Here is a 57,671-nt window from a genome sequence, read left to right on the forward strand (position 1 = left end):
ACAACTAAAAACCTTAAGGTGGTTATTGCGGCGGGGCTCACCTCTTCCCATCCCGAACAGAGTAGTTAAGCCCGCCTGCGCAGATGGTACTGCATCATTGTGGGAGAGTATGTCGTCGCCTTTCTTTTGAAAACCCTGTTTCCAAGAAACGGGGTTTTTTATTCTAAATTTTGCTTATTTATAGGCAATAAAGGTACCTTAGCTCAGATGGTAGAGCAATGGACTGAAAATCCATGTGTCCCTGGTTCGATCCCTGGAGGTACCACATAATGCTCGGATGGTGAAATTGGTAGACACGCTGGACTTAAAATCCAGTGAACAGCAATGTTCGTGCGGGTTCAAGTCCCGCTCTGAGTACTAAAAACTTCAATTGGCTAGGCTAATTGAAGTTTTTTTTTGCCATAAAACTAATTTTAACAGTAAATTTTATACTTTTACTTTAATGTTTTACCTTATAATTAAACTATGCAAAACGTTTTTCTTAAAGAAGATTGTGATCAATTTATTACTAGAATCAATCAGCTTAAAATAGATTCACAACCATTTTGGGGCAAAATGTCTGTTGATCAGATGCTGGCCCATTGTAATGTAACGTATGAAATGGTCTATGATAATATTCATGCCAAGCCAAATGTTTTTATGAGGTTAATTTTAAAATTATTAGCTAAAAATGCAATAGTAAGCGAAAAACCTTATGCAAGGAATATTCATACAGCTCCACAATTTATTATTGCAGGAGGTCGTGATTTTGAACTGGAAAAAAGCAGATTGATTTCCTATATTTTAAAAACACAAGAATTAGGAGAAAGTGAATTTCAGGGAAAAGAATCTCTTTCTTTGGGTAAATTAAATTCTTCGGAATGGAATAATATGTTTGCTAAACATTTAGAACATCATTTATCTCAATTTGGCGTTTAATTTAAGTTTATTATATGAGAATTTATTTTATTCTATTTTTTCTGCTTTTAGGATTATCATCTAATGCACAGAAACAGGAAGTTCAAAAGGCTATTGAAATATTCTTTGAAGGATTTCATCAAAAAGATTCAGTGAAAATAAAAACCGTTTGTGCGGATAAAATGATTCTGCAATCTATTAGAGAAAGTTCTGTAAAAGGAAACAAATTATCGGATGAAAGTGCAGGTGAATTTTATAAATCTATTGCTACGATTCCGTCAACTATGAAATTTCAGGAGAAAATTTTGAGCTATAATGTTCAAATTGATGGCACTATGGCTCATGTTTGGGCACCTTATGAGTTTTATTTAAACGATAAATTGAGTCATACGGGCGTAAATACTTTCACATTATTTAAAGAAAAAGATTCCTGGAAAATCATTTACTTAATTGATACACGTAGAAAATAATCTAATTTTTTAGAACTACAGTGTTGTAATACAAACATATATCAGTTAGAAGACATTCTTCACATTTAGGTTTTGGTCTGCAGATTTCCCGGCCTAGAAAAGAAATCGCCATCCCAATTTCTGACCATATACTTTTTGGTAAAACTTCCATCAAGTCTTTTTCTGCTTTATTTCCGTCTTTCGCTTCTTTTATTATGCCAATTCTGGGTGCAACTCTTATAACATGTAAATCGGCGATAATACCTTCTGCAGGTTTATTGGTTTCTCTTAAAATTACATTCGCAGATTTTCTTCCAATACCTTTCAAAGCAGTCAATTCAGGCATTGTTAAAGGAATATCTTTGTCATTTTGAATTGTTTTGGCAATTTCCAAAAGCCAATTAGCCTTAGTTGCATTATTTCGAACTTTACTTATGTAAGGAATAAAAGTTTCGAAATCAGTTTTTGATAAACTTGTAAGAGTCGGATATTTTTCAAATAAAGCTGGAGCAATGTTGTTAATATTAGCATCAGAATCCTGAGCTGATAAAACTACCATAACCAAAAGCTGGTAAGTGTTTTGATAATCTAACGGGTGTTTTTTGCCTTTATATTTTTTTAAAATGGGTTTTAATTTAGTTTCCCAATTTAATGTCTTTCCAAATAAATCCATTTTTACTGTTCTTTAGTGTTTGATATTTAAATAGTTATATATAAAGTTAACTATTTTTAATGAATTCTAAAGTTTTTTTAATAACAGTTTGATTCCCAAGTATTTTTCTATGACCCAATCCATCGGTTAAAAATAAGAATCCATTTTGAAGGTTTTCATGAATATGAATTCCTGCTTTTACAGAAACTTCCGGATCATCGTTATCATGAATTACCAATACAGGAATTTTAATTTTTTGCGCAGCTCTGTACGCCGAAAAATCATCCATTTTTAATTGGTATTTATCTTCGAAAAATAGTTTTAAACGTTCGCTGAATTCCTTTTTCAGCTTTAATTTAAAAATAAACTCGTCTAAAATATCTTGTACAATATCTCCGCTTCCAATTATTACAGCTTTATTTACTTTTAAACCATCTTTAATTGCATTTAATACAGACATTCCGCCTAATGAATGTCCAATTGCAAATTCAAAAGGACCAAATTCTTTTTCAATTTCCAAAATAGATGCAATAAACTCAGACATTATGGTTGTTTTTCCTTCTGATTTCCCATGTGCAGGTGCATCAAAACTTATAGTTGAATAGCCATTTTGCAAAAGTTCATCGGCTATTTTAAATAATTGGGTTCCTCTGCCTGACCAGCCATGAACTAGTAAAACTTTACGTTCACTCTGACCATATTGATAAGTGACAACATTTTTATTAATGGCTGGCACGCGAATAATTTTTTGAATGCTTTTACTATCCATTTCAAGTTCACGTTTGGGAACCTTATGTTTTATAGGCGTTGTAAACAGTCTTGCAGCAAATTTAGTTGCTAACTTAGTGGATACAAATGCGCAAATTTTGGCAGATAGTATAATTATCTGTGGAATTTTTAATGATTTAGTAGGATTAATTGCCTTTTTTGCCATTTCAATAAATCTGATTTAGAAGCAGTACTTTGCCTATTTTTTTGCTAAATTTAAAAAAAGATAAAAATAGCATATTAATGATTGTTTCTTGAAAAATAATCACAAATTAATTTCTGAAATGGAGATATTTCATATTAGCGCAGAATGTTATCCAATGGCAAAAGTCGGTGGTTTGGCTGATGTCGTTGGTGCTTTACCAAAGTACCAGGAGAACGCAGGGCATGATGTAAGGGTTGTTGTTCCGGCTTATGATACAAAATTTAGAAATGAAAATAATTTTGACTGTGTGCATTGGGGAACAGTTAAATTGGGAAATTTTAATTTCCCTTTCAGCGTTTTAAAAGAAAGCACAGATAAATTAGGCTACCAATTGTATCTCATTGAAATTAATGAATTATTTAATCGTCCGAATGTATATGGTTATGAAGATGATATTGAACGTTTTTTATCTTTTCAAATTGCAGTTTTAGATTGGATTATCGCCCGAAATAAAATCCCGGATATAATAAACTGTCACGATCATCATACCGGACTAATTCCGTTTTTGCTGCAATTTGCTTATAAATATGGAACATTAAAGGATGTTAAAACTGTTATAACAATTCATAATGGTTTATATCAGGGCTGGTTTGGTTTTGATAAATTATATTATCTGCCGGAATTCGATTTAAAACATGTTGGGTTTTTAGAGTGGAGTAATTCGATTAATTCACTGGCAGTTGGTGTAAAATGTGCCAATGCAGTAACAACAGTTTCTCCGAGCTATTTAAATGAAATCAATTATAATGCAAATGGTTTAGAATCCTTGTTTCAATCCGTTAGAAACAAATCTAAAGGAATTTTGAACGGAATTGATATTGAAGTCTGGAATCCAATAAAAGATCAAATGATTGCAGAAAATTATTCAATAGAAAACTTTGAAATTGGAAAACAGAAAAATAAAGAAAAACTGTGTGACCAATTTGATTTAGATCCTTCAAAGCCTTTGTTTAGTTTTATAGGACGTTTGTTTGAAGAAAAAGGCGGTGATTTACTGCCTCAGGCTTCTGCTTTAGCTTTATCAGAACATTTTGAAGAGATCAATATTTTAATTTTAGGTTCAGGAAACGCTGAAATTGAATCGCAATTAACCCAATTACGTAATGATTATAAAGGAAATTATAATGTTTTTATTGGTTATAACGAAGAATTAGCGCATTTGATTTACGCAGGTTCAGATTATATTTTAATGCCTTCAAGAGTAGAACCCTGCGGTTTAAACCAAATGTATGCTATGCGTTATGGAACAATTCCAATTGTTAGGAGAACCGGAGGCTTACGTGATACTGTTATTGATTTTGGCGATGAAGGAAACGGAATCTGCCACGATCAGGCTTCGGTTGGAGATATTTGTTATTCAATAAATCGTGCAGTTAAATTGTACGACGATAAAATAAATTTTAAGACAGTTTTAAGAAGAGGAATGGCGGCAGACCATTCCTGGGAAAGTGTTTGCCAAGAATATATCGAAATATACAACTTAATAATTCAGCAAAATGAAATTTAAAAAGAAAAATGTAGTTGCCATTATTTTAGGAGGAGGGCAAGGATCACGTTTGTTTCCATTGACAGAAACAAGATCAAAACCAGCAGTTCCGATTGGAGGAAAATATCGATTGGTTGATATTCCAATTTCGAATTGTATCAATTCTGATATTTTTAAAATATTTGTTTTGACACAGTTTAACTCTGCATCTTTAAATGCACATATCAAAAACACTTTTAATTTTAGTATTTTCAGCCAGTCGTTTGTTGATATTCTGGCGGCAGAACAAACTCCCGATAATCCAACCTGGTTTCAGGGAACGGCAGATGCTGTTAGACAATGTATGTCGCATTTTTTGAAACACGATTTTGACCATGCTTTAATTCTTTCGGGCGATCAATTGTATCAAATGGATTTTAACGAAATGCTGGAAGCTCATATTGCCGCTGACGCTGAAATTTCGATTGCAACTCTGCCAGTAAATGCTAAAGATGCTCCAGAGTTTGGAATTCTTAAAACTGATAATGAAAATAATATTCATGCTTTTATCGAAAAACCAAACGCTTCATTGCTGCCTGAATGGGAATCTGAAGTGAGCAAATATATGCAGGAAAAAGGTAAAAAATACCTTGCCTCAATGGGAATTTATATTTTTAATAAACCATTGTTGGAGGAATTAATGGCGAATAAGGAAACAAAAGATTTTGGTAAAGAAATCATTCCGCAAGCTGTTGGAAAACATAAAATATTAAGTTATCAATACGAAGGGTATTGGACAGATATTGGAAACATCGAATCATTTTTTGAAGCTAATATTGGTTTAACAGCTGATATTCCTGAGTTTAATTTATTTGATAACGAAAACAAAATCTTTACAAGACCAAGATTATTACCGCCGTCAAAATTCAGAAATTCAATTATCAATCAATCTTTAATTTCTGAAGGCTGTATCATAAATGCTAAAGAGATTAAAAGTTCGGTAATTGGCATTCGTTCAAGAGTTGGCGAAGGTACTATTTTAGAAAACTGTTATGTTATGGGGAACGATTTTTATCAGGACCTTGATGAGATGAATCATGACAGCAGCATTAATAAAATTCATATTGGTATTGGTGAAAACTGTTTTATAAAAAATGCATTGGTAGATAAAAATGTACGAATTGGAAACAATGTTCACATAAGCGGCGGAAAGCATCTGGACAATTTTACCAATGAATTGTACAGTATTAAAGACGGAATTGTTGTAATTAAAAAAGGAGTTACATTATCGGATAATTTTAGAATAGAATAAAATATCAATTCAATATCAATTCAATATCAATTCAATATCAATTTTTGCCTTAAAAAACAAATATGACTAAAGTAATTACACATTCTCTATTTACTGATTTTGATATTGATTTATTCAAAGCCGGAAAACACTTCAAATTATATGAAAAATTAGGAGCGCATTTAATTGAAGTTAACGGAGTTAAAGGTGTTTACTTTGCTGTTTGGGCACCTACAGCACATTCTGTTTCTGTTGTCGGCGATTTTAATTACTGGACGCAGGGAGAACATCTTTTAAATGTTCGCTGGGATTCTTCGGGAATTTGGGAAGGTTTTATTCCGGATATTTCAAAAGGTGCACTTTATAAATATAAAATCCAATCGAATATTGACGGAATTGTAACTGAAAAAGCAGATCCTTTTGCTTTGTATTGTGAAAAACCTCCGCATACAGCCTCAGTAGTATGGGATTTAGATTATAACTGGAAAGATGAAAACTGGATGCAGAATCGTAAGGAGAAAAATGCTTTAGACAAACCTTATTCTGTTTATGAAGTTCATTTGGGTTCCTGGAAACGAGCAGAACATAATCGGTTTTTAAGTTATTTAGAACTCGCGGATGATTTGGTTAAATACGTAAAAGAAACCGGTTTTACGCATGTAGAATTTATGCCAATTATGGAATATCCTTATAATCCTTCTTGGGGTTATCAATTAACAGGTTATTTTGCGCCGACTTCGCGTTTTGGAAAACCTCAGGATTTTATGGTTTTGGTGGATAGACTGCATCAGGAAGGAATTGGCGTAATTTTAGACTGGGTTCCGTCGCATTTTCCAGACGATGCACATGGTTTAGGTTATTTTGATGGTTCACATTTATACGAACATCCGGATCGCAGAAAAGGATATCATCCTGATTGGAAAAGCTTGGTTTTTAATTATGGAAGAAATGAAGTTCGTGCTTTTTTAATTAGTAACGCTGTGTTTTGGCTTCAAAATTATCACGTTGACGGATTAAGAGTTGATGCTGTAGCTTCAATGTTATATCTTGATTATTCCAGAAAAGAAGGCGAGTGGGAAGCCAATATTTTTGGCGGAAGAGAAAATTTAGACAGCATAAGTTTTCTTAAAGAATTTAATGAAGTTATCTATGCTAATTTTTATGGAGTTCAAACTATTGCAGAAGAAAGTACTTCGTTTCCGATGGTTTCAAGACCAACATTTACCGGAGGATTAGGTTTCGGAATGAAATGGATGATGGGCTGGATGCACGATACTTTAAAGTATTTTCAAAAAGAAACCGTTTATAGAAAATACCATCAAAATGATTTGACGTTTTCGATGACGTATGCTTTTACCGAAAACTTTATGCTTCCGTTTTCTCATGACGAAGTGGTTTACGGCAAAAAATCTCTTATTTATAAAATGCCGGGCGATGAATGGCAGCGATTTGCCAATTTGAGATTATTGTATGGTTATATGTTCACACATCCCGGAACTAAATTATTGTTTCAGGGAGCAGAATTTGGTCAAACTGGCGAATGGAATTTCGAACAAAGTTTAGATTGGCATTTATTACAATATGATTTTCATTCGGGAATAAAGAGATTAATTACAGATTTAAATCAATTGTATAAATCACGTCCAGCATTGTATGAAAAGCAATTTACGGGAGAAGGTTTTGAATGGATAAATTATTCAGATCATCAAAATGCGGTTTTATCTTATATCCGAAAAGGAAACAATGAAGATGAAAACGTGATTATAGTTTGCAATTTCACGCAAGTGGTACGAGAAAATTACAGAATTGGAATTCCGAAAAAAGGTCAGTTAGAAGAGATTTTTAATAGCGACGCTGTAATTTATGGCGGCGGCGGTGTTGGAAACGGAAAATCATTAAAAATTGAATCAAAACCTTATGACGGAAGGGATTTTTCTGTCGAATTAATTTTACCGTCTTTAAGTGTAACCGTTTATTCTTTCGTTTAAATAAAATCTGACAAATATTTTTTACGGTATTATTTTGTCATTTTATCCTTTTTAAATTATCGATTTGTCGATTTTTTGATCTCTAATTAAAGACTCAGTCAGAAAAAACGTTTTCGTGAATAAACCTTTTATTCATAGCCCTTTACTAACTTTTTTCGTATGTTTGAAATAGAGATTATTGTTATAATTAATTCATTGGCGATATGATTACAAACACATCATTAGAATACAAAGGCGATTTATATCCATCAAAGATTGTTTCGTACGAGCATGAAGGAGATTCTATTTTTTTTAATACAGATAATAAAGTAATCTTAAAAGTCACTATTCTTAGAGACAGTTTAATTCGATTTCGCTTTACTACAAAAGGGTATTTCAGCAATGATTTTTCGTATGCAATAGATAAAACCCAGCTTCACGGCTATAATTTTCTTGAACTTACAGAGGAAGAAATCTATTTTCAGATTAGAACCAGTAAAGTAAAATGTAAAATTCAAAAGGCAGATCTTCGTCTTTCAATTTACGATTTAAATGATTTCCTGATTCTTGAAGATGAGCTTGGTTTTCATTGGGAAGAGAGTTATGAATATGGCGGAAATATTGTAAAAATGAGCAAATCTTCTAAAGACGGTGAATGTTTTTACGGTCTTGGAGATAAGGCGACTCAAATGAATTTAAAAGGCAAAAGAGTAGAAAATTTTGCTACAGATCAATATGCTTATCAAAAAGAACAAGATCCTCTTTATAAAGTAGTTCCGTTTTATATTGGTTTACATAACAAACAATCTTACGGTATCTTCTTTGATAATACCTTTAGAACTTTCTTTGATTTTTGTCAGGAAAGAAGAAATGTAACCAGTTATTGGGCAGAAGGTGGAGAAATGAATTATTATTTCATTTATGGCCCTCAAATGCAGGATGTTGTAACGACTTATACAGATTTGACCGGAAAACCGGAACTGCCGCCGCTTTGGGTTTTAGGATATCACCAATGTAAATGGAGTTATTATCCTGAAAGTAAAGTAAAAGAAATCACTTCAAAATTTCGAGAACTTAAAATTCCGTGCGATGCCATTTATCTCGACATTGATTATATGGAAGGCTTTCGATGTTTTACCTGGAATAAAAACTATTTTCCAGATCCCAAAAGAATGGTCGCTGAATTAGCCGAAGAAGGTTTTAAAACTGTTGTAATTATCGATCCGGGAATAAAAATTGATAAAGATTATTGGGTTTATAAAGAAGCTCTTGAAAAAGATTATTTCTGCAAAAGAGCCGACGGACCTTATATGAAAGGAAAAGTATGGCCGGGAGAATGTAATTTTCCTGATTATACAAATCCCGCAGTTAGAGAATGGTGGGCTGGTTTATTTAAAGAATTAGTTTCAGAGATTGGTGTAAAAGGAGTTTGGAATGATATGAATGAACCAGCCGTAATGGAAGTTCCAAATAAAACTTTCCCTATGGATGTTCGTCACTTTTACGACGGAAATCCGTGCAGTCATAGAAAAGCACATAATATTTACGGAACGCAAATGGCAAGGGCAACGTATCATGGCGTAAAACGATTCGCTTATCCAAAACGTCCTTTTGTTATTACAAGATCAGCATATTCTGGTGCGCAGCGTTACACGTCCTCATGGACAGGAGATAACGTAGCAACTTGGGAACATTTATGGATTGCAAATATTCAGGTACAGAGAATGTCAATTTCAGGAATGGGATTTACAGGTTCTGATATTGGAGGATTTGCAGAACAGCCTACGGGAGAATTATACGCACGATGGATTCAGTTAGGTGTTTTTCATCCGTTTTGCAGAACGCATTCATCAGGAGATCACGGAAATCAGGAACCTTGGGCTTTTGATGAAGAAGTAATTAATATTACGAGAAAATTTGTCAGTCTGCGTTACCAATTATTACCGTATTTATATACCATGTTTTGGCAGTATATTGAAGAAGGAGTTCCAATGTTGAAACCTCTGGTTTATTACGATCAGGATGATACGCAAACGCATTATCGCAATGACGAATTTATCTTTGGTAATCAAATTTTAGTATGTCCAATACTTGAACCTAATGCTGTAGGCCGACGTATGTATATTCCAAGAGGTGAGTGGTATAACTACTGGACAAATGACTTATTTGTGGGGGGAAGAGAAGTCTGGATTGATACTAAATTTGATGAAATTCCGGTTTTTGTAAAAGCGGGTGCTATTATTCCAAAATATCCGGTTCAGCAATATGTTGGTGAATTGGAATTTGATGAATTAACACTTGATGTTTATTTTAAAAACGGAAAAGAAAAATCTGTAGTTTATGAAGATGCTCAAGACGGTTACGATTATAAAAAAGGCCGTTACAGCTTTTTATCTTTTAGAACAATTGGGAAAGAAAAAGAACTCATAATTCAGCTTCATAAAGAAGGAAAATATGATACGCCTTACAGCAAGTATAAAATTAATTTAATTGGACTGCCTTTTAAAGTAACTGAAATTGAAATCGACAACGAAAAAATCGAATTTGATAAAATCAGCTTTGAATCAAACAATTTCTTAATCGTTGATAAAGAGTTTAATGAGCTTCATATTATAGGTGAATAAGTAAAATTTTGATAGTGTTTTAAATAATTATGTAAGATTTTGAGTGATTTTAATTGTATTTTTGTGTATGTTTAAATTTTTAAGATCATGAAAAAACATTTAATTTCGGGTATTTTTGCTGCTGTTTTAGTCTGCAGTTGTGCAACCAATCCTATAACTGGAAAGCAAAATTTAAATTTTGTTTCGAACAGTGAATTATTCCCATCTTCTTTTCAGCAATACAGCCAGTTTTTAACTGAGAATAAAGTAATAACCGGTACAGCAGATGCAAAACGTGTTGAAACTGTTGGATTTAAAATTAAAGCTGCTGCCGAAAAATATTTAACTTATTTGGGTCAGTCACAATATTTAAAAGATTACCGCTGGGAATACAAACTGGTTGATAATAAAGAGGTTAACGCTTGGTGTTTGCCGGGAGGAAAAATCGTAGTTTACTCAGGAATATTACCAATAACACAAAACGAATCTGGTTTAGCAACAGTAATGGGACACGAAGTTTCACACGCTTTAGCTAATCATGGAGCACAAAGAATGTCGGCAGCGCAATTACAGCAAATCGGAGGAGCGGCTCTGGGAGCAGCAACAAGCGGAAAATCGGAAGCAACACAGCAAATTTTTGCGCAGGCTTACGGAATTGGATCTGAAGTAGGAGTAATGCTGCCATTTAGCAGAAGTAACGAAAGCGAAGCAGATAAAATAGGTTTAACCTTAATGGCTATTGCAGGTTATAATCCAGATGATGCAGTTGCATTTTGGACCAGAATGTCGGCTAAATCAGGAGGTTCGGGAACACCAGAATTTATGAGTACGCACCCGTCTGATGCTACGAGAATTGCCAATATAAAAGCATTAATTCCAGAAGCCAAGGCTATTGCACTAAAAGTAGGAACGATCAAATAAAAAATATTTCAGAAATAAAGACAGGCTGCCTCAAAGTTGAAGCAGCTTTTTTTATTTTAATATTTCTCTTGTTCCATAGGAACATTTCATTGGTAGAAAATTATATTATTATCATTATTTACGTTCCGTAGGAACGTTTGATTTTGAAATTGTTTTTTAATAATCTAACAATCAAATGTTTCTTTGGAACATATATGCAGCAGGTTACTATTTTTTTCAACCAATGAAGCATTCCTAATGGAAAGGACAAAATAATAGAAAAAGAGTTTCCTCAACTTTTAAGACAGCTTTTTTATGCTTTAATTGTTTATAATTTAATAATGCATGTATTCGATAATTTATATTTGATTATCATAAAAATTGGATAAATTCGTAGCGCATTAACAAAACCATTTCTATGAAAAACCTACAAAAAGGAGACAAGAAATTATTAAATGCCTGGGCATTTTATGATTGGGCAAATTCAGTTTATACACTTACAATTGCATCTGCAGTATTTCCAATTTTTTACGAAGCTTTATTTGCAGAGAGAGATCATTATATTGATGTTTTCGGACTTCATTTAAAAAATTCGGCATTAATTAGCTTTATAACTGCTGCAGCCTTTTTAGTTGTTTCCTTTATTTCACCATTATTATCAGGAATTGCTGATTATGTGGGAAATAAAAAATCCTTCATGAAATTTTTCTGCTATTTAGGAGCGCTTTCGTGTATGGGATTGTATTGGTTTGATCTCGCAAATATTTATGTTGGATTGGCTTTTTATTTTCTTGGATTATTAGGGTATTGGGGAAGTTTGGTTTTCTATAATTCATATCTTCCGGATATTGCTTTTGAAGAACAGCAGGACAGAATTAGCGCAAAAGGATATTCTTTAGGATATATAGGAAGCGTTATTTTGCTGATTATCAATTTAGCAATGATAATGAAACCAGACTGGTTTAATATTTCTGGTCCAGAACCGGCAATGAAAGCAATGCGCTATTCTTTTATAATGGTAGGAGTTTGGTGGATTTTATTTAGCCAATACACGTATTATTATTTGCCAAAAGGAAGTAAAGAAACAACTCAAAAATTAACTAAAGATGTTTTCTTTAATGGATTTAAAGAACTTAAAAAAGTTTGGGCTTCTTTGCAGAATATTATTGCTTTAAAACGTTATTTAGGCGGTTTTTTTGTTTCTAGTATGGCAGTACAGACTGTGATGTTGGTTGCAACTTACTTTGGAGCTCAAGAAATTCAATGGTCATCGCCTGAAGAAAGCCAAAAAGGCTTAATTATTTGTATTTTGCTAATTCAATTAGTTGCTGTTGTTGGTGCAGTTTTAACTTCTAGAGCTTCTGAAAAATTTGGAAATATTCCAACATTGATTTTTATTAACGCAATTTGGGCAGTATTTTGTGCTTTGGCTTATTTTATAACATTACCATTGCATTTTTATGTTATGGCTACTGTTGCCGGATTTGTAATGGGCGGAATTCAGGCTTTGTCACGCTCGACCTATTCAAAATTATTACCTGAAACAGAAGATACAGCATCATTCTTTAGCTTTTATGATGTAGCAGAAAAAATAGGAATTGTAATAGGAATGTGTGTTTACGGAATTATCGATCAAATAACAGGGAGTCCGCGTGCCGCAATTGTTATTTTGGCAATTTTCTTCGTAACCTCAATTTTTCTATTGAGAAGAATACCCAAAAAGGCACTTTAAAATTATATTTAAAGCCGGACATTGATTTTAAAATCATGTGTCCGGCTTTTTTATTTTATAAACTTTAAGTCTAATTTTTGATAATAAACTTTTGCAAGATCCAAGAGTTGAAATAAAAACTCAATAATAAACAAAAAGTCTGCAGTTTTGTTATAATCTGATAGATGAAAAAAGTAGATTATTATTGAGCTTTTATATAATAATTAGGCTTTGGTAATGTTTCCAGACCCGGAAACTTTTACATCGCGTTTTTCAGGATTTCCTGCATATTTAATGTTCCCAGAGCCCGAAACTCTTGCGGTTAATTTTTCATTGCAGGTAACTTTACTGTTTCCTGAACCCGAAACATTTACATCGACATTTTTAGATTTTAAACTTCCGGCATCAATATCCCCGGAACCTGAAAGTTTTGTTATAAAATTATCAGCAGTTCCTTTTAAATGTACATTTCCTGAACCGCTCAAATTAAGCTCGAATTCATTAGAATCAATTGCTAAATTAAAGTTTCCTGAACCAGATAATTTAGCTGAAAGTTTGTCGTTTTTAATTACATCTTTAGATTGAATATTTCCTGAACCTGACAAACTTACTTCAGAGATTTTTTCAAACGGAACTGTGATTTCTATATCTTTTCCGCTGCTTGGTCGGATATTTTTAAATGATTCAACGTAAATTTTTAATGTATTGTCTTTCACTTCAACTTTAATTGATGACAGTAAGTTTTCTTCTCCTTTAATCGTAATTTTTTCTTCTTTACCGGCAACAAGATTTACATCAAAAAAGCCCGAAATCTTAATACCGTCATAATCTCCTGTAGTTCTGGTTTCAGTAACAACTTTACCGTTTCCTTTAATTTTATTTTGAGCCTTTGTATTAAAACTTAAAAGAAATACTGTACAAACTAATAATAGAATTGATTTTTTCATAGTCTTGGTTTTTTAGATTGTTAATTTTTTAATACTGATACGCTGCCGTAATTTGTATTAATATTGATTTTATTCTGTCCTTTTTTCTTGTAAAAGCCGCTTATTCTTTTCGTATTACTTTTATTTTCCGAAACCGAAATGTCTAAAGCATTGTCATGCTTAATATTACTGTATCGGCCAGATATATCAAAATCAAAGGCATAGTTTGGATCAAATCCAATTGATATATCTGTATATCCTGAATTTATACTGACATTTCCAGCTTTTTCATTAATGTTTTTTACACTGATTTTACTGTAATTGGTATCGAAATTAAAATTGCTGGAAATTTCACCAATCAAAATGGTTAAATAATTTCCGGAGCCTGATAATGAATTGATCTTTTGAAATTTAAAAGTTCCGTAATTACAGTCATATTTAATATTCTGGCCATCATTTAATGTCACATCGGTATAATTGGCATCAAGGTTAAGATTTCCCGAATCATTAATTTTTAAACCGGAATATCTGGCATCGATAACTCCGTTTTTAATATACTCAATACTTGAATTTTGGCAGTACGCAATTTCAATTCGGTTACTCGGTCCGTTTAATCTTCCGAGCGTTGTTTTTCCGTATTTACAGCTGATATCAGTTGTTCCCTCAATATTCAGTGTCGAAATATTTCCATATTTATTAACCAGTTTTACAGAACCATTTTTAGGAATTTTGATGATATAATTAATTTCAAAACTGTTATTGCTTCCTTTGCTTTTAAGTACCGAGTTTCCTATATTGGTTACCGCAGTTACTAAGCTTTTCAGTGCTGTAATTTCGACATCAATACTATTTAATTTTTCGTTTACCCAGTTTTCGTTTGTGCCATTAACTTTAATGGTAATGTCAAGGTCAATTTTATCTTCATCCCAGGTCGATACTGTGATGTTTCCATATTTGTTATCAATGTCAATTCCTGCATTAGAGTTGACGATATAGGTCTTTTTAATACTTTTTTGTTTGGTAATAAAAGTATCATCATTTGAAAATCCTAAAAAAGGAATCAAAAGCAATAAGATTAGTAAATTATAATGTTTTTTCATTAGATGTGTTTTTTAAATTTTCGTTTTCTTCAATTCGCTTCAAAACCGTCTGCAAAAAAGAAATTCTCGTTTGCAGGTTGCTTATCATGGCGTAAATAATTTGTTTATTTTCTCCATTTTTCTGAGCTTCGTTAATGATTTTTTCATAATCAGCATCAAACACTTTCATTTGTTTTAATGCATCATTTATAATCTGCTCATTTTCCGGTGAATTCTTTTCTTTTAATTTAACCAGCTCATTCTCGATCAAAATAGTAAAGATAGAATCAGTACGTTTGGTTTCCTGCGACGCAAATTTTAGTTCCTTTGATTTTTCATTATTATTGTAAAATACTGATATCCCCAAAAGCACAGCAATTGATGCAGCAATGGCCCAGCCTGCAAAATTCTTTTTTCTTGTTTTTTTATTATTCAATTTGTCTAAGAAATCAATTTGATGATCCAGATTCATTTCATGTATATCCCATTGATTTTCAAACTTTTTAAATAATTGATCTAAATCGTCATTTTCCTTTTTCATATATCCAGATTTTATTTTTTAGAGGTGATATATGGTATCGCCTTTTTATTTATTGGTGTTTGTGTACACAAACTTTTTTTAAGTGGCGATTTCATATCTCCTCTAATTTTTTTCGTAAACTTTCTTTGGCGCGGCTTAAAGTGGTTCTGCAGTTGGCGTAGCTGATATTCAATATTTCGCAGATTTCTTCCTGATCGTAGCCTTCTATATAAAAGAGCGTCAAAACCATTCTGTAATTGTCTTTCAGGCCCGAAATGGTATCTAAAACCTGTTTCACTTTAAGCGAATTCAGATCAATACTTTCAGACAATATAGAATCGTTTTCTTCTATTTTAAAAAGCGTTTTGTTCAGGTCTTCCATCTGGAAAGCATTGTTTTTCTTATAAAAATCAATACTATAATTAATAATGATTTTTTTAAGCCACGCACCAAACGCAACTTCCTGTTTATAATCGTTAATTTTTGTAAAAGCTTTCAAAAAACCTTCCTGCATGACGTCCTGTGCAAAATGCTCATCTTTTACAATTCTGTAAGCCACATTGTACATAGCCTTACAATAACGATTGTAAACTTCGAATTGGGCTTTTTGATTATTGTTTTTACAAAGCGCGATTAATTCTTCGATATTTTGATTAGTTATACTCAAGTAATGGCTGCTAGTTTTTATAATGACTTTGCTTTTTTTAGTTTGTTACAGTTCGAAATATTTTTTCTTGAAATTTTTTAATTAAAATAATATTTTTTAAGCATTTTAAATTTTATTTAGAGCTAAAGTATTGAATATATAAATTGATTACTGAAGTTTTTGTAGTTAAGAATTATTTTGTTAAAAAAAGTAAAATTTAAGGTGTATTTTTTTCTTATTTTTGATTTATCAAAAACAAATAAATACCATGAAAAAACTAAAAAGCATTGCTTTAGTGACACTATTTGTCTCCACATCTTTATTTTTTACATCTTGTGAAAGTGATTCTAATGAAAACGAATCAAACACTTCTACTGGCGATTATTGGCCAACAGCAATTAGTAATCAATGGATTTTAGACCAAAACGGAACAGAAACTTCTATGAAAATTATTGCTTCCGAAAAAGTTAACGGAGATACTTATTTTAAATTTGATCAATTTGCCGGAGCAGGCGGTGGAGCAGAAGGAACTGCAGCTGCATGGATTAAAAAAGTGAATGGCGATTACTATATCAAAATGGATGATGTTGTTTATGATTACGAAGGTATTACTGGTAAAATGACAGGATATGAATTTATTTTTTTTAAAGATTATTTAGACGTAAATAAAACTTGGACAGGAAACTACAGTCAGGAAACGTCATTTAATATTCCAAACTTTCCAAAAGTAAAAACAAATGTCAGCTATACCGGAACAATTTTAGAAAAAGGTGCATCAGCCACAATTAATAATGTTGTTTATAAAGATGTAATTAAATTTAAATTCCACATAGATGCCAAAGTAGAAAACGGAGAGGGTACAAGCTCAACAGATGTAGAATACTGGGTTGCAAAAGATGTTGGTATCATTAAAATGGCAACTGGCAGTACTGTATCACAATTAGTTTCTTATACATTGAAATAATAAATTTACTAATAAATTAAAAAGCCGAAAAATTTTCGGCTTTTTTTATGCTTCAAAATTTCTTAAAAAAAATTAAAACCAAAATTTCAAGTCAGACTATTTTGCATTTGGCATAATGATTGTCTATTTTTATCGCCTATCTTGTAAATGAAACACTTATTAGAAAGAATAACTTTTAAGGCTGTATTTACAAATAGTATTAAACTTTTAATGACAAAACGACTTATATATTATTATGTCAAATCATAAAATACTCACTATTGACAATCTGTCACTTCAAGAATTTGATTCAGAAGCAGAATTAATTCCATTATTAACTCCAGAGGACGAAGAGGAAATGAACAATGAAGAACTTCCTGTTTCTCTGCCAATTTTACCTTTACGAAATACAGTTTTATTCCCGGGAGTTGTTATTCCAATTTCTGCAGGACGAGATAAATCAATTAAATTAATTAACGATGCCAATGCCGGCGGAAAAATTATTGGTGTTGTTTCTCAAATTAATGAAGAAGATGAAGATCCATCAAAAGATGATATTCATAAAATAGGAACTGTTGCACGTATTTTGCGTGTTTTAAAGATGCCTGACGGAAATGTAACCGTTATTTTACAAGGAAAAAAACGTTTTGAAATTGACGAAGTAGTTTCAGAAGATCCTTATATGACAGCTGCAATCAAAGAAGTTTATGAAGAGCGTCCTGATGAAAATGACAGTGAATTTACCGCTATTTTAGATTCTGTAAAAGAATTGGCAATCCAGATTATTAAAGAAAGCCCAAACATTCCGTCTGAAGCTACATTTGCAATTAAGAACATTGAAAGCCAGTCGTTTTTAATCAACTTTGTTTCTTCAAACATGAATTTATCAGTAAAAGAAAAACAAGGTCTTTTATCGATAAATGGTTTAAAAGAGCGCGCTTTAGAGACTTTACGCTATATGAATGTTGAACTTCAAAAATTAGAGTTGAAGAATGACATTCAGTCAAAAGTTCGTTTTGATTTAGATCAGCAGCAGCGTGAATATTTCCTTCACCAGCAAATGAAAACCATTCAGGAAGAATTGGGAGGCGTTTCGCAAGAGGAAGAAATGGACGAAATGGGAATAAAAGCGAAAACCAAAAAATGGGACGAAAAAACGCAGAAACATTTCGAAAAAGAATTATCTAAAATGCGCAGAATGAATCCACAGTCGCCAGATTTTGGAATTCAGCGCAATTATTTAGAGTTGTTTTTAGAATTGCCGTGGGGTGAATATTCTAAAGATAAATTCGATTTAAAATTTGCCCAAAAAGTTTTAGATAAAGATCATTTTGGTCTCGAAGAAGTGAAGAAAAGAATGATTGAGCATTTGGCAGTTTTAAAATTGCGAAATGACATGAAATCACCAATTATATGTTTAACAGGGCCTCCGGGAGTTGGTAAAACTTCTATTGGCCGTTCTGTTGCCGAAGCTTTGGGCCGTGAATATGTACGTATTTCGTTAGGTGGATTGCGTGATGAAGCTGAGATTCGCGGGCATAGAAAAACCTATATTGGGGCAATGCCGGGCCGTATCATTCAAAGTTTGAAAAAAGCAGGAACTTCAAATCCGGTTTTTATTTTAGATGAGATTGATAAATTATCAAACGGAAACAGCGGCGATCCATCATCTGCATTATTAGAAGTTTTAGATCCGGAACAAAACAATGCTTTTTATGATAATTTCCTTGAAATGGGGTATGATTTATCTAAAGTAATGTTTATTGCAACTTCAAACAATATGGCGGCGATTCAGCCTGCTTTGCGTGACAGAATGGAAGTTATCAAAATGTCAGGTTATACTATTGAAGAAAAAGTAGAAATTGCAAAAAGACACCTTTTTCCAAAACAATTAGAAGCACACGGATTAACTGCCAAAGATTTGACTATTGGAAAAAAACAATTAGAAAAAATTGTTGAAGGCTATACAAGAGAATCTGGAGTTCGTAATCTTGAAACTAAAATTGCTCAGGTAATTCGTAATGCTGCAAAAGCTGTTGCGATGGAAGAGGAGTACAACAAAAAAGTTACTGACGAAGATATCGTAAAAGTTTTAGGAGTTCCAAGATTAGAGCGTGATAAATACGAAAACAATGATGTTGCCGGAGTTGTTACAGGTTTAGCCTGGACAAGTGTTGGTGGAGATATTTTATTTATAGAATCATTAATTTCTGAAGGAAAAGGTTCTTTGACCATTACCGGAAACCTTGGAAATGTAATGAAAGAATCGGCTACAATTGCTTTAGAATACATTAAAGCAAATGCTAAAAAGTTAGGTTTAGGAATTGAATTATTTCAAAAATATAATATTCACCTGCACGTTCCCGAAGGAGCAACGCCAAAAGATGGCCCAAGTGCAGGTATTGCAATGCTTACTTCTTTAGTTTCATTATTGACACAAAAGAAGGTTAAGAAAAGCCTTGCGATGACCGGAGAAATCACTTTACGTGGAAAAGTTCTGCCTGTTGGCGGAATTAAAGAAAAAATCCTTGCTGCAAAAAGAGCAGGAATTAAAGAAATTATTCTTTGCCACGAAAACAAAAGCGATATCGACGAAATTAAAGCTGAATATTTAGAAGGGCTTACTTTTCATTATGTAAAAGAAATGAGTGAAGTTCTGGCTTTGGCTTTGACAGATCAAAATGTAAAGAATGCAAAAGCATTGAAATAAACATCAAATTTTAATTTCAATAATTTAAATTCCAAATTCCAATTTTAGTATTGGAATTTGGATTTTTTTTTATTTTCAAACCTGCATTTTGGGATTTAAAACGTGGTATAGTTGTTGAATTACAGGTGGTTATAAAAATTTATTTTATAAGTTATATAATTTTATATTTGTATTTGCGTTATTCCCATATAGGAACGCCACAAAACGAATGCTAAAACAATATGTTTTATTTTTAATGTTATTAGTTTGTACGGTTTCGTTCGGACAAATTGGAGGGCGTTACACCTATCAATTTCTAAATTTAACAGCATCTCCGCGTCAGGCAGCGCTAGGCGGAAAAAATATTACGATTTATGATGAAGATGTTAATCAGGCTATGTCTAATCCCGCAGTTTTAAACGAAGATATGGACAATCATCTAGCCTTAAATTATGGAAATTATTACGGAGAAGCTTCTTACGGAAGTGCTTCGTATGCTTATACTTATGACCGTCATGTGCAGACTTTCTACGCCGGAGTTAATTATATAAACTACGGATCTTTTGAAGGTTACGATGAAAACGGTCAGGCTACATCTGATTTTACCGGAAGTGAAGGTGCGTTGTCATTAGGATACGCTTATAATATCCCTTATACAGACCTGCATATTGGAGCTAATGTGAAGCTAATAACTTCAACTTTAGAAAGTTATAATTCGATTGGTGGTGCAATTGATGTGGGAATTATGTATGAAATTCCAAAAAATAATGTAAATTTGGCCTTGGTAATTCGTAATATTGGTACGCAGTTTACAACGTACTCAGGAATACAGGAAAATTTACCCTTTGAAATCACTGCTGGAGCTTCGCAAGAATTAGAGCATGTTCCTATCCGTTGGCATCTTACTTTAGAGAATTTACAGCAATGGAATATATCTTTTTCGAATCCCGTTCGTGAAGAAACCAATATTGATGGATCAACAAGTAGTGAAAAAGTTTCGTTTGTTAATAATGCCTTGAGGCATGTCGTTTTTGGTGTAGAACTCTTCCCTAAAAAAGCAGTAAATCTGCGTTTAGGATATAATTTTAGAAGAGCAGAAGAATTACGTGTAGAAGAACAGCGTAATTTTTCAGGGGTTTCATTAGGATTTGGATTAAAGATGAATAAGTTAAAGTTTAACTATTCATATTCCAGATACACATTGGCAGGGAATACAAGTCTTTTTGGTTTAATTTTAAATTTTCAGTAATTTATATGAAATTATTCAGTTTATTTTTGTTTATGACAGTAGGCGTTTTTACGGGTTCAAAACACTACTTCAAAGATGAATTTTCTATTACCAGTGTAGAAATCGAAAGAATTAACAACAGGGTAAGCGAAATTAGAAACATGAACATCGATCACAAATACAATACTAAAATTGCATTTTTGGTTGATATGAAAGTACCTTCAGGAAAAAATCGTTTTTTTGTTTACGATTTAGAGAAAAATGAAATTATAGACCAAGGCCTTGTAGCTCATGGTTCTGGCTCTGAAACGGGTATTAACGGAATGCTTAAATTTAGTAATGAACCTAATTCTAACTGCACTGCTCTTGGCAGATATGCAATAGGTAAAAATTATAAAGGTATTTTCGGGAAAGCATATAGATTAGCTGGTTTAGATGAAACGAATAATAATGCTTTAAAAAGAGCAATAGTATTACACTATTATTCTGCAGTTCCGTCTGAAGAGCAAGATTATTACATCAGCCGCAGTAAAGGATGTCCAATGGTCAGTGAAAAATTCTTTAAACGAATAGAAAAAATAATTGATAGTTCTAAGTCGAACATTATCTTAGATATTTATTACTAAAAAAACATTATTTAGAAAATTCTAAATAACATCTTAACAATACACTATTATTACAGAAAGCAGGATAACTTTCTGTAATAATAGTTTTTTTTTGGCAAGATAACAGAAATTGAAAACATTACAATTTGATATCGTTATTGCTGTTTGAAGCATTCAATTTACAGAGAAAGATGTTACATTTGCAGTTATAATTTGGACTATTTGACTGTCGCATATATCGTACTTATTTAGAAAATAAAAATTAAAACATAAAAAATTGAAAAAAATTACAATTGCTATCGACGGGTTTTCATCAACAGGAAAAAGCACTTTGGCAAAACAATTGGCAAAAGAACTTGAATATGTATATGTCGATACAGGAGCAATGTATCGTGCTGTGGCGTATTTTGCAATGCAGAATAAGTTTATAGGAACTGATTTTTTTGATAAAGTATCTTTGATTCAAGTACTTCCAAAAATTCAATTAGAGTTTAAATTTAATGCTGATTTAGGTTTTGCCGAAATGTACTTAAATGGCGAAAATGTTGAAAAACAAATTAGAACTATTGAGGTTTCTAATTTTGTGAGCAAAGTGGCAGAAGTTTCTGAAGTACGTGCAAAATTGGTTGAGCAGCAGCAGCAAATGGGAACTAATAAAGCAATTGTAATGGACGGCAGAGATATTGGAACTGTTGTTTTTCCTGATGCCGAACTTAAAATATTTATGACTGCCAGTGCCGAGACCCGTGCGCAGAGACGTTTTGATGAATTACAGCAAAAAGGCGATAATGTCTCTTACGAAGATGTTTTAAAAAATGTTATGGAGAGAGATTATATAGATACACACCGTGAAGATTCACCTCTCGTAATTGCAGATGATGCGATTGAGATTGATAATTCTTACTTAAATAAAGAAGAGCAATTTGCAGCTGTTTTAGAATTAGTAAATGATGTTGTTAAATTAGATTAATTTTTTGTAGATATTATTTTTAATGGTAGTTTTACGACTTCATTTTTACTAAAAAGACAATTTCATTATATGGGAATTAAAAACAGGTTAATCTTAATGAGCTTTCTTCAGTTTTTTGTTTGGGGAGCCTGGCTTATTACAATTGGGAATTATTGGTTTGGAACCAAAAATTGGGAAGGAACACAATTTGGTTTAGTATTTGGGACCATGGGAATTGCTTCTTTATTCATGCCTACATTAACCGGAATTATTGCCGACAGATGGGTAAATGCTGAAAAGCTTTATGGGATTTTGCATATTGTTTATGCAGCCGTTTTATTTGGAATTGCACACGTTACAACCCCGGATAATTTTATTCTTGTAATGCTTTTGGCAATGTGCTGTTATATGCCGACAATTGCTTTAAGTAACTCTATTTCTTATACTTCACTAAAATTAAACAATAAAAATATCGTAAAAGATTTTCCCCCAATTCGTGTTTGGGGAACTATCGGTTTTATTGTTGCTATGTGGATTACGAATTTAAGCGGGAGTAAAGCAACAGAATATCAGTTTTATATTGCCGGAATTGGCGCTTTAATTCTTGGGATTTATGCCTTTACACTGCCTAAATGTGAGCCGCAGCGTTTGATAAAAGAAAATGCAGCCTGGATAGAAACATTTGGATTAGAATCTTTTAAATTATTCTTGAATTACAAAATGGCTTTGTTCTTTGTTTTTTCTATGTTTTTAGGAGGAGCGCTTCAGTTAACAAATGCTTATGGAGATGTTTTTCTGGATGAGTTTAAACATTTTCCAAAATATGCAGATTCTTTCGTAATTAAATATTCGACTATTATTATGTCGATTTCTCAGGTTTCTGAAACATTATTTATTTTAGCGATTCCGTTTTTCTTAAGACGTTTCGGAATCAAACAAGTAATGCTTATCAGTATGCTGGCTTGGGTATTGCGTTTTGGATTATTTGCTTTTGGAGATCCGGTAAATGGTTTATGGATGATTATTCTTTCTTGTATTGTATACGGAATGGCATTTGATTTCTTTAATATTTCAGGTTCATTATTCGTAGAAAGCAATACCGATTCTAAAATTCGTTCCTCTGCACAAGGATTATTTATGATGATGACTAATGGAGTAGGGGCAGTTTTAGGAAGTTTAACTTCTGGCTGGGCTATTGATCGCTTTTTTACTAAATCATTCAACACAACGACAGAATTAGCTGGATTTTTACAAACCGATACATCAAATGAAAAAATGGCTGAATTTGTAAAAAGTCAAGGAAATTCTATTTCTGCAGACGGTGCTTTTTCAAATCCGGTTTTAATGAAAGACTGGCATACTATCTGGCTGTCTTTTGCATTGTATGCTTTGGTTATCGCAATTGCTTTTGCAATTTTATTTAAACATAAACATGATCCGAAGGAAATTGAGAATTTGAGTCATTAAATAAAAATACTATATCAAACCCAGCAGATTTTGTTGGGTTTGTTTTTTTTTAATCAATGATTAAATTTATGAAATTTGAATTAGAATTTGATAAAGATGTTTACAATAAACAAATGGATTTATTGTTTGATCTTAATTGGAAAAAGAAAAAAGATTATTATAAAAATTCGCAATATCTTGGTTTAATCCTATATTATTATTGGAATTGTCTTAATTTATAAGAGACCCAATATATTTGGAATTGGTTATTGTTTTGTATTTTCGGGCTGTCTAATCTGGTATCTTTTATATATTACTACTTCAAAATAAGATCTTTTTATAAAAGAATGGAAGATGTTAAGGTAAAGGAAATTAATGATTTTCATTATATAAAATATATGAATTTGGAATTTACAGAAGATGCATTGATAACAACTTCTGGAGATCATTTCAATCTTATTCAATGATCAGAATTCATACACTATATTGTAAAAGAAAATAATTTGATCCTGATAACTAAAGATTATGAATCTTTTATTTTAGGCGAAATAGAAGTTGGTTTAGAAAATTTTGAAAAAATAACATCTTTTGTTAAGGTAAAGTTTGAGACTAAAAAAGAAAATGACTAAACCTTTGTCAAAGTTGATTGCGTACAGTAAACCCGACAGGTTTTTAAAACCTGTCGGGTTTACTGTATTGAAAACAATTGTCAGGCTGAGTGAAGTCGAAGCCTTTATCTCGGTAACAATGGGCTTCAACTTCGCTCAGCCTGACAAAAAATAAAGTTCATAAAAACTACTAAACGTCTGATTTAGCCCCGATAGAGCGGTTATCCTTTTTCTGGCTCCTTTAGACAGAAAAAGATAGCAGCGAAAGCGGGACTTTTGGTCTTGGAAAGGTTAAAATGTTCTGCTTCTGAACAATTGATTGATAATCATCTGGATTTATTTTGTAAGTACAAATATTTGTAGTAATTTTGCAGTCCTTTTGGCGAAGAAGAGTTTCCTTTAGGTATCAACTATTTATGTAAAACAACTTCTGTATTTTCTACTGCTTTATGAAACTCGAGAAAAACAGAATACAAATTTTTTATCAGCATGTCTGAACAAACAAAATCACAAGAAGAGTTTTTAGCGAATTTTAACTGGCATAACTTCCAAGAAGGAATTGATGCTGTTGACGAGAAAAACTTACAAGAATTCGAAGAACTAGTATCTAAAACTTTTATCGCTACAGATCAGGAAGAAGTAGTTGAAGGTGTAGTTGTTAGAATTACAGATAGAGACGTTATCGTTGATATCAACGCAAAATCGGAAGGTGTTATTTCTTTAAACGAATTCCGTTACAACCCAAACTTAAAAGTGGGTGACAAAGTAGAAGTATTAATTGATATCCGTGAGGATAAAACAGGTCAATTAGTATTATCTCACAGAAAAGCTCGTACTATTAAATCATGGGATAGAGTTATTGCTGCAAACGAAACAGGTGAAATCGTTAATGGTTTTGTAAAATGCAGAACTAAAGGCGGTATGATCGTTGACGTTTTTGGTATTGAAGCTTTCTTACCAGGTTCTCAAATTGACGTTAAGCCAATTAGAGACTACGATGTATATGTAAACAAAATGATGGAATTCAAAGTGGTAAAAATTAACCACGAATTCAAAAACGTTGTTGTATCTCATAAAGCGCTTATCGAGGCTGATATTGAAGTACAGAAAAAAGAAATCATCGGTCAATTACAAAAAGGACAAGTATTAGAAGGTGTTGTTAAAAACATTACTTCTTATGGTGTGTTCATTGACTTAGGTGGTGTTGACGGATTAATTCACATTACTGACCTTTCTTGGAGCAGAATTAACCACCCAAGTGAAGTTCTTGAATTAGACCAAAAATTAAACGTTGTAATCCTTGATTTCGATGATGAGAAAACAAGAATTCAATTAGGATTGAAACAATTAAACGCTCACCCATGGGATGCTTTAGATGCTAATTTAACAATTGGTGATAAAGTAAAAGGTAAAGTAGTTGTAATCGCTGATTATGGTGCATTTATCGAAGTTGCTGAAGGTGTTGAAGGTTTAATCCACGTTTCTGAAATGTCATGGTCAACTCACTTACGTTCTGCTCAGGACTTCGTGAAAGTTGGAGATGTTGTTGAGGCTGTTATCTTAACTCTTGACAGAGATGATCGTAAGATGTCATTAGGTATCAAACAATTAACTCAAGATCCATGGACTGACATTACTGCTAAATACCCAGTAGGTTCTAAACATACAGGTATCGTTAGAAACTTTACAAACTTTGGAATTTTCGTAGAATTAGAAGAAGGAATCGATGGATTAATTTACATCTCTGATCTTTCTTGGACTAAGAAAATCAAACACCCATCTGAATTTGTAAATGTTGGTGAAAAACTTGATGTAGTTGTATTAGAATTAGATGTTGAAGGACGTAAATTATCTTTAGGTCACAAACAAACTACTGCTAATCCTTGGGATCAATACGAAGATTCTTTCGCTGTAGGAACTATCCACAATGGTGAGATTTCTGAAATCGTTGACAAAGGAGCCACTGTAGAATTCGGAGATGATATCGTTGCTTTCATTCCTACTCGTCACCTTGAAAAAGAAGACGGAAAGAAATTGAAAAAAGGTGATACTGCTGATTTCAAAGTAATCGAATTCAACAAAGAATTCAAAAGAGTAGTTGCTTCTCACACTGCTATCTTCCGTGAAGAAGAAGAGAAAAACGTGAAAGCTGCTGTTGAAAATACTGCATCTGCATCTACAAACGCACCAGCTGCGACTTTAGGTGATAACAATGACGTATTAGCTGCTCTTAAAGCTAAAATGGAAAAAACTGAGAAAAAATAATTCTTAGATTTTTTATAAATAGAAAGTCCCACAGAAATGTGGGACTTTTTTTGTTCTTTTTGTTTTATGTTTGTCAGTTCGAGTCTCCAAAATTTTGAAAGAGAACTTGTATGCATTTCGACTTCGCTCAATGTGACAATAAAGGACTTCTTTCTGTAATTTATCTTATAATTTATTTTGAAGCTAATAATTTAGCTTCTTCGGGAGTAAAATCATTTACAATTGCATAAGTGTCGATTTTAGCAATTGCCATTTCATCTAAAATATCAATCAAATTTTTAAAATTGCATTTTTTGCTGGGTTTTATTATTACAATTGGACCACGATTTGATCTTCCTGATTGGGCCAATCTTTCTCTAATAATTCCAGTTTTAATTCCTAATTCTTTTCGAATTCCATTTCTACCATAATTCAAAATTTTTGGGTTTTCTTCTAGGTAAAATAAAAGTCCAGAATAGGTAACAATTTTATCATTTTCATCAAGCAAAATAGTTATTAATCGATCATCTATTCCCACACCGCATCTAATTACATGACCCCATTCTTCTTCGGAATATTTCGCTGGTAAAGTCAAATCCATAACTTTTGGTTTAGACAATTCACCAACGAGCATGAAAAATATAATCAGCAAAAAAGAAACACTGACCATTGCAGTTAAATCTACTCGAGAACTTAATTTTTTACTTCTTACTTTTTTAGGTAAATTTTGCATAATAGATCATTTTATTTCTAATAAATAGTAATTATATTGAAATAAAATAAACTTTAAGATGAATATTTTTTATATAAATAATGGATGTGTTTTTACTGCATTAAGGGTGAAAATCAATTTATCTTTTGGCTGTTAAAGTACTTCCCGCAGAAGCAATTACAACACACACAACTGCCAAAATCTCATAAAAGTTTAAGCTTTCCTGTAGAAAGATAAACGCGCAGACAGAAGCCGCAGCCGGCTCCAGGCTCATTAAAATACTAAATGTACGGGGAGGAAGCTGACCCAAAGCTTTCATTTCTAAAGTAAAAGGAATTGCACTTGATAAAAGGGCAAGAGCAACACCCATTCCGAAGAGTTTTGGAGTTAGGTTTGCTAATCCGTTTTCGAGGAATCCGAAAGGTAAAATCAAGATTGCTGCAAATAGCATTCCGGTTGAAACAGCCTGACCACTATTCATTATTTTTGAAATCTTGCCGCCTAAAACTATATATGCTGCCCAAAGTGCACCGGCCAAAAGAGCAGATATAACTCCTAAAATATCTAGGCGATCGTTTGTCCATGGCGCTATTAAAACAATTCCCATTGCGGCAAGCAAAACCCAGCAATAATCTACCAAACGTCTTGAGCCTATAATTGCTACCAATAATGGACCGATAAACTCTAAAGTTACTGCCAAACCAATTGGAATTCTTTCTATTGCAAAATAAAAAATCAAATTCATTGCCCCCAATGACAAACCGTACGGAGTTACAATTTTCCATTGATCTGCCGTTATTGCTCTTAGATTTGGCCTGTAAGCCAATAATAAAATTAGTGCTGAAATACCAATACGTATAGATGCTGTTCCTGCCGCTCCAATTGCAGGGAAAAGTGTTTTTGCAATCGCAGCACCGCATTGTACACTAATAATCGCCAATAAAACTGCAGGAACAGGAGGAAGGTTGAATTCTTTATTTTTCATAAATGTAATATTGCAGAGAATAAAAACTATTATTTTCTGCTGTCTAAAACAAAAGTATTTTTAATTGATTATTATCCTAAAGCTCGTTTAGTAACATAAGCGCGATAGCCAATGACCGCCATTTGCCATTTTTTTGCTTTAGTAATATCTAAGCCTTGTTTTGTAAAACTTGGCAGAAGAATTTTATTTAGTTTGGCTAAAATTTTATACATGGCAGATTTATTTTTTCAAAGATATAAAAAAAGACTTTGTTACTCACAAAGTCTTTTTTAGCTTTCAAAAATATAATTGATTTTATTGATTGAAGAGGTGTTTAGGATTTTTTATTATTTTCCTTTTCCCATTTTTTTAAATCTTTTTCACGTTGTTTCATGTCTTTCTCAAACTGCTTCATATCTTTTTCATGCTGCTTCATGTCAAGTTGATGCTGTCTCATATCGTTTTCATATTGCTTTATGCTTCTTTCGTATTCTTTAGAATCTCTGCCATATTTAATTTGTACATCCTGATTGAATTTTTCCATATCAAAATTGAATTTTTCCATTGCAATTTCATACTTCTCCATTTGTTTTTCAAAAATGGCTTCTCTTTGAGACATAATGTCTTCAATTTGTTTTTCGTAAGCAGAAAGATCTGGTTCAAAAGCTTCCATCTTTTTTTCAAACTCAGCCATGTCTTTTTCAAATTTAGCCCAAGCTGCTTTATCTTTTGGGCTTGCCGGAGCAACTGGCGGTTTTGGCATTTTAGACATATCAATAACTGGTGCAGGAGGCATTGGTCCTGTTGGGAAAACCGGAGCAATTGGTGCAGCAGGCGGAGCAGGAGGAACTGGCGAAGAACGGTCTTCTGGATTAGCATCAGAATCAAAGTTTCTTACTGCAATATCGCGATTTTGAATTACTACTGGGTGATCTATTTGGTCATCAGTAACTAAACTCACACTTTTTGTACCTTCTTCATCTTTATCGATTACAATACTACAGTCTTTTAATGCTTTAGTACTGTTCATTTCAATAACCTGCACTTTACCACTTTCTTTAACAACTTCAATTTTAATAGCAATTAGTTCATTATCTCTGTTTCTCTTTGCATTTGAGATTTCTAAATCAACGTTATGTTCAGATTTTAGTTTCGCAGTTAAATCTTTTAATTCCTGATCTGTAGTCGATTTTGTAATTTTATAAACTTCACCATCCTGAATGATAGAGGCCAAAGCGGCTTTTTCGGTTTTTTCTTTAAGTTCTTTTTTCTCCTGCGCTATTGTTTTAATTTGAAACAAGAGAACAAATGCTCCAAGTGCCGGAATTATGGCGTAATATTTCCAGTAATTCCATTTTTTTGATTGATTTTTGTTTAACATAACAATTCGTTTTTTGATTAATGATTGATAGAAATGATTGGTGATTGCAACACATGTTTCATGTGTTGTTATTTTTAAGAGTGTGTATTGATACGCTTTTTTGTCTGATATTTTTTTGGCAGCCTCATTATCTGCAATGAATTCTAAATTTTGAAGAATTGCTTTTTTATAAAGCCAGATAATTGGGTTGAACCAAAATAGGATGCAGAAAATTCTGGAAATTATTACGTCAACTGTATGATGTTGATCGCTGTGTACTTTTTCGTGTTCTAAAATACTTTCTAATTCAGACTCGCTGTACATTGATGAGTTGTACACGATATAATCAAAATAAGAAAATGGGGCAATGTTTTCTTCGATATCTACGAATTTGAAATCGGCCTGCTGTTCTACTTTTTTTCCTTTTAAAACCGAATTCAGACTATAAAAATCAATTCCGAATTTTATCATAAAAGCAGCAAACCCAAGCGCGTAAATACCTAATGAAACTAGATTCCAGTTTATTTCAAAAGATTCTTCTTCTGCAATTTGCGGATGATAATTTGGAATGTAGTGATAGTTCACAGCTGGCGCATAATCAACCGGAACCGGAACGGGATCAATCCAAACTATTTTTGTGTACACAACAAACGGCAAAACAATTGATGTTATCAAACCGGCAAGTAAAAACCATCTGCTGCTATTAAAGAAAGTCTCTTTTCGCAGTAAAAAAAAGTATGCAAAATAAAACAAAGCGATTAAACCACTTGATTTGACGATAAAAATGAAAAGTGCTTCCATAATGATTTATTTTCTTTGGTTTACTTTTTTTCGTTTGGATTTTCAATCATAGCCAGAATTTCGCGTAATTCATCTGCCGATATTTTTTCTTCTTTGGCAAAAAACGAAACCATATTTTTATAAGAGCTGTTGAAATAATTATCAATGGCTGTATTCATATACTTTTTACTGTAGGCTTCAAGAGTTACGGCCGGATAATATTGATACGTGTTTCCAAAAGCATTATGCGCCACAAAACCTTTTTCCTCCAGATTTCGAACTATAGTCGAAAGTGTATTATAATGCGGCTGATCTTCTGTGATTTCAGCCTGAATCTCTTTTACGAATGCTTTTTTGAGCTTCCATAAAATGTGCATTATTTCTTCTTCTTTGTTGGTTAGTTTTTGCATTTTTAGATTTTTAAAAAATTAGAAACGATTTTTTAATCACGAGTTTCGATCTCAATTACGCCGTTTGCGCCTTTTTCGCCGTATTTAGCTATCGCCTCAACTCCTTTGTAAACACTTACAGATTCAATTTTTTTTGTATCAATATCATTAACATCAAAACTGCGGGGCATTTCTTTTCCGTCAACAATTACAAGACTTTCTAATACTTTGTTAGCGGCTTTTGTTTCGTTCGAAATGGCAATAACAGAACCATTGGTGGTCGTAATTACTTTAGTATTAGTCTTGTTATCTGTATCAATAGTTACAGTAGTGCTAATATTTGTGTTAGCATTACTATTAGTTTTTGTACTAGTATTAGTATTATCGTTAACATTGGTATCAATTTTAGTGGTTAATTTTTTGCTTATTACAGTTTTTGAATCGGCATTAGTTTTACAATTATCGTTTTTAGCAGCGTTTAGTGAGCTGATTTTTTTGCTAACTGCAATTTTAGAAGTATTTGCTTCGTCAGAAGTTTGAATACCTACGTTTTTTTTGCCCTTTTTATCTGTTATTACAATTACTCCAAAATCTTTAATAGTATGATCTCCTGCTGTTTGAATTGATTGCGCCAGCTGAGTACCATTTTTGATGGCAACTTTAATTGAAGTTAAATTGTTTTCAGCATTCCTTTTTACATCAGAAACTTCAAAATCTACATTATGAATTGATTTTAATTTTTCTTTGATTTCTTTCAGTTCTGCATCTGTAGAGTTTTTCTTGATTCTGTAAACATCCACAGATTCTATTTCTCCGGAAACTTCTTTTACAGCCTGCTGTTTCTCTTTTGCAACTACTTCAGCCTGAAATAGCAAAACAAAAGCTCCAAGTACCGGAATTACAACATAGTATTTCCAGGAATTTCGCCTTTTTGATTGATTTTTGTTTAACATGACAATTCGTTTTTTGATTAATGATTGATAAAAATGATTGGTAATGGCAACACAGCTTTCGTGTGTTGTTATTTTTAAAAGCGTGTATTGATAGGCTTTTTTATCTGATAATTTTTTAGCTGCTTCTTTATCTGCAATGAATTCTAAATTCTGGGTAATCGCTTTTTTATAAAGCCATATAACAGGATTGAACCAAAAAAGCATACAAAAAGCTCGCGATATCAAAACATCAACCGTATGATTTTGATCGCTGTGTACTTTTTCATGTTCAATTATATTCTCTAATTCTGCCGGCGTATACATTGATGAGTTGTATACGATATATTCAAAATAAGAGAAAGGAGCAATATTTTCGTTTGTATCAATGAATTTAAAATCAGCCTGCTGATGAACTTTTTTTCCTTTTAAAACAGAATTTAAACTGTAAAAATCCATTGCAAATTTTGTCAGAAAAACTAAAAGCCCAATACAATAAACAGACAGCATAACATATAGCCAATTTATTTCAAAAGTTTTGTTTTCAATATTTTGAACAAGATTTGTGTCTGAGAAATTTAAATTTGGAATAGGAGCAGGGTTTATCCAAACAACTTTAGTATAAACTACAAAAGGCAGTATAACTGAGGTAATTAAACCAGTAAGAAGGAACCACCTGTTACTAGTAAAGAAAGTTTCTTTTCGAAGTAAAAAATAATAGGCACAGTAAAATAATGTAACTAAGCCGGCCGATTTTGCGATATAAACAAATATTGATTCCATAACTATCATTTTTCTTCGTTTACTTTTTGCCTTTATTTATTGTCTTTTGGGTTTTCGATCATAGCCAGAATTTCACGCAATTCATCTGCAGAAATTTTTTCTTCTTTAGCAAAAAACGAAACCATATTTTTATAAGAGCTGTTGAAATAATTGTCAATAGCAGTTTTCATATATTTTTTGCTGTACGCTTCAAGAGTTACTGTTGGATAATATTGATGGGTATTTCCAAAAGCATTATGCGCCACAAAACCTTTTTCTTCAAGATTTCGAACAATTGTAGAAAGCGTATTGTAATGCGGCTGGTCTTCCGTTATCTCTGCCTGAATTTCTTTTACGAATGCTTTTTTAAGCTTCCATAAAATCTGCATTATTTCTTCTTCTTTGTTGGTTAACTTTTGCATGTTTTCTAATTTTAATCCAAACCTACAACTATTTTTTTAGTTACGCAACTATAAATATAGTTATTTAACTAAAAATTTCGTTTTTAATAAATAAAAAGCATAAAAAAGTTATTCAGAATCAAAGTTAATGATTTGAATTTTAATGATTTATCTAGTATTTAGAAATTATTTATTTTTCTCCAGAAGTAATGCTTTTCTAATCCAAAGACAGCAGAGAGTGGCAAATATTCCTATGGAAGCCATAAAAAGCCAGTTGCTTTGATAACCAAAATTGTCAGCAATACCGAAACCAGCTTTAGTACTAAAAATATGGGCTAAACTGAAACTCATCGTATACAAAGCCATATAACGACCTTCCTGACCACGCGGAGCGCGGCTTAATGCAAATGCATTCGAAAACGGAAAGGTTAGGATTTCTCCAATTGAAATACAAATCATGCTGATAACCAAAATTCCAGCCCAAACATTAATTAACAATAAGAAGAAGCTAAATGCCATTACAAATGATCCTATAATTATGATCCTGATTTTAGGAAAACCTTTTCTTTCCATAAAGCCAACAGTTGGCATTTCTAAAGCAAAAATCAAAAGTCCGTTTAAAGTCATTAAAAGCCCGGTTTGAAATTCGTTTAAACCATATTGTTTATGATGATATAAAGGTAAAGTGGTAAAAAGCTGAAAGAAAATCATTGCCGTTATAAAACTCACAAATAAGAAAACCCAGAATATTTTATCGTGAAATACTGATTTTACATTTGTTACACTTTCAGTTTTATCACCATGATCGACTTTTTTCTTTTCTTTAACTAGCAATGCAAAAATCGATATAGAAAGAATACATGAAGCTCCGTCAACCCAAAATAAACCAGAATACCCCATTCCCATAATAATCAAACCGCCAAGAGCCGGCCCGGCAGCAAACCCTAAATTTACGGCAAGACGAACAAGTGTTAAGGCACGTGTTCTGTTTTCAGGTTTTGCATAAGCACCAAGAGACACAAACATTGCTGGTCGAAACATATCGGCAATTGTCATTAATACAAACATTCCAATGCATAATCCCCAAAACGATGTTAGAAACTGTACAAGAAACATTGAAATTCCAGTTGTAAATAAACTAAAAATCATGATTTTGTAGAATCCTATTTTATCTGAAAGTTTTCCGCCCAGCCATGAACCAAGCATTGACCCCAAACCAAATGAAACCATAATCCAGCTTACCTGACTTAATGAAAAATGTAAATCTTCATTTAAATATTTAGATAAAAAAGGCAGTACCATTGTACCCGCACGATTTATGAAAGTAATCAATGTAAGTATCCAAATTTCTCTTGTAAATCCCCTAAAATTGTTGAAGTAATGGTTTGCGGCAGTTTTGAGCATTATAATTATTGTATTTGCCACAAAGTTAGGAAACTTTGTAACGTACAACGGTTGTTGCTTTGTTACTTTTAAACTATTTTTGCATAAAATTCCAAAGATGAAAAATTCTATTGTCCTTATTTTGCTTCTGGTTTTTAGTTTTGGCTTTAGCCAAAGTAAATTTAGCAAGAGTGAAGCCGAAAAATTTCAAAAGCAAATTAACTCAGAATATGCTGATGCTAAGACAAGTCCGTTAATGGAAGAAGATTTAAAGACATTTAAAACTTTAGATTTTTACCCAATTGATGGAAAATATTTTGTGAACGCAAAATTTGAAAAAGCAGTCAATGAAAAAGTTTTCGAAATGAAAACTACCGGAACAAGAACACCACAATATATAAAATACGGCACATTATCCTTTACTATAAATGGCGTTCAAATGAAGTTGAACGTTTACAGAAACATAGAACTTTCTAAACAAAAAGAATACAAAGATCATTTATTCCTTCCTTTTTCAGATTTAACCTGTGGTAAAGAAAGCTATATAGGCGGAAGATATATCGATTTAAAAATTCCTAAAGGAAAAACAATTGCAGTCGATTTCAATCAGGCATATAACCCTTATTGTGCTTATAATCATAAATATTCATGTCCGCTTGTTCCACTGGAAAATGATTTAAAAGTTGAGATTAAAGCAGGAGTGAAAACCTTTCACTAATGGATTTTTTTAATTTTCATACCCATCAATTTACAAATCAATCTAATGTATTAGAATTGGTCAATCAATATCCGCAGGAATTTGATTCGGCGATTCCGTTTTATTCCATCGGAATTCATCCGTGGCGTATTAAGGAAAATGAAATTGATCTAGAATTGAAAATTATTGAAGATAAACTGCAAAGCAAAAATTGTCTGGCAATAGGCGAATGTGGTTTAGACAAACGAATCGGAATTCCGTTAGAACTGCAGATTACAGTTTTTGAAAAACAACTGGCTTTAGCCGAAAAATATAAAAAACCAGTTGTGGTTCATTGTGTTGCCGCTTTTCAGGAAGTGACAGCAATAAAAAAGAAATTAAAAATTTCAGTTCCGATGATTATTCACGGTTTTTCAAAAAATAACCAGCTTGCTGAACAATTAATTAAAGATGGATTTTATATTTCTTTCGGAAAATATCTATTGAGGAATCCCAATTTAAAAACCGTTTTTCAGAATATTCCAAACGATCGTTTTTTTCTGGAAACTGATACAATTGAAGAGAATATACAACAGGTTTATGATTTAGCATCAGAATATAAAAATATCACAATTAAAGAATTACAGGACATTATCTCAAGTAATTTTAAAAGAGTGTTTGGTGAAAAAAGTGATTAGTAATTAGTAAAAAGTAAAAAGTGAAATGAGTTGTCACCCTGAGCGAAGCCGAAGGGCGCTCCAATAGGACGTGGCTTCGACTTCGCTCAGCCTGACAAGCATGAAACCTGAAACTTGAAACAAAAAAATAAAATTAAGATGAAGTTGTCACCCTGAGCGAAGCCGAAGGGCGCTCCAATAGGACGTGGGCTTCGACTTCGCTCAGCCTGACAAACAGTGAAACTTGAAACAAAAAATAAAAAAACAAAAAATATAATATGGCAGAGTGGACAGAAAGAGCCGAGCTTTTATTTACAAAAGAAGGATTAGAAAATTTGCGTAATGCAAATGTATTAGTAGTTGGTTTAGGCGGTGTTGGATCGTTTGCAGCTGAATTTTTAGCAAGAGCCGGAGTAGGAAACATGACAATTGTAGATGGGGATGTTGTAGATATTACAAACATTAACAGACAATTACCAGCTTTGCATTCTACTGTTGGAGAAGCAAAAATTAAAATTGTAGGTGATCGTTTAATGGATATTAATCCAGAATTGAAACTTACCCGCGTTCAGGAATTTTTATCTCCGGAAAGGGCTTTTGAAATCGTTTCTCCAGAGTTTGATTATGTTTTAGACTGCATTGATAGTATTACTCCAAAACTAAATTTAATTATTGCGGCAAAACGCAAAAGAGTAAAAATTATCAGTAGTATGGGAGCAGGAGGAAAGATGCTGGCTTCTAAAGTAAAAGTAGGTGATATTTCTAAAACTATAAACTGCTATTTTTCAAAAGCAATCCGTAAGAGATTAAAGGCTGTAAAAATCAACAAATTAAAAGTTGTTTTTTCATCTGAAATCCAAAATGAAAACAGCTTAAAATTAACCGACGGAAAAAACTTTAAAAAATCTTTCTACGGAACAAACAGCTACATGCCGGGATTATTCGGTCTTCACGCTGCAGAAACCGTGATTCGTTATTTACTTAAAAAAGGGTAGAAGGTTTTGTTTCAAGTTTAAAGTTTCACGTTCGAAACGAAGTAAACTTTGTAAAAGTTACTGCCAGCACTTAAAACACGAAACAAAGAAAACCCGAACAAAAACTTAGAATCTTAGCATCTCAGAACCTTAGAACCTTAAAAAAAAATGATTAAAACAGTAATTTTTGATATGGACGGTGTAATTGTCGATACAGAACCCGTTCATCGTTATGCATACTACAAGCAGTTTTCAGAATTAAATATTGAAGTTCCAGAGGAAATGTATACTTCGTTTACCGGATTTTCGACGCGAAATACTTTCCAGAGTTTAAAAGGCTTTTTTCCAACAATTGAGCACGAAGTGGAAGATTTGATTCAAAGAAAAAGAAATATTTTTAACGATGCTTTTGATACTAAAGAAGACCTTTATCTTTTAGATGGGGTTGAAGATTTAATTAAGGATTTATACGCAAACGGAATTCAGTTAATTTTAGCTTCTTCTGCTTCAAAAGTTACTATCGAGCGTGTATTTACAAGATTTAATCTTCATCAGTATTTTTCTCATATTGTGAGCGGTGAAGATTTTCCGCAGTCTAAACCAAACCCGGCTATTTTTATTCATGCAGCTTCTTTATCAATTGCTCCAAAAGAGGAATGTGTTATTATTGAAGACAGCACAAATGGTGTAAAAGCTGCAAAAGCTGCCGGAATTTATTGTGTGGGTTACAACAGCATTCATTCTAACCTTCAGGACTTAGCAGGAGCAGATATTGTAATCAATCATTTTAGCGAATTGAATGCGCAAAAAATATCACAGATTAATACTTGAATTAAGTAAAATTTAACATTTGTTAGATAATTGAATTTGTAAATTTGAAGAAAACAAATAAACATTTATAATGAAAAAATTACTTATTGCATTAGCCATTGTTTTGGCGCCTTTTGCTGCTGAAGCACAAGTAAGAACGCCGCAAGCGAGTCCAAAAGCATATATCAAACAAACAGTGGGTTTAACGGATGTTGAAGTTACGTATTCAAGACCGGGAGCCAGAGGAAGAGCTGTTTTTGGAAATTTAGTTCCGTTTGGTAAACTTTGGAGAACAGGAGCCAATGAAAACACCGTTATTAATTTTAGTGATGATGTTGTAATTGACGGTAAAACTTTGAAAAAAGGAAAATATGCAATTTATACAATTCCTAAAATTGAAAGCTGGGAAGTTATTTTTTATCTTTCTACAGACAACTGGGGATTGCCTGAAAACTGGAATGATGCGTATGTTGTTTTAAGAACTACCGTTAAAGAAAATGCTCTGCCAACTCCGGTTGAAACTTTTACAATTGGTATTAATGGTTTAGATCAAAACTTTGGTTATTTAGAAATGGCTTGGGAAAACTCTCATATTGCTTTAAAATTTGAAGTTCCTACTGCTAAAACAGCAATTGCAAGTATCGAAAAAACATTAGCAGGACCAACATGGAATGACTATTATGCTGCATCTCAATATTTATTTTCTTCAAACGGGAATTTAGATACTGCAAAAATCTATGTTGATAAAGCATTAGATATGAGTACTGATAAACCTTATTATGTTTCAAGATTAAAATCATTAATCCAGGCAAAACAAGGTGACAAAAAAGGTGCTGTTGAAACTGCTAAAATTTCATTGGCAGCTGCAGAAGCTGCAAACAATCAGGATTATGTAAAAATGAATAAAGACAGTATCGCTGAGTGGAGCAGATAGTTTCTTGAAAATTTCAATATAAAAATTCCAAAATCCAAAGCTTTACAGCTTTGGATTTATTTTGCCATTTCGAGGAATGATAAAATTGTGCGAAATTTTGGTATTTGGAATTTAAAAATTGGAATTTCTAATTCATACTAGGCGGCTCAGGAATTTTGACTTTTCTCTTTATTTTCTTTACAATTAAAAGATAAAAAGTAATACCTCCTAAAATTATAAGCAAGGCAATTTGAAGCTGGCCTAAACTATTGTTTTTACTGTACATTTTATTTGCACTTGCCAGTTTAGCTTTTCCTTCCTTAATCTGAATTTGAGATAAAGATTCTAAAGTTTTTAAAGCTTGCGCGCTCGAATAGGCAATTTTATTCCAGTTTTTGTTTTCGACTTGTTTATTGATTTCTTTACAGGAACCTAAAAAAGCATCAAAATGCTGTTTTTCGTTATTGGTCAAAACTGTTTTGGCGTACAAATCGTCAATATTGTGGATGATGTTTAAAGTATGAATGATTTCATCTTTTTTAATATTATCGCTTAAATTTAGTTTTTCGGCCTCGGCTTTTATAAAATGAAGCTGCTTTGAATATTGAAAAATATAATGTGCAACAACCAATCGATCCTTATAAATTGCATTGATATTGTCGTTAACATTTTTAGAATTTCGAAGCGTATTGAAGTTTCCCAATAAAATTATCAGCATTACAATCAACAAGACAAAAGCTGCTTTGGTTTTATTGCTGTATTTTTTATGGTCTCTCATCGTGTTCTCTATTTAAGAAGTGCTTTCTCAAAGATAGAGATTTGTTTAGATTTTGCATCGCTTTTCGATTTGAAAAAACTAAAGAGTCGTAATCTTTGTCAAAGTCAGAGATGCAATTTTTAAAACCAGAAAAATTTATTTTACAAATTCTAATATATTTTTCAATGTTTCTGCCTGCTGCTGTTCGCGGGAAATTCTTGCCGAATTATCACCAAATTGAAATCCATAATAACCAAACTGAGCATGATTTGCACCTTCTATTTTTACAAATTTTGTACTTTCCGGGAGTTTAGATTTGTTTTTTAGAATAGTTTTTTCATCAGCAACCCCATCATCTGAGCCGTAAATTTTTAAGATTGGTATTCTACTGTCTGCGATAGAAATATCTCTGGGATGTGTGGTTCCAATTAATATTAATTTATCAATTAAACCAGGGTTTTCATAAACAAATTGAGCTGCCATTTTACCGCCTTGTGAATGCCCTGCAAAAATATATTCTATATTTTTATCGTCTAACAATCCAAGTTCTTTAGGTAATTTATAGCCGTTAGAAGCCAGTCTCCAAGGCATTTTAATCAAATAAACTTTTAGTCCGTTTTCTGAAATTTGCCTGCATAAAGGAACATAAGCTTTTGGATCGACCATTGCACCGGGATAAAAAAATAAAACTTTATCTGTTTTAATTTTCGGCTCAAACAAAAAATAGTTTTCGTTGTTTACTACTTTGATTTTAGCATTGTCTTTTAAATACAAATTTGAAACTCCCTGTGATTGATAAGAATAAACCAGCCAGATTGTAAATGACATAGCAATAAAAAACCATATTCGTTTGATTATTCTTAGAATTGGTTTTTTCTTTTTCACAACACAGCGATTATTTTGAATTCTTTAAAATTTTATTTTATTGCTCGAAAACAACTTCGTCATCATTAGGTTTACTTCTAAAAAACAAAAATTGCATAATCAATGACAAAGCAATTGTCAAAATTGCACCAATAAAATTAAGCCATAAATAGCCTAATTTTTCCTGGCTGTAAATCATATAATAATAGATTATGAAAATGGTAATCTGACTAATAATGGCACTGATAAACATTGGTTTTGCCTGAACTCTTTTAAGATAAAATCCAACCAGGAATATTCCTAAAACAGTTCCGTAGAATATTGAGCCAATAATATTTACAAGCTGAATTAAGTTTTCAAATAAAGTTCCTACGCAGGCAAAAAGTATCGCTATAACTCCCCAGAATAAAGTGAAAAATTTAGTTGCATGAAGATAATGTTTCTCTGATTTTTCGGTTTTGAGATTTCGTTTGTAAATATCAATCGCAGTTGTCGAGGCCAAAGCATTTAATCCTGAAGCTGTTGATGACATTGCGGCCGAAAGGATAACTGCCAGCAATAAACCAATTAAACCTTTTGGTAAATAATGCAGGATAAAGTGGAAAAATACATAATCTTTATCGTTGGTTTCGCTGTTTTTGTCGGCTCTTGAAATGATTTCTTTGGCACGATCGCGTAAGTCTTTTTCCTTATTCGATAAATTAACTAATTCTTTGCGCAGAATAGGATTATCATAATCTTGATTTAACTGATCGATATACAATAAATTGATTACTTTTTTATCTTCGGATAATTTGCTCAGCTTTTTTTCAAGAGTATGATATTCTTCTTTATAAGCTGATTTTTCAATTACAATTTTATTATTCGGATTAAAATTTAAAGGAACAGGATTGAACTGAAAAAACACAAAGACCATAACTCCGGTTAACAGAATAAAGAATTGCATTGGCACTTTTAAAAGCCCGTTCATAATTAATCCCATTTGACTTTCTGCAACAGATTTCCCGGATAAATATCTTCCAACTTGAGATTGATCTGTGCCAAAATAGGCGAGGGCCAAGAAGAATCCGCCTGTAATTCCACTCCAAATAGTATATTTTTCTTCAGGATCAAAAGAAAAGTCAACAATATTCATTTTATCATTAGCACCAGCAATATGCAGCGCACTGGTAAAAGTCATATCGTTTGGTAAATAATGCAAAATCAGGAAAAATGTAATGAACATTCCCGACATAATTACAAACATCTGCTGTTTCTGTGTAACGTTTACAGCCTTTGTTCCTCCGGAAAAAGTGTAAATAATTACCAAAACTCCAATTATGATATTCATAATCGTTAAGTTCCATCCTAAAAGTGCCGATAGAATAATAGCCGGAGCATAAATAGTAAGTCCGGTACCTAAACCTCTTTGAACCAGAAATAGAATAGCAGCAAGAGAACGTGTTTTTACATCAAATCGTTTTTCAAGAAATTCATAAGCGGTAAAAACTTTATTTTTATGATAAAGCGGAATAAATGTTAAACAAATAACAACCATTGCAATTGGCAGTCCAAAATAGAACTGCACAAAACCCATTCCGTCATGATAAGCTTGTCCGGGCGTAGACAAAAATGTAATTGCGCTGGCCTGAGTCGCCATGACTGAAAGTCCAACGGTATACCAAGGTGTTTCGTTATTTCCTAAAATAAAATCTTCAACGTTTTTACTTCCTTTGGTTTTCCAGGAACCATAACCAACAATGAATAAAAGTGTTACAATAAGTACGATCCAGTCAAATAGCTGCATAGGTTATGAGTATAATTGCATGATTAAGAAAAAAATCACAATATAAATTAGGTTAGCAACCAAAACATAGGTGTAACTTTTTTTCCATTTTTTTGTTTTTTTTGCTTCCATATTTTAAAATTATTGCTTTAAATCCTGTTTAGGGGCTTCAATAGGCTGTTTTAACGAAATAATATTCGACAGTAATCTGTAAGCACCCGCAACACCCTCCGGCAGCTCTCTAAAAAAGCTTAGACCGGTGTAAATGTAGTATCCTTTTCCGTATGGTGCTACTAATAAAGCGCCATTTTTAGCCGATTCTCCTTTATCATGCGAGGAAATAATAGGAGTGAAGGCAGGATCGTATTCGTCCGGGTAATATAATCCCTGCTCTTGTGTCCAGCCTTCAAAATCTTTTGAAGTGATTTTATTTGGTGTATTTAAAACAGGATGATTTGGTGCTAAAAATGTGATTTTCGCATTTTCTTCGGTTACACGATCATTTGATAATTTTAACGGGTATGGTGCAATTTTATCGGTTACTAATTTACCGTATGTGTTGTACTGCACAATCATATTTTTTCCGCTTTTTACAAAATTAAATAAGATGTTTTGTTTGTTAGCCAAAGCATTTACGGTATTATAAGCGCGAATTCCTGTAATAACCGTGCCGAAAGAATCCAGTTTCTCCGGAGTAATTTCTTCGGGTTTTAAAACAGAAACTTTGTATCCCATTTGTGTTAAACTTTCCGGAACTTCGTCGCCGGCGCCCATAATGTAAGCAATTGCATCGCCAGAAGTTTTCAGGTCAATTCTAATGCATTTTGACTCAGCCGGTTTTAAAACCATTTGTTTTGTAATATGGTTGAAATCAATAATGGTCAGATCTCTGTCAAAACGTTTGTTGTCGACAATTGCAATACTTTTTGCTGCAACTTCTTCAGGGTTTACAGGTGGTGTAACTTCAAAATAAAAAATTTGTTCTGTTCCTTTTTTATCTAAAGTAAATGCAATTTGTTTTGGAGAAACATTCCAGCTTTTTGGTAATTCTAACTGCAGGTTTCCTTTTACATCATCTTTTCCGGCACGAACTTTTACCGGAACCATTTTACTTTTGGTATCTCTAAAAATCAAGACTTTTTCTAAGATAGAAGTAGTAACTTCCGGAACTATATCCAGAAAATTATACATTTCGCCTTTTACACCGTCATTGTATTTGTAAACAACAGTACGCTCAAACGGAATTTCTACATTATTGATTTTTATATTAAATACAACTTTTACTTCTCTAATAATATCCGGAACACCTATATTTTGCTGGTTTGAAACGGTATACATTCCAACCGTTGCTTTTTCTTTTAACCAATACGGCTGTGTGTATTCAATATTATCTGGAAGTTGTATCTGAAGATTGATTTTTTGATCGTTATTATCTTTTAAAATACTGTTTTGAGGAGTTGATTTATTATCAGGCAATGTTGTAACACTTGTCAATTGCATTTCTACTGCACATCTGTTAATGGCTTCCAGGTTTAAATTAATTTTACTTCCCGGAGTTGCTTCCTGCTCACTGGCAACTGCTTCAAGATATAGACCTGAGCATGATGCAATGATATTTTTTATAGCTGTCGATTTTAAATTTTTCCAATGTGTATCGTCTAAAGCCTGAATCATAGTGTAGGCTTTCACTAAATCTGGAATACTTGCTGATGGATTACTGAAATTGTATTTGTCAATAATCGAAGTAACTAAATCTCCAACAGGTTTTCCGTTTTTAACACGGTTCCAGCTTGTATCAATTCCGTCAAATAAATTGTCGCGATCTTTTGGAGTATCTCCATTAATAAGTTCAAGATATTCTGTTTCTAAACCACGAACTCCAGTACTTCCAAAACCTTGTGACTGGTGGCGGCTTCGGCTTAAAGCAGCGATTTCCTGGTTAGATTTTCCAATTCCGGTATAATATACACCAGTTTCCAACTTGGTAAACTTAGACTTATTTGCAGCATCAAATTTTTCCTGACTTCCGTAAAACCACCATGATGGATTAAAAAACTGACGTTTTACCTGCCAGGGCGCAGCATATTTTAATTGTTCGGGATAAATTTTCGGATCGTTTGTTAGTTTAAAACTTTGTACACTTAACATAGCAGATGATGTATGATGCCCGTGAGTAGTTCCCGGCGAACGATGATCGAAACGGTTAATAATGATATCCGGCTGAAAATTTCTAATGGTCCACACAACATCGGCAAGGACTTTATCTTTGTCCCAAATTTCTAAGGTTTCGTTTGGGTTTTTAGAAAAACCAAAATCATTTGCTCTTGAGAAAAATTGTTCTCCGCCGTCTATTTTTCTGGCTTCAATTAATTCCTGAGTTCTAATTACACCAAGTAATTCGCGCAATTGAGGACCAATTAAATTTTGACCGCCGTCGCCGCGGGTTAATGATAAATAACCGGTTCTTGCATTCATTTCATTTGCCAAATACGAAATCATTCGGGTATTTTCGTCATCAGGATGTGCAGCAACGTACAATACAGAACCTAAAAAGTTTAGCTTTTTAATTTGATTGTAAATTTCGACTGCGTTTGGTTTTTGCGGCTGTTGTGCAAATAAGATTTGAAAACTTATAAAAAATAAAAGAAGTATTTGAACTTGTATTTTTCGCATGGTGTAGTTAAATGGTTTTGAAACAGCTTCAAAAATACTAATTAAATTATGAAACAGTATTTAAATGAAATGTTAATGGTTCTTTTAAAAGCTCATTTTATAAAATATTTAATAAAAAAAGAGCGTATTAAAACTTAATACGCTCTCCTGTTTGATTTGTTATCTTCTTCCGTGACCGTGACCGTTATCATCGTCGTCATCGTCATATCTGTCATGTTTGTTATGATGCTTACCGTGGTGTTTGTCATAATGCTTGTAATCTCTGTCATCATAACGACGCTCGTTGTAACCATAAACCGCTCTCGGTCTGTAAGGTCTTTGTGGAGCACCGTGGTATCCTTTATAATATTTTACTCTATGACGATCGAAGTAAGTATAAGGGGTTCTTCCATGATAATCTGTTAAAACTACTTTGTAACCTCCGTATAAATCATAATTTCTGTATTGTCTTGGTAAGTAAGTGGTTCTAACCCATCTTCCTCCTCCAAAATAAATAAATTGAGATGCGCGTACGTCATAATAAGCTTCAATATCTGGAAGATAGTAATATTCCATTTCAGCATATCCGGCTGGTCCCCAAGCTGGAGGTGTCCCTATATTAACGTTAACTGATACCTGAGCTTGTGTGGCATTTGCAACCAAAAGAAATAATCCGGCGATTGCTATTTTAATTGTTTTCATTTTTTCTAAAGTTTAATGTTAATCTTTGTTTAAAGATTTTCATATATCGTGCCAAAAATAAAATGCAATTGTATTTCATCGAATAAATCATACTTTTTAACGATTGAATTTTTGTTAAATATTTTATAAATCATTGATTTTTAAAGAGTTTTACTAATTAAAAAAAAACTAAAAAAAATCTAATTTTTTTAAATTATCTATAATCAACAACTCGGGGTTTTGCAAGTTCAAAACTTTGTAAACCATAATCTGTTGTTTCAAACGTATTGGTTTTAAATACGTTATCGCCCTGAAAAGGAACACTTGGATAATATGACAGTGACAGTTGAAAATTACTAAAAACCAAATAGTCATTACTTATTAATAAGCCTAAAGTAATTTTTGAGTAAGGTTTGCTGTCGAACATTGCATTTTTTGGACTGCCTAAAAATGCAATGGTATAATTAAAAAACGGATTTAAACGAAATCCCCAAAGCGCATAAGGAGAATAAGTTTGTGTCTGTAAGGATAAAACGGTTTTACTGGTTCCGTATAATGCTGTGTTAAATCCCGCCAGCCCATTTCGCTCATTTATATTCAGTTCGTCTCCAATTATTTCTTCCCGATTTGCACCAATAACTACTCTCGGATTTACGAATTGTCTTAATTTCCAGGTTCCAAGATTAAAAAGTTTTGTAAAATAATTTGATTCAAACAAATAAGCGGTCTGGTAGGTTTTTGATTGATGAAAATAGGTACCGGCTTCAAAATTCATACTTAAAAAACCTAGTTTGTAATAATTTCCAAAAGAAAACTGTGCACCCGCATAAGGTCTCCAAATAGTATTTTTATATTGATATCCCAATGTGATTCCGTAAACACGCCCAATCGGAACGTCTTCAGTCTGACCATTTCTAAAAATATAATTGTCTTTTATAAATTTACGCGTGTTTAATCCAACTCCTGTTAAAAGCAGTTTTTCATCAGAATAAAAATTAGTCGGATCATGCAGTGAATCAGGAGATTCGCTGTAATTAACATTTAAAAAACGAGCAGATGTAATTAAATTTGTAATGGCTTCATTGTCGTCTTCATAGACTTTTGTGGCTTTACCAAACCATAAATCCTGAAAATTATTTTTAAAAGTCTGAGATGTGTAACTCATATCCGGGGCCTGCAAAGTATCTTTTCTAAAATTCTGCCCAACAAAAATGCCGCCAGCCCATTGGGTTAAAGGCGAATAGAAATCTCTTTCAATATCAATACTTTTAGTATAATTATTGTCTAAATCCATGTTGTAATGCAGTGTAGTACCTATATAAGTGTTTTTTATATTCGGAACAGTGTATATAACATCATTAGCATTTGCGCCGTCATCAAATCGATTGGTAAAACGATATTCCAGCTGTTGTCCTGTGCCAAAAAAATCTTTTTCTTTAAGTCCGGCAGAAACTTTGCTGCTTGATATTGCAAACCTCGGAATTGTGCTCCATGAGTCTAAAACCCTAATTGTAACATCTACAGAGTCTGAGGCCTTGCCGGCCAATTGATTTGAAATCCTAACTGCAGTAACATATCTTTGAGCACGAATTAAACGCTCAGATTCCTGAACTTTATAAGTATCATAAGGGGTGTTTCTTTTAAATAAAAGAAGATTAAAAATCGCTATTTTTTTTGTTTTAAGATGAAGCTTGTTTCCTGTTCTTTCTCCCCAGTTTCGCGGCATTGCGGTTGTATCTGTAAGCGAATGCCCAAAAGGGTCAAGCGTTACAATGTTTATTTTCCGAATGATTTTTCCATCAAAGTTTAGAGTATCAATTGGCTCAATAATTTCTCCTTTTTTATTTTTTTTTGATCTAAAAAGCAGTTTATGCAGTATTTGAGTAAACTTATTTTTATTAGAATAGTTTTTTATTTTGGTGTACATCTCTGTACTGTCTTTTTTTGGCTTATTGTCCTTTTTTGAATTATCTACCTGTGCATTAATGCTTTGAAAACAAAAGCAAAGAAAAATAAAAACAATTATTATTTTATTTAGTGACATTCAGATACTTTTAAGCTTATTTTGAAGTAGATTATTAAATTTAAGCGAAATAATACGAAGATTTTTAAAATTGTGAGATTATTTTAATTCTTCGAATTCTCCAGAAAATCTTTCAGTGTATAGATTCATCATTAGATATCTATCTGTGTCTGGGAAAATTAAATTTTGTGCTTAACAAGGTAAAACGGAAAGAAATAAAACGGCAGTTTTAAAGGTTGAATTATTTTTGGAGAATTTATAATTGATTGAACAAATATTATAACGCATTGGCTTTTTAGTTATACTTTATAAAATCTCCATTCAAAAAAAAATTAATCAAAAAATTCTTTTTCTTCGTACTGTGCCGGCATGATCGAAATTCCCTTTTGCAGCAGCAGATTATTAGGAAAAATAATTTTTTCACCTTCTTTTGTTCTCAAACTAATATGAAAGGTATTTATGTCTTCTATTTCAGCTTCTATAGGGAAATCTTTATCGTGAATTTTTATTGTATCGCCAATTCTGAAAGGAAATGAAAAAAACAAAATCATGCCCGAAGTAATATTGCTCAAAATCGACCATTGCGCAAACATGGCAACGCCAATAACGGTTGTAATTGATGAAACGGTTATAAAGATATCCTCTGTATTAACTCCCCAAATCACAATTAAACTTAGAGCTACCAAAATATTCATTAAAATATGAATGTATTTAATAACCAAATTAGTACGATGTTCTAATAAGTGACTTGTAGACGCAAAACGTCGGATTAATTTGGCAACAATCATTCTTAAAGCAATTAAAGCAATAAGAAGAATTAAGGTTGCTAATATTTCCTGTGTATATTCTTTAAAAGAAAACATAAATAAAATTTTACACTAAAGTACTCAAATATTCGTAAACTTTAGCTGTAGGAAGTCCCATAACATTGGTATAAGAACCTTCTACTTTTGTAACTGCCATAAAACCAAACCATTCCTGAATACCATAAGCACCGGCTTTATCATAAGGTTTATAATTTTCTATATAATATAAAATAGCTTCATCAGATAAATCTTTGAAAGTAACTTTTGTAATATCATGCAAAAGGGTAGAAGCTGCATTGGTTTGAAAACAAACAGATGTAATAACTTCATGCGTTGTATTCGACATTGATTTGATCATTTCAAAAGCATCTTCGGCATTTTTTGGTTTCCCTAAAGCTTTATTCTGATGCCATACAATTGTGTCGCTTGTAACTAATATTTCATTTTCATTTAATTCCCCTTCAAATGCATCTGCTTTTAATTTTGCCAGAAAATCAGTTATTTCGACAGCTTTTAATTCAGGAGGATAAATTTCTTCAACATCTTTTAAGCGAATTTCTACATCAAGATCTAAATCCTTAAAAAACTGCTGTCTGCGCGGCGACCCCGATGCCAGGATAATTTTATATTTTTTAAGTTTTTCTTTAAGCATGGTTTTGAAGGTATTGGTGATTTAAGCTGATTATCAGGATTGATAAAATTCCGAAGAATAAAATCAATTTTAAAACGGTGCTTAAATGGTGAAAATCATTTTTTGTTTTGGCGCTGAATATCTTTACGATAAAATACAATAAAGGTGCTAAAACAAAAGCAAACGTATAAAACGTTACTATTAAAAGATTATTTTCAAAGAAGTATTTATTAATGTAAAGCAGACATAAAATAAACGGAATTATAGCAAATCCCAATGCAATTTTCGAAGCCCGGCCTTTTCCAATAGCAATTGGTAAAGTATTCATTCCTTGATTGTAATCTCCGTCCATATCTTCAATATCTTTAACTATTTCACGCACAAAATTTATCATAAATGCAAAAAGGGCATAATCTGTCAAAATAGAAAAAAAACTTGCCATTTGTGCTTTATTCTCTAAAGTTGTTGCCGGAAAAAGATCAAAAACACCAATTATCAATACGCTTACGGCAAGTAAAGCCGCCACTACAAAATTCCCTAAAATCATAATTGATTTTAATGTCGTGGCATAAAAATAAAGAAGTGAAGCAATCAGAATAAAAAGTGAGGCAAATGTCGGCCTTAAAATAATATTAGCCAGAACAAAACCAACAGCCACGCCGGCAACATTAAGTCCGATATAAATATTAAATGCTGCCGTTTCTGAAACTCCTTTACCAATTACAACATCCTGAGGTTTATTAATAGTATCTGTTGCAACGTCATAAATATTATTAATGACATAACCCGCTGCAGCCAGTAAAACAGTGCTTAAAACTAAAAGTCCGTATTGCCAGTCTGCTAAAGCCAGAGGAATATCCTGCTGTTTTAAAAAAGCATAACGAAATAAAACCTGCATAAAAGCAAGCATGAGTAGATTTTTATATCGAATTAGTTTTAGGTATTTCATTTTTTTTTGAAGTTTCTAAGGTTCTAAGATGTTGAGATTCTAAGTTTTTTTTAAGCTTCTGAGTTGCTAAGGTTCTAAGATTTTTCTTTTAAAATTTTAAAGATTTAGAAAACAATCTAAAATCTAAAATCAGAAATCTAAAATCAGAAATCTAAAATTACCTAATCGTGCTGCCCATTAAAATGTTCCATCCACTTTCCTTGTACTTTCATTACTTGCTCGATAACGTCGCGTGCAGCCCCTTTTCCGCCTTTTACGTGTGAAATATAACGGCAGATATTTTTAATTTCTGGGCTTGCGTCCTGCGGACAGGCGGGTAACCCTACTAATTTCATTACATGATAATCCGGAATATCGTCGCCCATATACAAAACCTGTTCAGGCTTAATATTATAAAGATCTGTGTACTCTTTGAATGTTTCCACTTTATTTGGAGTTCCTAAATGAATATCGGTGATTCCTAAATTACGAAGTCTTACGCGAACTCCTTCATTACTTCCACCAGAAATAATACAGACATGGTAACCGCTTTCTACAGCCGCTTTCATGGCATAACCGTCACGAATATTCATCGTACGAAGAATTTCTCCTTCTGTGGTTACAAAAACTGAACTGTCTGTAAGTACGCCGTCAACATCAAAAATAAATGTTGTAATGTCGTTCATCATTTCCTTATAACTTTTTGCCATTATGCTGTATTGATTGTGTTAGTATTTTATAAATATTTTTTTGATTTTCGTTTGTGATAAAACCCAAATGCGCATTTGTTGTGACAGAATCACGGCGTTTTGCCGGACCGGTCTGAGCGTCAATTGGATCTAAAGTTTTTATTTTTTCGGCAGTTTCCTGAATTAAAGGCTTTAAAACTTCAAAAGGAACCTGATGTTCTTCACAGATTTCCTGCCCAATTTGGTACAAATGATTCGTAAAATTATTGACAAAAACGGCCGCAACGTGTAAAGCCTTTCTTTGTTCAGAACTTATGGAGAAAACAGCATTTGAAATACTTTTTGCTGCAGTTTCCAGAATTTTATAATCATTCTGATTTTTAGTTTCTAAGCAAATCGGAATTATCGAAAAATCGATTGTTTTATTTTTAGAAAATGTCTGTAACGGATAAAAAACACCTTTCTTGTTTTTTGAATCTAAAACATCAATTGAAGTAGTTCCTGAAGTATGAACAACTAATCGGTCTTTAAATGGCAGCTGACTTGAAACTTCAGAAATTGCGTTATCAGAAACTGAAATTATATATAAATCGGCGTTTTTTAAAGCTGTAAATTCAGTTACAATTTTTTCTGAATCCAGAAGATGACTCAATGCTTCCTTTTTTCTCGAAAACGCCTGTACAATTTCAACAAGCGAACTTGCAGAAAAAGCTTTTATTAAATGCTGTGCTACATTTCCGGAACCAATAATCGTTATTCGAATCATAAACGCAAAATTAACATTATTTTTTCTAAAGAAAATATGGTAAGGGGAAAGTTTGGCCACAGATGACACAGATTAAACAGATTTTTATTCTTCTTTGTCTTAAAAAATCCATAGTTGCTTAATTATAAAGGTTTAAGAATCAACTTAAATAATCCGTTTAATCTGTGTCATCTGCGGCCCATTATTCAATCCCTTATATTTGGTTTTTATTAACAAATAACATCCGCCTCAAATCAACATTTTTAAGTATTTTTGTGCCACTTTTATACAATGTAATTCCTTAAAAATGGATAAAAAAATATTCTCTTTTTTGTTTTCTACACGATTAATGGCCGTTCTTTTTTTAACATTCGCAATAGCAATGGGTGTTGGAACTTTTATTGAAAGTAAATATAATACTGATACAGCCAGAATTTTAATATATAATACCTGGTGGTTTGAAGCTATAATGTTCATTTTTATGATTAATTTCTTTGGAAATATCAAGCGTTATCAATTATTGAAAAAAGAAAAATGGGCTACTTTTTTACTTCATATAGCCTTTGTTTTTATCATTTTAGGAGCTTTTATTACACGTTATATCAGTTATGAAGGGATGATGCCAATTCGTGAAGGCGCATCAGAAAATCAGATTTATTCAGACAAAACGTTTTTAACTGTTTTTGCTGATGGCGAATATAAAGGTGAAATGAAACGAAGAGTTTTTGAAAAAAGCCTTTTACTTTCTCCTGTTACCAATAATGATTTCTCTATTTCAGGAAAATTTGACGAGACTCCGTTTGAAGTTTCATATTCAAAATATATAATGGGAGCAAAGGAAGTGGTAAAACCAGATCCTAACGGAACTTTATATCTTAAATTAGTTGAAGCGGGTGCAGGCGGTCGTGAAGAGCATTTTCTAAAAGAAGGAGAAGTTCAAAATATTCATAATGTTTTATTTGCTTTAAATAAACCTACAGAAGGCGCAATCAATATTAATACAACCGGCGAAAAATACACGATTCAAACTCCTTTTGAAGGTGAATTTATGCGAATGGCAGATCAACTGAAAGGAAAAGTTACCAAAGATAACGTTCAGCCATTAATGATGCGTTCTTTATATAGTATTGGAGATATTAGAATTGTTTTTCCAGATCCTGCAATGAAAGGAAAAGTGGATTATGAATCGAGTAACGATTTCAAAGCAAAATCTCATACTGATGCCTTAGTTGTAAAAGTAAAAGCAGAAGGACAGGAAAAAGAAGTAATGGTGATGGGCTCTAAAGGAAGTGTTGGAGAACCAAAAACAGTAAAAATTGGTAAAATCGAGTATTCTATATTTTACGGAAGTAAAGCGTATGTTTTGCCTTTTAGAGTTAAACTGAATGACTTTATTGCAACGAAATATCCGGGAACAGAAAAAAGTTATTCTGCTTTTGAAAGTAAAGTTACCGTTCAGGATTCTACAGAAACTTTTGATGCCGATATTTATATGAACCACGTTTTAGATCATAAAGGATATCGTTTCTTTCAATCTTCATTTGATCCAGACGAAAAAGGAACCGTTTTATCTGTAAACCACGATTTTTGGGGAACTTCTATCACGTATTTAGGATATTTTATGCTGTTTTTTGGTTTAATGGCTATTATGTTTACAAAACATTCTCGTTTTGCTGACTTAAAACGTAAACTGGAAAATGTGAAAAAGAAAAAAGAAAAACTAATTACCATTTTAGTTTTAATGATTAGTTTGAGCGGTTTCGCACAGCAAAATCCTCATGTACATTCGCATGAGCATGGCCATAATCATACTGAAGATCCAAACGATCACGCAAATCACGTTACTGCTCCGCCAAGTCAAAAACAATTAGATTCGTTGTTGACGATTTATAAAGCTCCAGAGACACATGCTGCAAAATTTGGCCGTTTGATTATTCAGGATGCCGGCGGACGTATGAAGCCTATTAATACGTTTTCATCTGAATTACTTCGAAAAGTAAGTCACGCTGATACTTACAACGGAATGAACTCTGATCAGGTATTTTTGTCAATGACACAATACGCTCAGGTTTGGATTCAGATTCCGCTTATTTATATTAAATCAGGAAACGACAGTATTCGTAAGATTATTGGTGTTGATAAAGAGGCAAAATTTGCTCCGTTTGTTAACTTCTTTGATCAAAACGGAAATTATAAACTTTCTCCCTATTTAGATGCAGCATATAAAGCGGCAAATCCAAATCAGTTTGAGAAAGATTTTATCGAAACAGATAAAAAAGTAAATTTAATGGAATCTGCTTTAAGCGGAAGCATCCTGAAAATTTTCCCTGTTCCAAATGACCCAAATCACAAGTGGGTTTCGTATTTAGAACGCAACAATGATGGTTTTAAAGGAATGGATTCTACTTATGTAAACCAAATTCTTCCCTTATATTTCAGCGCCTTAAATAATGGTTCTATTTCTAAAAATTGGGATACAGCCGATCAATTGGTAGAAAGTATTAACGGTTTTCAAAAGAAATTTGGAGCTAAAGTACGCCCGAGTGAGCAAAAAATTGATGCCGAAATTGCTTATAACAAATACGACGTTTTTAAAGTACTGCCGTATTGGTACATTACAGCTTCTATTTTAATGTTGATTTTTACGATCGTAAATATCTTTTTTGAGAAGAAATGGCTTCGTATAACCGTTAATGGTTTCCATATCATTATTGGGCTTTTATTTGCGCTTCATACATTAGGATTAATTGCACGCTGGTATATTTCGGGACACGCACCTTGGAGTAATGCTTATGAATCGATTGTTTATGTGGCCTGGGCAACAATGTTCTTTGGTTTGGCATTCGACAGAAAATCTAAACTTACCGTTGCTTCATCTGCCTTTGTAACGGCAATGATTTTAATGGCGGCTTACATGAACTGGATCGATCCTGAAATTGCAAATTTACAGCCGGTTCTTAATTCATATTGGTTAATGATTCACGTTGCAGTAATTGTAGCAAGTTACGGGCCTTTTGCTTTAGGAATGATTTTAGGTTTTGTAGCCTTGGTTTTGATTTTCTTTACCAATGAAAAGAATAAAGCTAAAATGAGCCTGAACGTAAAAGAGATTACATATATCAACGAAATGGCATTAACAATTGGTTTAATTATGCTTACCATTGGTAACTTCCTTGGAGGACAATGGGCAAACGAAAGCTGGGGACGTTACTGGGGATGGGACCCTAAAGAAACCTGGGCTTTAATCTCTATTATGATTTATGCTTTTGTAATTCACGCTCGTTTTGTTCCGGCTTTACGTGGAAAATGGTTCTTTAACGTAATGAGTATGTTTGGGTTTATCTCTATTTTATTTACGTATTATGGAGTAAACTTCCACTTAGTTGGTCTGCATTCTTACGCAAGCGGCGAAGCCCATTCATTAAACTGGATTTATTACAGTATGGGAACAATTGCTGCAATTGCCGCGATAACATATCCGAGTTATAAAAAGTTCTATAAAACTAAAAAGTAGTTTTTTTGATATGAAGAAAGAGGCTGTCTCAAAATGTTGAGACAGCCTCTTTCTTCATAATTATTTAATTAATCCCCTTTTGATATCCGATTTATCATTCCATAGGAATGTTTCGCAGGTAGAAAAAAATAAAAATAAGCCACATTTACGTTCTGTAGGAACGTTTGACAGATCAGATTATTAAAAAACAATGTCAAAAATCAAACGTTCCTACGGAACGTAAACCATTATAACAATATAATTTTTCTACCAATGAAATGTTCCTGTGGAGCAAAGAAATATGTCAATAAAAAAGAGGCTGTCTCAAAAGGACAGCTTCTTTTAATTTAGAAATAGTTCGTTTTAAAATTTGGTTATCATTAAAACTACTACAATAACGATTAGATAGAAAATAGTCAAAAATATAAGATGACTTAGAATCGACAGCAGTAATGCTTTGAGCTTGGAGATTTTATTGAAAAATTGAATATTAGTCCAGAAAATCAAAAGGACATCAATTATATATAAAATTTTAACAAACAAAGTAATTTTAGGTGTTCCGTTAAAGTATAGTAAAAACGGAAACGTAATAATATGGGCAAATAACCGCTGTGAAGCCTTAAAAGTATTGAGAACGAAAAACTCAACAAAATTGTAACCTTGTTTTTTAAAACAAATATAAGTTCCAATCGAATAAATAGGAATTGTGGCTATTGTAATCCATGAAAAATGTGTTGATGTCCATTCATTAAATTCAGAATAATTTATTCCCTCAACATTACCGCTGTAAGAATATAGGTTGATATGAAAATAATGATACATTAAACCGTATAACGTTGCTAAAACAGCAACAAGCGAAAGGGGTTTAAAATGTCTGGCACGCTTACCTTCAATAAATTCACGGATAGAATGTCCCGGCCTGCTAAATAATTGCTTTAAGGAATACAAAATTCCCTTATCAAAATGCAGTAAACCATGCTGAATATCATGCCACAAAAAATGTGCATTTATTTTATGCGTTTCGGCACTTTGACCACAATTATTACAGTAATGGCCTCTATAAACCTGTTGGCAGTTTTTGCAAGTTATTTCCATATCTATAAAGCTATTTAGAATTTAACTTAAGCCCGTTTGGATACATTATTGCTAATAGAACACAAATCAATAAAAAATTGTATTCTACACCATTTCTTCCGCCGCCCACAACAAACCAGCCTTCCTGAAAATGAACCAAAATAATTCCCATAATCAGGATAAAAATCGTTACAAATCCTGCCGGTTTTACATATTTGTTAAACAGTAAAAGCAGGGCAGCAATAATATGTGATAGTTTAATTGACCAGGCAAGGAAAACACCAAAAGGAGCAAAGCCAATCTGGTTTAAATACAAATTTCCAAAATCATTAATCCAATTATTAAACATTCCGAAAACAGAATGTGTCAGCAGAATTACTGCAGTAGCAATTCTTAAAAGTAAAGTTCCGTTCATAACTTAGAATAGTTTTGTTTTTGATGAAATAAAAAAACGCATATTAAAAGTAATTAATATACGCTTTAAATTTATAAATATTTTAGGTTTTAAACTTTTCCTAAAGTATATAACTGCTCCATTGTAGGAGTTGGACTTCCTCCGGCCGGCTCTAAAGTAATTCCAAATGCTTCTGCCGAATCTGTCTGGTTTACAGCAAATATTTTTTGTGTATTTCCTTCAAAATTATTCAGTAAACCAATGCTTGTAGGCGTTAATACCGGACTTAATTTTAAAGACCAAACCTGATAAACCTTTCCTTTTGGAGGCTTTGGCAAACCTGCAGCATCAATATAAGTCGTTTTTGTCTGCTGGTTCCAGTATACTTTTGCAAAAGATGTTGGAGAAACAGCCTGACCGCCAAGAGTTACACCAGTGTTTTTAATATCTCTAACAATGCTTAAACTTTTTTCAGTTTGTTTATTCTGCTGATCTAAAAAAGCATAATTTCTTTCTATTTTATTTTTCTCATTTCCAACAGTAGAGATTGCTTCTTTTGATTTAGTTAATTCTAAAGTTTGGTATCCAAAACCTAACAGTAATAAAACAGCCGCAGCCCAGCCCACATATTGTGTCCAGTTTGATGCAGGTTTTAAATCGACAGCTTTACCATGTTTAAGTTCTAAACGAGCTTTAATTTTTTCAAAATTTTCAACAGAGTGGAAAGGAGCGAAGCTTGACGACAGAGCAACAATAGCTCTTTCTATCGCAATTATTTCGTCGTCTATTTTCTTGTTGTTTTTTGCCAGTTCGGCTATTTCCAGATTCTCCTTTTCGGTTAATAAGCCGTAAACATAAAGTTCTAGAATTCCTGATTCAATATATTCTTGTGCTTCCATTATATTTTTAAATAATTTCTTAAATCGTTAATACAGTTTCTGTTTTGAGTTTTGATAGTTCCCAGCGGCAGCGCCAATTCTTCTGAAGCTTCTTGCTGAGTATATCCTTTGAAGAATAATAAATCAATAATTTCTATACATTTTGGTTTCAGTTTCTTTACGAACTCCTGAATTCCAATTGTATCAATTCGATTAATTAACTTACTACTGTCATCTAACAGATTTACGAAATTATCCGAGGAAAGGTTTTTTTGGTTGTTATTAAAATTTTTAGATCTCAGTACGTCAATCGAGGTGTTTCTTGCAATATTGAGGATCCAGGTGTAAAATCGGCCTTTGCTTTCGTTATAAGAATCGATGTTTTTCCAGATTTTAACAAAAACTTCCTGCAAAACATCTTCGGCTTCTTCACGATTTTTGATTAGAACATTAATGACTGAAAATAAACTTTTAGAGTACATATCGTACAAATGGGTAAAAGCTCTTTCGTCTTTTTTGTAAATTAAAACTAACAGTTCTTCTTGATTCATAGATTTGGATTTAAACTTAAACAAAAAAATATAGAACATTATTTTATAACCTGAGATAAAGATAATTCATTTTTTTTATGAAAAACAATGTTTTTTTAACAGTCTAAACCTTAAGAAAACAGAGCTTTTAGATGAAATTTAGAAAAAAAGTGCAATTTTTTTTACTTTTTTTAAATCTAAAAGTAAGCCTTTTACGTATATAACAGAAAAGTTGAAAAT

General features: G+C 32.6%; 51 protein-coding genes, 2 tRNA genes and 1 rRNA gene. 25 read left to right on the plus strand and 29 right to left on the minus strand.

Features of this window, described 5'->3' with window-relative positions:
* Positions 1-14: 14 nt before the first annotated feature.
* From rrf to LUU93_RS02450, 5 genes are all read left to right on the plus strand, one after another.
* A 5S ribosomal RNA gene (rrf, locus tag LUU93_RS02430) occupies positions 15-124 on the plus strand.
* Positions 125-192: 68 nt separating this feature from the next.
* A tRNA-Phe gene (locus LUU93_RS02435) sits at positions 193-265 on the plus strand.
* Positions 266-271: 6 nt separating this feature from the next.
* Positions 272-357, plus strand: a tRNA-Leu gene (locus tag LUU93_RS02440).
* A gap of 108 nt (positions 358-465) precedes the next feature.
* Positions 466-918 (plus strand): DUF1569 domain-containing protein, encoded by a 453-nt coding sequence (locus tag LUU93_RS02445; protein WP_232677829.1) that lies wholly within the window; start codon positions 466-468, stop codon positions 916-918.
* 14 nt (positions 919-932) lie between these two features.
* Positions 933-1,367 (plus strand): nuclear transport factor 2 family protein, encoded by a 435-nt coding sequence (locus LUU93_RS02450; RefSeq protein WP_232677831.1) that lies wholly within the window; start codon positions 933-935, stop codon positions 1,365-1,367.
* 1 nt (position 1,368) lies between these two features.
* Here the strand turns inward: LUU93_RS02450 and LUU93_RS02455 are convergent, their stop codons facing one another.
* On the minus strand, positions 1,369-2,019 hold the full coding sequence (locus LUU93_RS02455) for an endonuclease III domain-containing protein (protein WP_232677833.1): 651 nt from the start codon (positions 2,017-2,019) through the stop codon (positions 1,369-1,371).
* 46 nt (positions 2,020-2,065) lie between these two features.
* Positions 2,066-2,932: an alpha/beta hydrolase gene (locus LUU93_RS02460; protein WP_232677836.1), complete on the minus strand. Its 867-nt coding sequence runs from the start codon at positions 2,930-2,932 to the stop codon at positions 2,066-2,068.
* A gap of 118 nt (positions 2,933-3,050) precedes the next feature.
* Between LUU93_RS02460 and LUU93_RS02465 the strand changes: the two genes are divergently transcribed.
* From LUU93_RS02465 to LUU93_RS02490, 6 genes are all read left to right on the plus strand, one after another.
* Positions 3,051-4,478, plus strand: a complete 1,428-nt coding sequence (locus LUU93_RS02465; RefSeq protein WP_232677838.1) for a glycogen synthase — start codon at positions 3,051-3,053, stop codon at positions 4,476-4,478.
* On the plus strand, positions 4,468-5,748 hold the full coding sequence (locus tag LUU93_RS02470) for a glucose-1-phosphate adenylyltransferase (RefSeq protein WP_232677839.1): 1,281 nt from the start codon (positions 4,468-4,470) through the stop codon (positions 5,746-5,748). The genes LUU93_RS02465 and LUU93_RS02470 overlap by 11 nt, the downstream gene beginning before the upstream one ends.
* Positions 5,749-5,810: 62 nt before the next feature.
* Complete coding sequence (gene glgB, locus LUU93_RS02475) at positions 5,811-7,715, plus strand: 1,4-alpha-glucan branching protein GlgB (RefSeq protein WP_232677841.1); 1,905 nt, start codon at positions 5,811-5,813, stop codon at positions 7,713-7,715.
* 203 nt (positions 7,716-7,918) lie between these two features.
* A complete protein-coding gene (locus LUU93_RS02480; protein ID WP_232677843.1) occupies positions 7,919-10,318 on the plus strand; it encodes a glycoside hydrolase family 31 protein in 2,400 nt (799 codons plus the stop codon).
* An 87-nt stretch (positions 10,319-10,405) separates the two neighbouring features.
* Positions 10,406-11,218 (plus strand): M48 family metallopeptidase, encoded by an 813-nt coding sequence (locus LUU93_RS02485; RefSeq protein WP_232677845.1) that lies wholly within the window; start codon positions 10,406-10,408, stop codon positions 11,216-11,218.
* Between the two features lie 397 nt (positions 11,219-11,615).
* Positions 11,616-12,929, plus strand: a complete 1,314-nt coding sequence (locus LUU93_RS02490) for an MFS transporter (protein WP_232677846.1) — start codon at positions 11,616-11,618, stop codon at positions 12,927-12,929.
* A gap of 203 nt (positions 12,930-13,132) precedes the next feature.
* On the opposite strand, the gene LUU93_RS02495 is transcribed toward LUU93_RS02490, so the two are convergent.
* From LUU93_RS02495 to LUU93_RS02510, 4 genes are all read right to left on the minus strand, one after another.
* Positions 13,133-13,855 (minus strand): head GIN domain-containing protein, encoded by a 723-nt coding sequence (locus LUU93_RS02495; protein WP_232677847.1) that lies wholly within the window; start codon positions 13,853-13,855, stop codon positions 13,133-13,135.
* 20 nt (positions 13,856-13,875) lie between these two features.
* Positions 13,876-14,934 (minus strand): DUF4097 family beta strand repeat-containing protein, encoded by a 1,059-nt coding sequence (locus LUU93_RS02500; RefSeq protein WP_232677849.1) that lies wholly within the window; start codon positions 14,932-14,934, stop codon positions 13,876-13,878.
* On the minus strand, positions 14,918-15,454 hold the full coding sequence (locus LUU93_RS02505) for an anti-sigma factor (RefSeq protein ID WP_232677851.1): 537 nt from the start codon (positions 15,452-15,454) through the stop codon (positions 14,918-14,920). Before LUU93_RS02505 ends, LUU93_RS02500 begins: the two co-directional genes overlap by 17 nt.
* A 91-nt stretch (positions 15,455-15,545) precedes the next feature.
* Positions 15,546-16,100 (minus strand): RNA polymerase sigma factor, encoded by a 555-nt coding sequence (locus LUU93_RS02510; RefSeq protein ID WP_053474199.1) that lies wholly within the window; start codon positions 16,098-16,100, stop codon positions 15,546-15,548.
* A 247-nt stretch (positions 16,101-16,347) separates the two neighbouring features.
* Between LUU93_RS02510 and LUU93_RS02515 the strand changes: the two genes are divergently transcribed.
* The 8 genes from LUU93_RS02515 (at position 16,348) to rpsA (ending at position 26,812) form a co-directional block, all read left to right on the plus strand.
* Complete coding sequence (locus LUU93_RS02515) at positions 16,348-17,043, plus strand: hypothetical protein (protein WP_232677853.1); 696 nt, start codon at positions 16,348-16,350, stop codon at positions 17,041-17,043.
* Positions 17,044-17,278: 235 nt separating this feature from the next.
* Complete coding sequence (gene lon, locus LUU93_RS02520) at positions 17,279-19,732, plus strand: endopeptidase La (protein ID WP_232677855.1); 2,454 nt, start codon at positions 17,279-17,281, stop codon at positions 19,730-19,732.
* 208 nt (positions 19,733-19,940) lie between these two features.
* Positions 19,941-20,960, plus strand: coding sequence for a type IX secretion system protein PorQ (porQ, locus tag LUU93_RS02525; RefSeq protein WP_232677857.1), 1,020 nt, complete (start codon positions 19,941-19,943; stop codon positions 20,958-20,960).
* A 5-nt stretch (positions 20,961-20,965) separates the two neighbouring features.
* Positions 20,966-21,565, plus strand: coding sequence for a murein L,D-transpeptidase catalytic domain-containing protein (locus tag LUU93_RS02530; protein ID WP_232677858.1), 600 nt, complete (start codon positions 20,966-20,968; stop codon positions 21,563-21,565).
* A 256-nt stretch (positions 21,566-21,821) separates the two neighbouring features.
* Positions 21,822-22,514 carry a (d)CMP kinase gene (cmk, locus tag LUU93_RS02535; RefSeq protein WP_232677869.1) on the plus strand — a complete coding sequence of 231 codons (693 nt, stop codon included), beginning with the start codon at positions 21,822-21,824 and terminating at the stop codon, positions 22,512-22,514.
* A gap of 69 nt (positions 22,515-22,583) precedes the next feature.
* Positions 22,584-23,960, plus strand: coding sequence for a nucleoside permease (locus LUU93_RS02540; RefSeq protein ID WP_232677871.1), 1,377 nt, complete (start codon positions 22,584-22,586; stop codon positions 23,958-23,960).
* A 68-nt stretch (positions 23,961-24,028) separates the two neighbouring features.
* Positions 24,029-24,181 (plus strand): hypothetical protein, encoded by a 153-nt coding sequence (locus LUU93_RS02545; RefSeq protein WP_232677873.1) that lies wholly within the window; start codon positions 24,029-24,031, stop codon positions 24,179-24,181.
* Between the two features lie 855 nt (positions 24,182-25,036).
* Positions 25,037-26,812 (plus strand): 30S ribosomal protein S1, encoded by a 1,776-nt coding sequence (gene rpsA, locus LUU93_RS02550; RefSeq protein ID WP_232677875.1) that lies wholly within the window; start codon positions 25,037-25,039, stop codon positions 26,810-26,812.
* Between the two features lie 172 nt (positions 26,813-26,984).
* Here the strand turns inward: rpsA and LUU93_RS02555 are convergent, their stop codons facing one another.
* The 8 genes from LUU93_RS02555 to LUU93_RS02590 all read right to left on the minus strand — a co-directional run bounded on the left by LUU93_RS02555 (position 26,985) and on the right by LUU93_RS02590 (position 34,513).
* Complete coding sequence (locus LUU93_RS02555) at positions 26,985-27,524, minus strand: ExbD/TolR family protein (protein ID WP_232677877.1); 540 nt, start codon at positions 27,522-27,524, stop codon at positions 26,985-26,987.
* A 118-nt stretch (positions 27,525-27,642) separates the two neighbouring features.
* The gene (locus tag LUU93_RS02560) at positions 27,643-28,488 is read right to left on the minus strand and encodes an EamA family transporter (RefSeq protein ID WP_232677880.1); all 846 of its coding nucleotides are present in this window, start codon (positions 28,486-28,488) and stop codon (positions 27,643-27,645) included.
* 71 nt (positions 28,489-28,559) lie between these two features.
* On the minus strand, positions 28,560-28,700 hold the full coding sequence (locus tag LUU93_RS02565) for an SsrA-binding protein (RefSeq protein ID WP_232677881.1): 141 nt from the start codon (positions 28,698-28,700) through the stop codon (positions 28,560-28,562).
* 101 nt (positions 28,701-28,801) lie between these two features.
* Positions 28,802-30,628 carry a M56 family metallopeptidase gene (locus tag LUU93_RS02570; RefSeq protein ID WP_232677883.1) on the minus strand — a complete coding sequence of 609 codons (1,827 nt, stop codon included), beginning with the start codon at positions 30,626-30,628 and terminating at the stop codon, positions 28,802-28,804.
* 20 nt (positions 30,629-30,648) lie between these two features.
* Positions 30,649-31,017 carry a BlaI/MecI/CopY family transcriptional regulator gene (locus LUU93_RS02575; protein ID WP_232677885.1) on the minus strand — a complete coding sequence of 123 codons (369 nt, stop codon included), beginning with the start codon at positions 31,015-31,017 and terminating at the stop codon, positions 30,649-30,651.
* A 32-nt stretch (positions 31,018-31,049) separates the two neighbouring features.
* Complete coding sequence (locus LUU93_RS02580; RefSeq protein WP_232677887.1) at positions 31,050-32,708, minus strand: M56 family metallopeptidase; 1,659 nt, start codon at positions 32,706-32,708, stop codon at positions 31,050-31,052.
* Positions 32,709-32,740: 32 nt separating this feature from the next.
* Positions 32,741-33,109, minus strand: a complete 369-nt coding sequence (locus tag LUU93_RS02585) for a BlaI/MecI/CopY family transcriptional regulator (RefSeq protein WP_053474181.1) — start codon at positions 33,107-33,109, stop codon at positions 32,741-32,743.
* 165 nt (positions 33,110-33,274) lie between these two features.
* Positions 33,275-34,513 carry an MDR family MFS transporter gene (locus LUU93_RS02590; protein WP_369010193.1) on the minus strand — a complete coding sequence of 413 codons (1,239 nt, stop codon included), beginning with the start codon at positions 34,511-34,513 and terminating at the stop codon, positions 33,275-33,277.
* Between the two features lie 76 nt (positions 34,514-34,589).
* Here LUU93_RS02590 and LUU93_RS02595 point away from each other — a divergent pair, with 76 nt between their 5' ends.
* The 5 genes from LUU93_RS02595 to LUU93_RS02615 all read left to right on the plus strand — a co-directional run bounded on the left by LUU93_RS02595 (position 34,590) and on the right by LUU93_RS02615 (position 38,542).
* Positions 34,590-35,189, plus strand: a complete 600-nt coding sequence (locus LUU93_RS02595) for a DUF1684 domain-containing protein (RefSeq protein WP_232677889.1) — start codon at positions 34,590-34,592, stop codon at positions 35,187-35,189.
* On the plus strand, positions 35,189-35,845 hold the full coding sequence (locus tag LUU93_RS02600; RefSeq protein ID WP_232677898.1) for a TatD family hydrolase: 657 nt from the start codon (positions 35,189-35,191) through the stop codon (positions 35,843-35,845). Before LUU93_RS02595 ends, LUU93_RS02600 begins: the two co-directional genes overlap by 1 nt.
* Positions 35,846-36,102: 257 nt before the next feature.
* Positions 36,103-36,819: a tRNA threonylcarbamoyladenosine dehydratase gene (locus LUU93_RS02605; protein WP_232677900.1), complete on the plus strand. Its 717-nt coding sequence runs from the start codon at positions 36,103-36,105 to the stop codon at positions 36,817-36,819.
* Positions 36,820-36,966: 147 nt separating this feature from the next.
* Positions 36,967-37,629: an HAD family hydrolase gene (locus LUU93_RS02610; RefSeq protein WP_232677903.1), complete on the plus strand. Its 663-nt coding sequence runs from the start codon at positions 36,967-36,969 to the stop codon at positions 37,627-37,629.
* A 70-nt stretch (positions 37,630-37,699) separates the two neighbouring features.
* Positions 37,700-38,542: a DUF2911 domain-containing protein gene (locus tag LUU93_RS02615; RefSeq protein ID WP_232677907.1), complete on the plus strand. Its 843-nt coding sequence runs from the start codon at positions 37,700-37,702 to the stop codon at positions 38,540-38,542.
* Between the two features lie 127 nt (positions 38,543-38,669).
* Here LUU93_RS02615 and LUU93_RS02620 read toward each other — a convergent pair whose 3' ends face one another.
* The 11 genes from LUU93_RS02620 to LUU93_RS02670 all read right to left on the minus strand — a co-directional run bounded on the left by LUU93_RS02620 (position 38,670) and on the right by LUU93_RS02670 (position 51,083).
* Complete coding sequence (locus LUU93_RS02620) at positions 38,670-39,299, minus strand: MCP four helix bundle domain-containing protein (protein WP_232677910.1); 630 nt, start codon at positions 39,297-39,299, stop codon at positions 38,670-38,672.
* Between the two features lie 135 nt (positions 39,300-39,434).
* Positions 39,435-40,163 carry an alpha/beta hydrolase gene (locus LUU93_RS02625; protein WP_232677913.1) on the minus strand — a complete coding sequence of 243 codons (729 nt, stop codon included), beginning with the start codon at positions 40,161-40,163 and terminating at the stop codon, positions 39,435-39,437.
* 37 nt (positions 40,164-40,200) lie between these two features.
* Positions 40,201-41,928 (minus strand): sodium:solute symporter family protein, encoded by a 1,728-nt coding sequence (locus LUU93_RS02630; RefSeq protein ID WP_232677915.1) that lies wholly within the window; start codon positions 41,926-41,928, stop codon positions 40,201-40,203.
* 120 nt (positions 41,929-42,048) lie between these two features.
* Positions 42,049-44,580 (minus strand): PIG-L family deacetylase, encoded by a 2,532-nt coding sequence (locus LUU93_RS02635; RefSeq protein ID WP_232677917.1) that lies wholly within the window; start codon positions 44,578-44,580, stop codon positions 42,049-42,051.
* Between the two features lie 159 nt (positions 44,581-44,739).
* Positions 44,740-45,261, minus strand: a complete 522-nt coding sequence (locus LUU93_RS02640) for a hypothetical protein (protein ID WP_232677919.1) — start codon at positions 45,259-45,261, stop codon at positions 44,740-44,742.
* A gap of 193 nt (positions 45,262-45,454) precedes the next feature.
* The gene (locus LUU93_RS02645; RefSeq protein ID WP_232677922.1) at positions 45,455-47,284 is read right to left on the minus strand and encodes a BamA/TamA family outer membrane protein; all 1,830 of its coding nucleotides are present in this window, start codon (positions 47,282-47,284) and stop codon (positions 45,455-45,457) included.
* 311 nt (positions 47,285-47,595) lie between these two features.
* Positions 47,596-48,126, minus strand: a complete 531-nt coding sequence (locus LUU93_RS02650) for a mechanosensitive ion channel domain-containing protein (RefSeq protein ID WP_232677925.1) — start codon at positions 48,124-48,126, stop codon at positions 47,596-47,598.
* Positions 48,127-48,136: 10 nt separating this feature from the next.
* A complete protein-coding gene (locus LUU93_RS02655; protein WP_232677928.1) occupies positions 48,137-48,721 on the minus strand; it encodes a Maf-like protein in 585 nt (194 codons plus the stop codon).
* Entirely contained in the window at positions 48,714-49,649 is a 936-nt protein-coding gene (locus tag LUU93_RS02660; RefSeq protein ID WP_232677929.1) for a geranylgeranylglycerol-phosphate geranylgeranyltransferase, read from the minus strand. The genes LUU93_RS02655 and LUU93_RS02660 overlap by 8 nt, the downstream gene beginning before the upstream one ends.
* A gap of 161 nt (positions 49,650-49,810) precedes the next feature.
* Positions 49,811-50,338, minus strand: coding sequence for a KdsC family phosphatase (locus LUU93_RS02665; protein WP_232677930.1), 528 nt, complete (start codon positions 50,336-50,338; stop codon positions 49,811-49,813).
* Positions 50,322-51,083 carry a Rossmann-like and DUF2520 domain-containing protein gene (locus LUU93_RS02670; protein ID WP_232677931.1) on the minus strand — a complete coding sequence of 254 codons (762 nt, stop codon included), beginning with the start codon at positions 51,081-51,083 and terminating at the stop codon, positions 50,322-50,324. The genes LUU93_RS02665 and LUU93_RS02670 overlap by 17 nt, the downstream gene beginning before the upstream one ends.
* Before the next feature lie 286 nt (positions 51,084-51,369).
* Between LUU93_RS02670 and LUU93_RS02675 the strand changes: the two genes are divergently transcribed.
* On the plus strand, positions 51,370-54,576 hold the full coding sequence (locus LUU93_RS02675; protein WP_232677939.1) for a cytochrome c biogenesis protein CcsA: 3,207 nt from the start codon (positions 51,370-51,372) through the stop codon (positions 54,574-54,576).
* A 342-nt stretch (positions 54,577-54,918) separates the two neighbouring features.
* Here the strand turns inward: LUU93_RS02675 and LUU93_RS02680 are convergent, their stop codons facing one another.
* The 4 genes from LUU93_RS02680 to LUU93_RS02695 all read right to left on the minus strand — a co-directional run bounded on the left by LUU93_RS02680 (position 54,919) and on the right by LUU93_RS02695 (position 57,452).
* The gene (locus LUU93_RS02680; protein WP_232677942.1) at positions 54,919-55,650 is read right to left on the minus strand and encodes a DUF3667 domain-containing protein; all 732 of its coding nucleotides are present in this window, start codon (positions 55,648-55,650) and stop codon (positions 54,919-54,921) included.
* A 10-nt stretch (positions 55,651-55,660) separates the two neighbouring features.
* Entirely contained in the window at positions 55,661-56,044 is a 384-nt protein-coding gene (locus LUU93_RS02685; RefSeq protein ID WP_232677944.1) for a DoxX family protein, read from the minus strand.
* Between the two features lie 89 nt (positions 56,045-56,133).
* Entirely contained in the window at positions 56,134-56,922 is a 789-nt protein-coding gene (locus tag LUU93_RS02690) for an anti-sigma factor (protein ID WP_232677947.1), read from the minus strand.
* A complete protein-coding gene (locus LUU93_RS02695) occupies positions 56,922-57,452 on the minus strand; it encodes an RNA polymerase sigma factor (protein WP_232677949.1) in 531 nt (176 codons plus the stop codon). Before LUU93_RS02695 ends, LUU93_RS02690 begins: the two co-directional genes overlap by 1 nt.
* Positions 57,453-57,671 lie beyond the last annotated feature (219 nt).

It is taken from the genome of Flavobacterium soyae (assembly GCF_021245985.1).
Lineage (GTDB): Bacteria > Bacteroidota > Bacteroidia > Flavobacteriales > Flavobacteriaceae > Flavobacterium > Flavobacterium soyae.

Excerpts from the sequence above, each read along its gene's own strand:
- LUU93_RS02575 (WP_232677885.1), bottom strand. The coding sequence starts at position 31,017 with ATGCAAAAACTAACCAACAAAGAAGAAGAAATAATGCACATTTTATGG.
- LUU93_RS02450 (WP_232677831.1), top strand. The coding sequence starts at position 933 with ATGAGAATTTATTTTATTCTATTTTTTCTGCTTTTAGGATTATCATCT.
- LUU93_RS02460 (WP_232677836.1), bottom strand. The coding sequence starts at position 2,932 with ATGGCAAAAAAGGCAATTAATCCTACTAAATCATTAAAAATTCCACAG.
- LUU93_RS02545 (WP_232677873.1), top strand. The coding sequence starts at position 24,029 with ATGAAATTTGAATTAGAATTTGATAAAGATGTTTACAATAAACAAATG.
- LUU93_RS02605 (WP_232677900.1), top strand. The coding sequence starts at position 36,103 with ATGGCAGAGTGGACAGAAAGAGCCGAGCTTTTATTTACAAAAGAAGGA.
- LUU93_RS02515 (WP_232677853.1), top strand. The coding sequence starts at position 16,348 with ATGAAAAAACTAAAAAGCATTGCTTTAGTGACACTATTTGTCTCCACA.
- LUU93_RS02670 (WP_232677931.1), bottom strand. The coding sequence starts at position 51,083 with ATGATTCGAATAACGATTATTGGTTCCGGAAATGTAGCACAGCATTTA.
- LUU93_RS02445 (WP_232677829.1), top strand. The coding sequence starts at position 466 with ATGCAAAACGTTTTTCTTAAAGAAGATTGTGATCAATTTATTACTAGA.
- LUU93_RS02645 (WP_232677922.1), bottom strand. The coding sequence starts at position 47,284 with ATGTCACTAAATAAAATAATAATTGTTTTTATTTTTCTTTGCTTTTGT.
- LUU93_RS02505 (WP_232677851.1), bottom strand. The coding sequence starts at position 15,454 with ATGAAAAAGGAAAATGACGATTTAGATCAATTATTTAAAAAGTTTGAA.
- LUU93_RS02560 (WP_232677880.1), bottom strand. The coding sequence starts at position 28,488 with ATGAAAAATAAAGAATTCAACCTTCCTCCTGTTCCTGCAGTTTTATTG.
- LUU93_RS02650 (WP_232677925.1), bottom strand. The coding sequence starts at position 48,126 with ATGTTTTCTTTTAAAGAATATACACAGGAAATATTAGCAACCTTAATT.
- LUU93_RS02630 (WP_232677915.1), bottom strand. The coding sequence starts at position 41,928 with ATGCAGCTATTTGACTGGATCGTACTTATTGTAACACTTTTATTCATT.
- LUU93_RS02655 (WP_232677928.1), bottom strand. The coding sequence starts at position 48,721 with ATGCTTAAAGAAAAACTTAAAAAATATAAAATTATCCTGGCATCGGGG.
- LUU93_RS02495 (WP_232677847.1), bottom strand. The coding sequence starts at position 13,855 with ATGAAAAAATCAATTCTATTATTAGTTTGTACAGTATTTCTTTTAAGT.
- glgB (WP_232677841.1), top strand. The coding sequence starts at position 5,811 with ATGACTAAAGTAATTACACATTCTCTATTTACTGATTTTGATATTGAT.
- porQ (WP_232677857.1), top strand. The coding sequence starts at position 19,941 with ATGCTAAAACAATATGTTTTATTTTTAATGTTATTAGTTTGTACGGTT.
- LUU93_RS02490 (WP_232677846.1), top strand. The coding sequence starts at position 11,616 with ATGAAAAACCTACAAAAAGGAGACAAGAAATTATTAAATGCCTGGGCA.
- LUU93_RS02530 (WP_232677858.1), top strand. The coding sequence starts at position 20,966 with ATGAAATTATTCAGTTTATTTTTGTTTATGACAGTAGGCGTTTTTACG.
- LUU93_RS02555 (WP_232677877.1), bottom strand. The coding sequence starts at position 27,524 with ATGCAAAATTTACCTAAAAAAGTAAGAAGTAAAAAATTAAGTTCTCGA.
- LUU93_RS02610 (WP_232677903.1), top strand. The coding sequence starts at position 36,967 with ATGATTAAAACAGTAATTTTTGATATGGACGGTGTAATTGTCGATACA.
- LUU93_RS02585 (WP_053474181.1), bottom strand. The coding sequence starts at position 33,109 with ATGCAAAAGTTAACCAACAAAGAAGAAGAAATAATGCAGATTTTATGG.
- LUU93_RS02640 (WP_232677919.1), bottom strand. The coding sequence starts at position 45,261 with ATGAAAACAATTAAAATAGCAATCGCCGGATTATTTCTTTTGGTTGCA.
- LUU93_RS02540 (WP_232677871.1), top strand. The coding sequence starts at position 22,584 with ATGGGAATTAAAAACAGGTTAATCTTAATGAGCTTTCTTCAGTTTTTT.
- lon (WP_232677855.1), top strand. The coding sequence starts at position 17,279 with ATGTCAAATCATAAAATACTCACTATTGACAATCTGTCACTTCAAGAA.
- LUU93_RS02695 (WP_232677949.1), bottom strand. The coding sequence starts at position 57,452 with ATGAATCAAGAAGAACTGTTAGTTTTAATTTACAAAAAAGACGAAAGA.
- LUU93_RS02660 (WP_232677929.1), bottom strand. The coding sequence starts at position 49,649 with ATGAAATACCTAAAACTAATTCGATATAAAAATCTACTCATGCTTGCT.
- LUU93_RS02600 (WP_232677898.1), top strand. The coding sequence starts at position 35,189 with ATGGATTTTTTTAATTTTCATACCCATCAATTTACAAATCAATCTAAT.
- LUU93_RS02665 (WP_232677930.1), bottom strand. The coding sequence starts at position 50,338 with ATGGCAAAAAGTTATAAGGAAATGATGAACGACATTACAACATTTATT.
- LUU93_RS02635 (WP_232677917.1), bottom strand. The coding sequence starts at position 44,580 with ATGCGAAAAATACAAGTTCAAATACTTCTTTTATTTTTTATAAGTTTT.
- LUU93_RS02685 (WP_232677944.1), bottom strand. The coding sequence starts at position 56,044 with ATGAACGGAACTTTACTTTTAAGAATTGCTACTGCAGTAATTCTGCTG.
- LUU93_RS02615 (WP_232677907.1), top strand. The coding sequence starts at position 37,700 with ATGAAAAAATTACTTATTGCATTAGCCATTGTTTTGGCGCCTTTTGCT.
- LUU93_RS02690 (WP_232677947.1), bottom strand. The coding sequence starts at position 56,922 with ATGGAAGCACAAGAATATATTGAATCAGGAATTCTAGAACTTTATGTT.
- LUU93_RS02470 (WP_232677839.1), top strand. The coding sequence starts at position 4,468 with ATGAAATTTAAAAAGAAAAATGTAGTTGCCATTATTTTAGGAGGAGGG.
- LUU93_RS02595 (WP_232677889.1), top strand. The coding sequence starts at position 34,590 with ATGAAAAATTCTATTGTCCTTATTTTGCTTCTGGTTTTTAGTTTTGGC.
- LUU93_RS02580 (WP_232677887.1), bottom strand. The coding sequence starts at position 32,708 with ATGGAATCAATATTTGTTTATATCGCAAAATCGGCCGGCTTAGTTACA.
- LUU93_RS02485 (WP_232677845.1), top strand. The coding sequence starts at position 10,406 with ATGAAAAAACATTTAATTTCGGGTATTTTTGCTGCTGTTTTAGTCTGC.
- LUU93_RS02570 (WP_232677883.1), bottom strand. The coding sequence starts at position 30,628 with ATGGAAGCACTTTTCATTTTTATCGTCAAATCAAGTGGTTTAATCGCT.
- LUU93_RS02620 (WP_232677910.1), bottom strand. The coding sequence starts at position 39,299 with ATGAGAGACCATAAAAAATACAGCAATAAAACCAAAGCAGCTTTTGTC.
- LUU93_RS02465 (WP_232677838.1), top strand. The coding sequence starts at position 3,051 with ATGGAGATATTTCATATTAGCGCAGAATGTTATCCAATGGCAAAAGTC.
- LUU93_RS02480 (WP_232677843.1), top strand. The coding sequence starts at position 7,919 with ATGATTACAAACACATCATTAGAATACAAAGGCGATTTATATCCATCA.
- LUU93_RS02680 (WP_232677942.1), bottom strand. The coding sequence starts at position 55,650 with ATGGAAATAACTTGCAAAAACTGCCAACAGGTTTATAGAGGCCATTAC.
- LUU93_RS02565 (WP_232677881.1), bottom strand. The coding sequence starts at position 28,700 with ATGTATAAAATTTTAGCCAAACTAAATAAAATTCTTCTGCCAAGTTTT.
- LUU93_RS02455 (WP_232677833.1), bottom strand. The coding sequence starts at position 2,019 with ATGGATTTATTTGGAAAGACATTAAATTGGGAAACTAAATTAAAACCC.
- LUU93_RS02500 (WP_232677849.1), bottom strand. The coding sequence starts at position 14,934 with ATGAAAAAACATTATAATTTACTAATCTTATTGCTTTTGATTCCTTTT.
- rpsA (WP_232677875.1), top strand. The coding sequence starts at position 25,037 with ATGTCTGAACAAACAAAATCACAAGAAGAGTTTTTAGCGAATTTTAAC.
- LUU93_RS02675 (WP_232677939.1), top strand. The coding sequence starts at position 51,370 with ATGGATAAAAAAATATTCTCTTTTTTGTTTTCTACACGATTAATGGCC.